At 63.4% G+C, this 54,369-nt stretch carries 59 protein-coding genes (2 of these 59 running past the window's edge); 32 read left to right on the forward strand and 27 right to left on the reverse strand.

Annotated features, from left to right (window positions below; all coding sequences use genetic code 11):
- The 7 genes from EI983_RS06065 to EI983_RS06095 form a co-directional block, all read right to left on the reverse strand.
- Positions 1–465: the 5' end (the start) of an NAD(P)/FAD-dependent oxidoreductase gene (locus tag EI983_RS06065; protein ID WP_157706488.1), read on the reverse strand. Its footprint begins 840 nt before the window's first position; 465 of the gene's 1,305 nt are visible here — the first part of the coding sequence; its start codon is at positions 463–465; its stop codon lies beyond the left edge, outside the window.
- Positions 443–1,636 (reverse strand): hypothetical protein, encoded by a 1,194-nt coding sequence (locus tag EI983_RS06070; protein WP_157706489.1) that lies wholly within the window; start codon positions 1,634–1,636, stop codon positions 443–445. Before EI983_RS06070 ends, EI983_RS06065 begins: the two co-directional genes overlap by 23 nt.
- Complete coding sequence (locus EI983_RS06075; protein ID WP_157706490.1) at positions 1,629–2,990, reverse strand: glutamine synthetase family protein; 1,362 nt, start codon at positions 2,988–2,990, stop codon at positions 1,629–1,631. The genes EI983_RS06070 and EI983_RS06075 overlap by 8 nt, the downstream gene beginning before the upstream one ends.
- Position 2,991: 1 nt before the next feature.
- The gene (locus EI983_RS06080; protein WP_157706491.1) at positions 2,992–3,684 is read right to left on the reverse strand and encodes a type 1 glutamine amidotransferase; all 693 of its coding nucleotides are present in this window, start codon (positions 3,682–3,684) and stop codon (positions 2,992–2,994) included.
- Positions 3,685–3,702: 18 nt separating this feature from the next.
- Positions 3,703–5,019, reverse strand: a complete 1,317-nt coding sequence (locus EI983_RS06085; RefSeq protein ID WP_157706492.1) for a glutamine synthetase family protein — start codon at positions 5,017–5,019, stop codon at positions 3,703–3,705.
- 123 nt (positions 5,020–5,142) lie between these two features.
- Entirely contained in the window at positions 5,143–5,394 is a 252-nt protein-coding gene (locus tag EI983_RS06090; RefSeq protein ID WP_157706493.1) for a DUF2842 domain-containing protein, read from the reverse strand.
- Entirely contained in the window at positions 5,394–6,689 is a 1,296-nt protein-coding gene (locus EI983_RS06095) for an adenylosuccinate synthase (protein WP_157706494.1), read from the reverse strand. Before EI983_RS06095 ends, EI983_RS06090 begins: the two co-directional genes overlap by 1 nt.
- Before the next feature lie 133 nt (positions 6,690–6,822).
- Between EI983_RS06095 and EI983_RS06100 the strand changes: the two genes are divergently transcribed.
- The 3 genes from EI983_RS06100 to pyrG all read left to right on the forward strand — a co-directional run bounded on the left by EI983_RS06100 (position 6,823) and on the right by pyrG (position 9,354).
- Positions 6,823–7,044 (forward strand): hypothetical protein, encoded by a 222-nt coding sequence (locus tag EI983_RS06100; RefSeq protein ID WP_157706495.1) that lies wholly within the window; start codon positions 6,823–6,825, stop codon positions 7,042–7,044.
- Between the two features lie 96 nt (positions 7,045–7,140).
- Positions 7,141–7,500: a preprotein translocase subunit SecG gene (secG, locus tag EI983_RS06105; RefSeq protein WP_157706496.1), complete on the forward strand. Its 360-nt coding sequence runs from the start codon at positions 7,141–7,143 to the stop codon at positions 7,498–7,500.
- Between the two features lie 210 nt (positions 7,501–7,710).
- Entirely contained in the window at positions 7,711–9,354 is a 1,644-nt protein-coding gene (gene pyrG / locus EI983_RS06110; protein ID WP_157706497.1) for a CTP synthase, read from the forward strand.
- A 131-nt stretch (positions 9,355–9,485) separates the two neighbouring features.
- Here pyrG and EI983_RS06115 read toward each other — a convergent pair whose 3' ends face one another.
- Positions 9,486–10,058 carry a hypothetical protein gene (locus EI983_RS06115; protein WP_157706498.1) on the reverse strand — a complete coding sequence of 191 codons (573 nt, stop codon included), beginning with the start codon at positions 10,056–10,058 and terminating at the stop codon, positions 9,486–9,488.
- A gap of 312 nt (positions 10,059–10,370) precedes the next feature.
- On the opposite strand from EI983_RS06115, the gene EI983_RS06120 reads away from it, so the two are divergent.
- The 7 genes from EI983_RS06120 (at position 10,371) to EI983_RS06150 (ending at position 15,437) form a co-directional block, all read left to right on the forward strand.
- Entirely contained in the window at positions 10,371–10,826 is a 456-nt protein-coding gene (locus tag EI983_RS06120; protein WP_425500903.1) for a tellurite resistance TerB family protein, read from the forward strand.
- Entirely contained in the window at positions 10,823–11,263 is a 441-nt protein-coding gene (locus EI983_RS06125; RefSeq protein ID WP_157706500.1) for a tellurite resistance TerB family protein, read from the forward strand. The genes EI983_RS06120 and EI983_RS06125 overlap by 4 nt, the downstream gene beginning before the upstream one ends.
- Positions 11,260–12,018, forward strand: a complete 759-nt coding sequence (locus EI983_RS06130) for a phosphate/phosphite/phosphonate ABC transporter substrate-binding protein (protein ID WP_157706501.1) — start codon at positions 11,260–11,262, stop codon at positions 12,016–12,018. Before EI983_RS06125 ends, EI983_RS06130 begins: the two co-directional genes overlap by 4 nt.
- A gap of 153 nt (positions 12,019–12,171) precedes the next feature.
- Positions 12,172–12,948 (forward strand): ABC transporter ATP-binding protein, encoded by a 777-nt coding sequence (locus EI983_RS06135; RefSeq protein WP_157706502.1) that lies wholly within the window; start codon positions 12,172–12,174, stop codon positions 12,946–12,948.
- Positions 12,949–12,985: 37 nt separating this feature from the next.
- Entirely contained in the window at positions 12,986–13,705 is a 720-nt protein-coding gene (locus EI983_RS06140; protein ID WP_157706503.1) for a transporter substrate-binding domain-containing protein, read from the forward strand.
- A gap of 47 nt (positions 13,706–13,752) precedes the next feature.
- Complete coding sequence (locus EI983_RS06145) at positions 13,753–14,637, forward strand: ABC transporter permease (protein ID WP_157706504.1); 885 nt, start codon at positions 13,753–13,755, stop codon at positions 14,635–14,637.
- The gene (locus EI983_RS06150; RefSeq protein WP_157706505.1) at positions 14,634–15,437 is read left to right on the forward strand and encodes an ABC transporter permease; all 804 of its coding nucleotides are present in this window, start codon (positions 14,634–14,636) and stop codon (positions 15,435–15,437) included. Before EI983_RS06145 ends, EI983_RS06150 begins: the two co-directional genes overlap by 4 nt.
- A 40-nt stretch (positions 15,438–15,477) precedes the next feature.
- On the opposite strand, the gene EI983_RS06155 is transcribed toward EI983_RS06150, so the two are convergent.
- From EI983_RS06155 to EI983_RS06170, 4 genes are all read right to left on the reverse strand, one after another.
- Positions 15,478–16,503 (reverse strand): hypothetical protein, encoded by a 1,026-nt coding sequence (locus EI983_RS06155; protein ID WP_157706506.1) that lies wholly within the window; start codon positions 16,501–16,503, stop codon positions 15,478–15,480.
- Between the two features lie 97 nt (positions 16,504–16,600).
- Positions 16,601–17,254 carry a hypothetical protein gene (locus tag EI983_RS06160; RefSeq protein ID WP_157706507.1) on the reverse strand — a complete coding sequence of 218 codons (654 nt, stop codon included), beginning with the start codon at positions 17,252–17,254 and terminating at the stop codon, positions 16,601–16,603.
- Positions 17,239–17,724, reverse strand: coding sequence for a hypothetical protein (locus tag EI983_RS06165; protein WP_157706508.1), 486 nt, complete (start codon positions 17,722–17,724; stop codon positions 17,239–17,241). The genes EI983_RS06160 and EI983_RS06165 overlap by 16 nt, the downstream gene beginning before the upstream one ends.
- 132 nt (positions 17,725–17,856) lie before the next feature.
- On the reverse strand, positions 17,857–18,777 hold the full coding sequence (locus EI983_RS06170) for a manganese-dependent inorganic pyrophosphatase (protein WP_157706509.1): 921 nt from the start codon (positions 18,775–18,777) through the stop codon (positions 17,857–17,859).
- A 90-nt stretch (positions 18,778–18,867) separates the two neighbouring features.
- On the opposite strand from EI983_RS06170, the gene EI983_RS06175 reads away from it, so the two are divergent.
- Positions 18,868–19,524 (forward strand): DUF2161 domain-containing phosphodiesterase, encoded by a 657-nt coding sequence (locus EI983_RS06175; protein WP_157706510.1) that lies wholly within the window; start codon positions 18,868–18,870, stop codon positions 19,522–19,524.
- A 20-nt stretch (positions 19,525–19,544) separates the two neighbouring features.
- Here EI983_RS06175 and EI983_RS06180 read toward each other — a convergent pair whose 3' ends face one another.
- On the reverse strand, positions 19,545–20,534 hold the full coding sequence (locus EI983_RS06180) for a TraB/GumN family protein (RefSeq protein WP_157706511.1): 990 nt from the start codon (positions 20,532–20,534) through the stop codon (positions 19,545–19,547).
- Positions 20,535–20,735: 201 nt separating this feature from the next.
- On the opposite strand from EI983_RS06180, the gene groES reads away from it, so the two are divergent.
- From groES to EI983_RS06205, 5 genes are all read left to right on the forward strand, one after another.
- Positions 20,736–21,047, forward strand: a complete 312-nt coding sequence (groES, locus tag EI983_RS06185) for a co-chaperone GroES (protein ID WP_157706512.1) — start codon at positions 20,736–20,738, stop codon at positions 21,045–21,047.
- Between the two features lie 56 nt (positions 21,048–21,103).
- Positions 21,104–22,750, forward strand: coding sequence for a chaperonin GroEL (gene groL, locus EI983_RS06190; RefSeq protein ID WP_157706513.1), 1,647 nt, complete (start codon positions 21,104–21,106; stop codon positions 22,748–22,750).
- Between the two features lie 242 nt (positions 22,751–22,992).
- Entirely contained in the window at positions 22,993–23,805 is an 813-nt protein-coding gene (locus EI983_RS06195) for a TIGR00282 family metallophosphoesterase (RefSeq protein ID WP_157706514.1), read from the forward strand.
- Positions 23,802–24,746: a DMT family transporter gene (locus EI983_RS06200; RefSeq protein WP_157706515.1), complete on the forward strand. Its 945-nt coding sequence runs from the start codon at positions 23,802–23,804 to the stop codon at positions 24,744–24,746. The genes EI983_RS06195 and EI983_RS06200 overlap by 4 nt, the downstream gene beginning before the upstream one ends.
- Before the next feature lie 65 nt (positions 24,747–24,811).
- The gene (locus EI983_RS06205) at positions 24,812–26,527 is read left to right on the forward strand and encodes an SLC13 family permease (protein ID WP_246162387.1); all 1,716 of its coding nucleotides are present in this window, start codon (positions 24,812–24,814) and stop codon (positions 26,525–26,527) included.
- A gap of 88 nt (positions 26,528–26,615) precedes the next feature.
- On the opposite strand, the gene EI983_RS06210 is transcribed toward EI983_RS06205, so the two are convergent.
- On the reverse strand, positions 26,616–28,388 hold the full coding sequence (locus tag EI983_RS06210) for an SLC13 family permease (RefSeq protein WP_157706517.1): 1,773 nt from the start codon (positions 28,386–28,388) through the stop codon (positions 26,616–26,618).
- 122 nt (positions 28,389–28,510) lie between these two features.
- Between EI983_RS06210 and EI983_RS06215 the strand changes: the two genes are divergently transcribed.
- From EI983_RS06215 to EI983_RS06230, 4 genes are all read left to right on the forward strand, one after another.
- Positions 28,511–29,260 carry a YebC/PmpR family DNA-binding transcriptional regulator gene (locus tag EI983_RS06215; RefSeq protein ID WP_157706518.1) on the forward strand — a complete coding sequence of 250 codons (750 nt, stop codon included), beginning with the start codon at positions 28,511–28,513 and terminating at the stop codon, positions 29,258–29,260.
- Positions 29,261–29,503: 243 nt separating this feature from the next.
- Positions 29,504–30,097 (forward strand): LysE/ArgO family amino acid transporter, encoded by a 594-nt coding sequence (locus tag EI983_RS06220; protein WP_157706519.1) that lies wholly within the window; start codon positions 29,504–29,506, stop codon positions 30,095–30,097.
- An 89-nt stretch (positions 30,098–30,186) separates the two neighbouring features.
- The gene (locus tag EI983_RS06225) at positions 30,187–31,119 is read left to right on the forward strand and encodes a pirin family protein (RefSeq protein ID WP_157706520.1); all 933 of its coding nucleotides are present in this window, start codon (positions 30,187–30,189) and stop codon (positions 31,117–31,119) included.
- Between the two features lie 89 nt (positions 31,120–31,208).
- The gene (locus EI983_RS06230) at positions 31,209–32,090 is read left to right on the forward strand and encodes a DMT family transporter (protein WP_157706521.1); all 882 of its coding nucleotides are present in this window, start codon (positions 31,209–31,211) and stop codon (positions 32,088–32,090) included.
- On the opposite strand, the gene EI983_RS06235 is transcribed toward EI983_RS06230, so the two are convergent.
- Entirely contained in the window at positions 32,057–32,506 is a 450-nt protein-coding gene (locus tag EI983_RS06235; protein WP_157706522.1) for an NUDIX domain-containing protein, read from the reverse strand. The genes EI983_RS06230 and EI983_RS06235 overlap by 34 nt on opposite strands.
- A gap of 116 nt (positions 32,507–32,622) precedes the next feature.
- On the opposite strand from EI983_RS06235, the gene EI983_RS06240 reads away from it, so the two are divergent.
- The 6 genes from EI983_RS06240 (at position 32,623) to EI983_RS06260 (ending at position 38,052) form a co-directional block, all read left to right on the forward strand.
- Complete coding sequence (locus EI983_RS06240) at positions 32,623–33,399, forward strand: esterase/lipase family protein (RefSeq protein WP_425500898.1); 777 nt, start codon at positions 32,623–32,625, stop codon at positions 33,397–33,399.
- Positions 33,396–34,544, forward strand: coding sequence for an alpha-D-ribose 1-methylphosphonate 5-triphosphate diphosphatase (locus EI983_RS06245; RefSeq protein ID WP_157706523.1), 1,149 nt, complete (start codon positions 33,396–33,398; stop codon positions 34,542–34,544). The genes EI983_RS06240 and EI983_RS06245 overlap by 4 nt, the downstream gene beginning before the upstream one ends.
- Positions 34,545–34,659: 115 nt before the next feature.
- Complete coding sequence (gene bchE / locus EI983_RS06250) at positions 34,660–36,312, forward strand: magnesium-protoporphyrin IX monomethyl ester anaerobic oxidative cyclase (protein WP_157706524.1); 1,653 nt, start codon at positions 34,660–34,662, stop codon at positions 36,310–36,312.
- Positions 36,278–36,898: a bacteriochlorophyll 4-vinyl reductase gene (gene bchJ / locus EI983_RS06255; protein ID WP_246162315.1), complete on the forward strand. Its 621-nt coding sequence runs from the start codon at positions 36,278–36,280 to the stop codon at positions 36,896–36,898. The genes bchE and bchJ overlap by 35 nt, the downstream gene beginning before the upstream one ends.
- 679 nt (positions 36,899–37,577) lie before the next feature.
- Positions 37,578–37,703 carry a hypothetical protein gene (locus EI983_RS19420; protein ID WP_281356456.1) on the forward strand — a complete coding sequence of 42 codons (126 nt, stop codon included), beginning with the start codon at positions 37,578–37,580 and terminating at the stop codon, positions 37,701–37,703.
- Positions 37,675–38,052 (forward strand): YHS domain-containing (seleno)protein, encoded by a 378-nt coding sequence (locus EI983_RS06260; RefSeq protein ID WP_246162317.1) that lies wholly within the window; start codon positions 37,675–37,677, stop codon positions 38,050–38,052. Before EI983_RS19420 ends, EI983_RS06260 begins: the two co-directional genes overlap by 29 nt.
- 63 nt (positions 38,053–38,115) lie before the next feature.
- Here EI983_RS06260 and EI983_RS06265 read toward each other — a convergent pair whose 3' ends face one another.
- The 3 genes from EI983_RS06265 to EI983_RS06275 all read right to left on the reverse strand — a co-directional run bounded on the left by EI983_RS06265 (position 38,116) and on the right by EI983_RS06275 (position 40,058).
- Positions 38,116–39,183, reverse strand: a complete 1,068-nt coding sequence (locus EI983_RS06265; RefSeq protein ID WP_157706526.1) for a 5-(carboxyamino)imidazole ribonucleotide synthase — start codon at positions 39,181–39,183, stop codon at positions 38,116–38,118.
- Positions 39,176–39,664: a 5-(carboxyamino)imidazole ribonucleotide mutase gene (gene purE / locus EI983_RS06270; protein WP_157706527.1), complete on the reverse strand. Its 489-nt coding sequence runs from the start codon at positions 39,662–39,664 to the stop codon at positions 39,176–39,178. Before purE ends, EI983_RS06265 begins: the two co-directional genes overlap by 8 nt.
- A gap of 169 nt (positions 39,665–39,833) precedes the next feature.
- The gene (locus EI983_RS06275) at positions 39,834–40,058 is read right to left on the reverse strand and encodes a YdcH family protein (RefSeq protein ID WP_157706528.1); all 225 of its coding nucleotides are present in this window, start codon (positions 40,056–40,058) and stop codon (positions 39,834–39,836) included.
- 168 nt (positions 40,059–40,226) lie between these two features.
- Here EI983_RS06275 and EI983_RS06280 point away from each other — a divergent pair, with 168 nt between their 5' ends.
- The 4 genes from EI983_RS06280 (at position 40,227) to EI983_RS06295 (ending at position 42,924) form a co-directional block, all read left to right on the forward strand.
- Positions 40,227–40,640 (forward strand): Hsp20 family protein, encoded by a 414-nt coding sequence (locus EI983_RS06280; RefSeq protein ID WP_157706529.1) that lies wholly within the window; start codon positions 40,227–40,229, stop codon positions 40,638–40,640.
- Positions 40,641–40,645: 5 nt separating this feature from the next.
- Entirely contained in the window at positions 40,646–40,873 is a 228-nt protein-coding gene (locus EI983_RS06285; RefSeq protein WP_157706530.1) for a DUF1150 family protein, read from the forward strand.
- Positions 40,874–41,168: 295 nt separating this feature from the next.
- A complete protein-coding gene (locus EI983_RS06290; RefSeq protein WP_157706531.1) occupies positions 41,169–42,227 on the forward strand; it encodes a fasciclin domain-containing protein in 1,059 nt (352 codons plus the stop codon).
- Between the two features lie 241 nt (positions 42,228–42,468).
- Positions 42,469–42,924 (forward strand): hypothetical protein, encoded by a 456-nt coding sequence (locus EI983_RS06295; RefSeq protein WP_157706532.1) that lies wholly within the window; start codon positions 42,469–42,471, stop codon positions 42,922–42,924.
- Between the two features lie 98 nt (positions 42,925–43,022).
- On the opposite strand, the gene EI983_RS06300 is transcribed toward EI983_RS06295, so the two are convergent.
- Positions 43,023–44,651 (reverse strand): AMP-binding protein, encoded by a 1,629-nt coding sequence (locus tag EI983_RS06300; RefSeq protein ID WP_157706533.1) that lies wholly within the window; start codon positions 44,649–44,651, stop codon positions 43,023–43,025.
- 147 nt (positions 44,652–44,798) lie between these two features.
- Between EI983_RS06300 and EI983_RS06305 the strand changes: the two genes are divergently transcribed.
- Complete coding sequence (locus tag EI983_RS06305) at positions 44,799–45,449, forward strand: sulfotransferase family 2 domain-containing protein (protein ID WP_157706534.1); 651 nt, start codon at positions 44,799–44,801, stop codon at positions 45,447–45,449.
- 175 nt (positions 45,450–45,624) lie between these two features.
- Positions 45,625–46,323, forward strand: a complete 699-nt coding sequence (locus tag EI983_RS06310) for a Hint domain-containing protein (RefSeq protein ID WP_157706535.1) — start codon at positions 45,625–45,627, stop codon at positions 46,321–46,323.
- 164 nt (positions 46,324–46,487) lie between these two features.
- Here EI983_RS06310 and EI983_RS06315 read toward each other — a convergent pair whose 3' ends face one another.
- The 8 genes from EI983_RS06315 to EI983_RS06350 all read right to left on the reverse strand — a co-directional run.
- Positions 46,488–48,683, reverse strand: a complete 2,196-nt coding sequence (locus EI983_RS06315; protein WP_157706536.1) for a 3-hydroxyacyl-CoA dehydrogenase NAD-binding domain-containing protein — start codon at positions 48,681–48,683, stop codon at positions 46,488–46,490.
- On the reverse strand, positions 48,680–49,153 hold the full coding sequence (locus EI983_RS06320) for a cupin domain-containing protein (RefSeq protein ID WP_157706537.1): 474 nt from the start codon (positions 49,151–49,153) through the stop codon (positions 48,680–48,682). The genes EI983_RS06315 and EI983_RS06320 overlap by 4 nt, the downstream gene beginning before the upstream one ends.
- Entirely contained in the window at positions 49,150–49,437 is a 288-nt protein-coding gene (locus tag EI983_RS06325) for a hypothetical protein (protein WP_157706538.1), read from the reverse strand. The genes EI983_RS06320 and EI983_RS06325 overlap by 4 nt, the downstream gene beginning before the upstream one ends.
- A gap of 3 nt (positions 49,438–49,440) precedes the next feature.
- Positions 49,441–50,652 carry an acetyl-CoA C-acetyltransferase gene (locus tag EI983_RS06330; RefSeq protein ID WP_157706539.1) on the reverse strand — a complete coding sequence of 404 codons (1,212 nt, stop codon included), beginning with the start codon at positions 50,650–50,652 and terminating at the stop codon, positions 49,441–49,443.
- A gap of 16 nt (positions 50,653–50,668) precedes the next feature.
- Complete coding sequence (locus EI983_RS06335) at positions 50,669–51,307, reverse strand: glutathione S-transferase family protein (protein ID WP_157706540.1); 639 nt, start codon at positions 51,305–51,307, stop codon at positions 50,669–50,671.
- A gap of 112 nt (positions 51,308–51,419) precedes the next feature.
- Complete coding sequence (locus EI983_RS06340) at positions 51,420–52,556, reverse strand: acyl-CoA dehydrogenase family protein (RefSeq protein ID WP_157706541.1); 1,137 nt, start codon at positions 52,554–52,556, stop codon at positions 51,420–51,422.
- A 5-nt stretch (positions 52,557–52,561) separates the two neighbouring features.
- Entirely contained in the window at positions 52,562–52,774 is a 213-nt protein-coding gene (locus tag EI983_RS06345) for a hypothetical protein (protein ID WP_157706542.1), read from the reverse strand.
- Between the two features lie 41 nt (positions 52,775–52,815).
- Positions 52,816–54,369, reverse strand: the 3' portion of a protein-coding gene (locus EI983_RS06350) for an acyl-CoA dehydrogenase C-terminal domain-containing protein (protein ID WP_157706543.1). The gene runs 225 nt beyond the window's last position; the window shows 1,554 of its 1,779 coding nt (coding positions 226–1,779); the start codon falls outside the window, past its right edge — the gene reads right to left on this strand; the stop codon is at positions 52,816–52,818.

The raw sequence follows: 54,369 nt of genomic DNA on the forward strand, positions 1-54,369 counted from the left end.
GTCCTGCAGGTGACGCGCATAGGCGTGCTCCTCGGCCATCTCACGCGCGGAAAAACAGGTATGCGCAACCCCCGGTTTCAGGTGGCAGTCAATCTTGTGCTTTGCGATCAATGATTTCACGAGGTCTTTTGTCGCTTCAGCCTGCTCCCACAGCAGCCGGGCATCATCCTGCCCCACCAGTTTTTCAAGGCTGTCCTGACCGACCCGCTGACCCGATCCGAGCTGACCGCCATTGCGCCCCGAGGCCCCGAACCCCACGCGATGCGCCTCCACAAGCGCCACCTCGTAACCGGCTTCCGCCAGGTGCAGTGCCGCGGACAGCCCGGTGAAGCCGCCGCCGATGATGCAGACATCCGCGCGCGTCTCGCCCCGGAGCGGGGCAAACTCTTTCAGCGGCTCGATCGTCGCCGCGTACCAGCTGTCCGGGTATTGCCCGGGGCGGTCATTGCTGTGCAGAAGGTTCATCGTCGGCGATCCTGAAATAGGAGAGGGTGAAGGTCGGCGGTTTCGAGCGGGTCACGCGGATCGCGTCCACCGTTTTGACCGGCAGTTCGATCTTGAAACAACCGGGGCAGGGGCGGCTCAGAACCTCTTCGGCAAGGGCATCGAGCCTCGGCGCAAGCGTTTCCGGCTCGCGGGCGAAATCGGGCATCCGGGAGAACGGGTCAGGACCCATCAGGGCATCGGCAAGACGCGGGGTCAGATCGACAAGCAGGTAGGGCTTGACCACCATGATCCGGTCGATCCCGCGCGGGTGCTCCTGTTCGTCGTAGAGATACCCCTCAAACGCGTCCGAGACGACGGGCCAGCCGGTTTGGGGCGGATAAATGTAGCTGAAATCGATCGGCCCGAGCCTGTAGGCATCGGTTTCCGGGTAGGCGTGGGTGAAGGCGGCAACGAAACGCGCGCGATACTCGGCCTCGTCGAAAGGGGTAAGCGGGGTGTTGCCGCTCTCGTCCGTGTCCAGCAACACCGCCGGCAGATCGAGCCGCACCCGGGCGGGATACATGATCGTGCCCGGCGGCGGCAGGTCCGCAGGCTCGATCAGCACGATGCTCTCGTCGCGCAGCGCCTTGAAATGAGCGGCACGCACCTTGTCGGGATGCGCAAAGCGTTCGGTGATCAGCTCCACCGGTTTCGACGCCTCCAGCAAACCGGCCAGATCACGTTGGTGCCGCGCATCTCCTCCGATCTCGCCGCTGGTGCAGAACACCGGGGCGCAGGTGAAGCTTTTGACCTCTTCCTTGCCTCGGATCAGGGTGGCAAAACGGCCGTCGGGCGGGTTTCCGGGCGGGCTCATGAAGAGGATCGACAAAAGCAGCAGCTTCATCGTCTCGCCCGGTTTGTCCGTGTAATACGCCGTGGGCTGGGCGGCGCGCAGCGCGGTCTGATCGGTCACCACACGCCAATCGCCTCCCGTGGCCAGAGGGTGCAGCATCAGCGCATAGTCCGGGCCATTCTCCAGATCGGCGTCCTGCAGGATCATGTGCCGCACCACGCCGGAGGGATCCTTTTCGGAAGGCGCGGAGGGGTCGCCCCGGACCGCATCCGACGTTCCTCCACCAAGGCTCAGGGTCACCACAGCGCCCAGGGCCAGAGCGACGGCCCCGGCAGCTATCAGTCCGCGCTTAGACATTCAGCAGCAGATGCTCGCGTTCCCAGGGGCTGATCACGGCAAGGAATTCTTCGTATTCATCACGCTTGATGGCAGTGTAGACGCGGGCGAATTCGGGGTGCAGAACGCTTTGCAGCTCCGTGGCCTCTTCGAACAGGTCGAGCGCATCGCCCAGGATTTGCGGGATGCCGGTGTCACCCTCATAGGCGTTGCCCTTGAATTGCGGGCGCGGGCGCAGTTCGTTCTTCAGGCCGAGATAGCCGCAGGCCAACGATGCCGCGATGCCGAGATAGGGGTTGCAGTCCATCCCGGCGAGCCGGTTTTCCACCCGCCGCGATTCCGGCCCCGAGATGGGCACGCGGATGCCGGTGGTGCGGTTGTCACGGGCCCATTCCAGGTTCACCGGGGCCGAATGCGCGCGCACGTAGCGGCGATAGGAGTTCACGTAAGGCGCGAGGATGGCAATGGCCGCGGGCAGATGTGCCTGCAACCCGCCGATAAAGTGATAGAAGGCGTCCGTCTCACCGCCCTGCGGGCCGCTGAAGATGTTCTTGCCGGTTTCGATATCCATGATCGAATGGTGGATATGCATCGCACTTCCGGGCTCGTCTTCGATGGGTTTGGCCATGAAGGTGGCAAAGCAGTCATGCCGCAACGCCGCCTCACGGATGAGCCGCTTGAAGAAGAACACCTCGTCAGCGAGCTTGATCGGGTCGCCATGTTGCAGGTTGATCTCAAGCTGTCCGGCGCCGCCCTCCTGGGTGATCCCGTCAACCTCAAAGCCCTGCGCTTCGGCAAAATCGTAAATATCGTCGATCACCGGGCCGAACTCATCGACGGCGGTCATCGAATAGGCCTGCCGCGCCGCCGCCGGGCGGCCTGAGCGGCCCATCATCGGTTCGATCTTCTTGGCCGGGTCGAGGTTGCGCGCAACGAGGTAGAACTCCATCTCCGGCGCAACGACAGGTTCCATACCCTCCTTGCGGTACAACTCCACCACGCGCTTGAGCACGTTGCGCGGGCTGTAGGGGATCGGTTTCTTGTCGCGGTCCTGCGCGTCATGGATCACCTGTATCGTCCAGTCCCCTGTCCAGGGCGCCGCCGAGGCGGTTTCCATATCCGGCACCAGAACCATGTCGCGCTCGATCCAGTCGCCTTCGTCATCGGCGTCGTCGGCATAGCCCCCGGTCACGGTCTGGAAAAAGATCGAGTCGGGCAGATGGAAATAATCCTGCTTGTTGAACTTGCCCGCAGGCACCGCCTTGCCGCGGGCGATGCCGGGCAGGTCGGCGATGATGCATTCCACCTCGTCGAGCCGTTTGCCCTCGAGATATGCCTTGGCGGCTTCGGGAAGTTTGCTGATCCAGTTGGCCATATCAGGCACCTCGTTTCAGGACCTCCGCCATGCGGTCTGCAATGGCGGGGCTTTGGGTTGGGGCATGAAGCCGGGTGGCGGCGGCCTGCAATATCTCATCCGGCACCACCCCTTTGCCGCGGTATTTTAGCAGGAAATCAATCATGTCCGACGTGAATTCCGGGTGCGGCTGAATGGTGTATACATGTTCGCCATAGACCAGCGCGGCATTGGAGCAGAAATCGGAAGAGCCGACCACCTCGGCCCCCTCCGGCAGTTCCACAACCTGATCCTGGTGCCAGGCGTTGAGGCTGCGGGTTTCCCCCTCGATCTCATAGGAGGTGTGGCCAATGGACCAGCCACCGTCATATTTGACGACCTTGCCGCCAAGCGCCTGCGCGATGATCTGATGGCCGAAACAAACGCCGATCAACGGCACGCCCGCCGCATAGACATCCCGGATGAACGCCTCGAGCGGGGGTATCCAGGCGTGATCCTCATAGACGCCATGCTTGGAGCCGGTGATCAGCCAGCCGTCGCATTCGTCCGGACTTGCCGGGATGACACCGCCCTCGCAATCGTAGCTTTTGAAGTTGAACCCATGCCCGTCGAGCAGCCGCGCGAACATCGCGTCATAATCGCCCAGTGCCTCCAGCACCTCGGGCACCGCATGGCCGGTCATCAGGATACCGATGGTTTTGCCGGGTTGCGTCATTTTCCGTCCTCAGCTTTTTCACACCGCGTTGACATAGGTTTTCCAATGCTGCTCCTGCGGTATATCTGCCATCAGGCGCAGCTCCTGCCGCTTGGTCAAGACCAGATTGGTGATCAACCCCTCGGGGAAGATCGCGCGCATCAGCGGGTCCGCCTCGAAGCGGTCGATCGCGTTTTCCCAATCGGGGGCGAGTTGGGGCAGGTCGAGGTCATAAGCATTGCCCTGCATCGGCTCGGGCGGGCTCATGCCTTCCTCGATCCCGGTGATCGCGGCGCCCAGAATGCCCGCGAAGGTCAGGTAGGGGTTGATATCCCCGCCCGCCACGCGATGTTCGATCCGCCGCGCGGCATAGGGCCCGCCGGGGATGCGGACCGCTGCGGTGCGGTTCTCATAGGCCCAGCAGACAGAGGTAGGCGCGTGATTGCCCGGCACCATCCGGCGATAGCTGTTGGCATGGGGCGCAAACAGCAGGGTGGAGGCCGGCATCGCCGCGAGGCAGCCTGCGACCGCCTGATGCAGGGTCTCGGTGCCTTCTTCGCCACCATTGTCAAAGACGTTCTTGCCCGCCGCATCCAGCACCGAGAAATGCATATGCATCCCGTTGCCTGCATCTTCTTCGAACGGTTTGGCCATGAAGGTCGCGGCAAAGCCGAACTTGCGCGCCAGCCCCTTGATCAGCGCCTTGAACAGCCAGGTATCGTCAGCGGCCTTGAGCGCGTCCTGATGGTTGAGCGTGATCTCGAACTGGCCGACGCCGCTCTCCGAAGTGGTGGTCTGCGCGGGAATGTTCATCGCTTCGCAGGCGTCGTAAAGCGCCGAAAAGAACGGGTCGAACGCGTCGAGATGCAGCAGCGAAAGCACTGCGGCGGATTGCAGCCGACGACCGGTCTGCGGGTTCATCACCGCATCCAGCGCCTCTCCGCTGTCGTCGATCAGGGTGAACTCCAGCTCGGTTGCGGCCTGCACCGTCCAGCCGCGCGCCGCATAGCGCGCCAGCACCGATTTCAGCGCCAGCCGCGGATCGCCGTCAAACGGCGTGCCGTCGTCATGGAACATTTCCATCGGCACCAGCGCCTGCCGCGCGTCCAGCCACGGGATCGGCATCGCCCCGCGCTCGGTCGGGCGCAGCACACCATCGGCATCGCCGGTCTCGAACACCAGGGGCGAGCCTTCGATATCAAGCCCGAACACATCCACATTCAGCGCCGAAAGCGGCATGCGCACGGCACCGGTGTCGAGTTTCGCGGCATAGCTGCCGGGGATACGCTTGCCGCGCATCTGGCCGTTGAGGTCACAGGCGGCCACGCGCAGCGTGTGGTAAGAGGAGAGGTCCATTCTGGCCATCCGTCAAAGAATTTGCGCCAGAGTAATCTCAAGCGCGAGGGCGCGCCAGCAATAATTTGATCAAAATATTTATTAGTATGAAAATAAGCGGTTAAGCCCAAAAATGCCCGTGTGTTAGGCGTCTCGGTCTTCAGGCGGCGCATCCGGGTCGGCCTGACCAATCCCCAGAAAGACCGGCTTCAGCGGAACGATCCACAGGATGCCCAGACCAACGAAGACCAGCAATTCGGTCAGGATGCCAAGCCCGTCATACCGCGCGCGCAGCCAGTCGGTCAGGTTCACCGCCACGATCACATAGACCGGCAGGGCCACTAGCAGAATGATCAGCGCCCAGCGGCGGCGGGCTTTGTAGCTCAGCTTTGACATCAGTCGGCAAACGGATCGGTGACAAGGATGGTGTCGTCCCTTTCGGGTGAGGTGGACAGTAGCGCGACCGGGCACTGGATCAACTCTTCGACCCGGCGCACGTATTTGATCGCATTTGCAGGCAGGTCGGCCCAGCTTCGTGCGCCTTCGGTGGTCTCGGACCAGCCCGGCATTTCCTCGTAGACCGGCGTGCAGCGGGCCTGTTGGTCGGCGGCGGTGGGCAGGTAATCCATCTGCTGGCCGTCCAACTCATACCCTACGCAGATCTTGAGCGTCTCGAACCCGTCGAGCACATCGAGCTTGGTCAGCGAAATGCCGGTCACGCCCGAGGTGGCGCAGGTCTGGCGCACCAGCGCGGCATCAAACCACCCGCAGCGCCGCTTGCGGCCCGTCGTGGTGCCAAACTCATGCCCGCGCTCGCCCAGCCGCTGACCGTCTTCATCTTCCAGCTCGGTGGGGAAGGGGCCTTCACCGACGCGGGTGGTATAGGCTTTCACGATGCCCAGAACATAATCGATCGAGCCCGGCCCGATCCCCACGCCCGTAGCGGCCTGGCCCGCGATGACGTTGGAGGAAGTCACGAACGGGTAGGTGCCGAAGTCGATATCCAGCAACGCGCCCTGCGCCCCTTCGAAGAGGATACGCTTGCCCGCCTTGCGCTTTTCGTTGAGCACTTTCCAGACCGGGGCAGCATAGCGCAAAATCTCCGGGGCGATGTCCTGCAACTGCGCGATCAGCGCGTCGCGGTCGATGGGCTCGATCCCCAGCCCCTTGCGCAGCGGGTCGTGGTGTTGAAGCGCGCGGTCCACCCGCGCCTCCAGCGTGGCCGCATCGGCCAGGTCGGCCACACGTACCGACCGGCGGCCCACCTTGTCCTCATAGGCCGGCCCGATGCCGCGCCCGGTGGTGCCGATCTTGGTGCCCTTGCTGGCGGCCTCTTCGCGCGCGCGATCCAGCTCGCCATGAATGGGAAGGATGAGCGGCGTGTTTTCGGCGATCATCAGCGTCTCGGGCGTGATCTCCACCCCTTGTTCGCGAATGGTGGCGATCTCGCTCAGCAGGTGCCAGGGGTCAAGAACAACCCCGTTGCCGATAACCGAGAGCTTGCCTCCGCGCACGACGCCAGAGGGCAGCGCATGCAGCTTGTACACCTTGCCGTCGATCACCAGCGTGTGCCCGGCATTGTGCCCGCCCTGGAACCGCGCGATCACATCGGCCCGCTCACTGAGCCAGTCCACGATCTTGCCCTTGCCCTCGTCGCCCCACTGGGCGCCCACGACCACCACATTCGCCATTCCAGACCTCTTTGCTCGATTGCGAAACCCGCGCCGGTATACCGGGCCGCCGGGGCAGGGGGAACCGCTAATTCGCCGCAGTCTCGCAAAATGCGAGGCTTGCGCCGACGGGACGGGCGCGGCAAGCTGCGCCATGGCCCGGCACATCCGACCAGACAGTCAGAGTTTCCAGCGCTTCTACTACACCAAAGTGGGGCTGGGCGAAGGCTGTGGCTGTGCCGAACGGGTGATCGACGTGTACGAGGCCGACCGAAAGGCAGGAGAGGCGGTGCATGGCACGGTCGGGCCCCGCCTGGGCCTGGCGCAGCGCGCCCGGCGTCTGCTGAATGCGCTCGGGCTTTTTCGCCGCGCGTGACGCGGAAAGCGAAGCGCGGTCATGTTCGCGGGTTGCGGGGCGCGCGCGAATTGCATAGATAGCGCGGGAGTTCACAAAACGGGCCTTGGCGCACGCATGGAAAACGTTGTCCTGATCATCCACCTTCTTCTGGCTCTCGCCCTTATTGGCGTGGTGCTTTTGCAGCGCTCGGAGGGCGGTGGCCTTGGCATGGGCGGCGGCGGCGGGGCCATTTCGGGCCGGGCCGCGGCCACAGCACTGGGCAAGATGACCTGGCTGCTGGCGGCTGCGTTTATCTGCACCTCGATCACGCTGACGATCATTGCGGCCAAGAACTCGGCAGGCAGTTCGGTGCTTGACCGGATCACCGACGCGCCCGTGCAGCAAGAGGCCGATCCGGCACTGCCGGATACCGGCGACAGCCTGCTGCCGCCTTCAGCGGATGAAAACGCGCCGCTCGTGCCAACCGCAGAGTAAACCAAGCCGTCAGCACCGGGTGACGCAACGGCAATTTGCCACAAACTCTTGAGGTGCGTGGGTTTGCGTTAACATCATCTTGCGGTTGGGTTGCGAAACAGACGCGAATCCGTTAAAGCTCAAATCCCGTGGTGCTGCGGTAGAATCGATCCCGATTCGCGCTGTCCAGGGCCTCAGTCAGAGCCAGAAATCACGGGGGGCGGCCAACGCATGGCGCGGTATATCTTCATTACAGGCGGTGTTGTCTCCTCGCTCGGAAAAGGGCTTGCGTCGGCGGCTCTGGGGGCGCTCTTGCAGGCGCGCGGCTTCTCTGTCCGGCTGCGCAAGCTTGACCCCTATCTCAATGTCGATCCCGGCACGATGAGCCCGTTCGAGCACGGCGAGGTGTTCGTGACGGATGACGGCGCCGAGACCGACCTCGACCTTGGCCATTACGAACGCTTCACCGGCGTTCCCGCGCGCATGACGGATTCGGTCAGCTCTGGGCGTATCTATTCCAATGTGCTGGAGAAGGAGCGCCGGGGCGACTACCTTGGCAAGACGATCCAGGTGGTCCCGCATGTGACCAATGAAATCAAGGAATTCATCGGCATCGGTGACGACGAAGTCGATTTCATGCTGTGCGAGATCGGTGGCACGGTGGGCGATATCGAAGGCTTGCCGTTTTTCGAGGCGATCCGTCAGTTCACACATGACAAGCCTCGCGGGCAATGCATCTTCATGCACCTCACCCTGCTGCCCTATCTTGCGGCCTCGGGCGAGTTGAAGACCAAGCCGACCCAGCACTCGGTCAAGGAATTGCAGAGCATCGGCATCGCGCCCGATATCCTGGTCTGCCGCTCCGAACAGCCGATCCCCGAAAAGGAACGCGAGAAGATCGCGCTGTTTTGCAACGTGCGCAAAGAGGCCGTGGTGGCCGCCTATGACCTCAAGTCGATCTATGAGGCGCCGCTGGCCTATCACCGCGAGGGGCTGGATCAGGCGGTTCTCGATGCGTTTGACATCTCGCCCGCGCCCAAGCCGGACCTGACCGTCTGGCAGGATGTGAATGACCGCATTCACAACACCGATGGCGAGGTGAACGTGGCTATTGTCGGCAAATACACCCAGCTTGAGGATGCCTATAAATCCATCAAGGAGGCGCTGACCCACGGCGGCATGGCCAACCGGGTGAAAGTGAATGTCGAATGGGTCGATGCCGAAATATTCGACACCGAAGACCCCGCGCCGCATCTTGAGGGCTTCCACGCCATCCTCGTGCCCGGCGGCTTTGGCGAGCGCGGCACCGAAGGCAAGATCAAGGCGGCGCAATTCGCCCGTGAGCGCAAGATCCCTTATCTCGGGATTTGTTTGGGTATGCAGATGGCCGTGATCGAAGCCGCGCGCAACCTGGCGGGACTGACCGATGCGGGCTCGGAAGAGTTTGACCACGAGGCAGGCAAGAAACGCTTTACGCCGGTCGTCTATCACCTCAAGGAATGGGTGCAGGGCAACGAGAAGGTCAAGCGGCAGGTGACGGATGACAAGGGCGGGACCATGCGCCTCGGGGCCTATGACGCGGTGCTCAAGGAGGGCTCGAAAGTGGCCGAGGTCTATGGGACCACGGCCATCGATGAGCGCCACCGCCACCGCTATGAGGTCGACACGAAGTATCGCGAGAAGCTGGAAGCCTGCGGGCTGACCTTTTCGGGGATGAGCCCTGACGGGCGCCTGCCGGAAATCGTCGAATGGACGGATCACCCGTGGTTCATCGGCGTACAGTTCCACCCGGAACTGAAATCCAAACCTTTTGAACCGCACCCGCTCTTCGCTGATTTCGTGCGGGCGGCGGTGGAAACAAGCCGACTGGTCTGACAACATCTCCGGCCCGCGCATCCCCTGCTCGCGCGTGATGCGATATCACCCGGTTAAACGTCTCGAAAAACACCCGAGACATCCCCCGGGGCGATGCAGAAGCCGCGCGTCAGGGCGACATGCCCGCAGGCTCAGCCCTCTTCGGGTAGATACTTCAGATGCTCGCGGTTCACACCGAGCTCCATCACCGGGCTGAACACATCGAGAAGCACGTTCCGCTTCTCGGTCTGGATCTGTACCGAGCAGGGCAGCTCTTGCGTCTCGTAAAGCCCGTTGATGATCCGTTCATCGAGAATCCACCGCCCCCGGCGCCCTTCTTCACGATCAACTTGCTGATAGTCGAGCCAGCGTTTCAGGCGCCGGTCATCGTCCAGGTCATGCCCCGGTTCCACCAGATAGAACCCGCTGTTGACCCGCAGGCAGATATTGTCGAGCACACGCGCAGCAGCGCGATGCGACTGGGGAACGTCCCGCTTGGGCATATAGTTGAAACGCTCGGGTTCGCCGTTCAGGAAGGCGCTGAGGGCCGACGCCAGGTCGATGCATTTTTGCGCCATCACCCAGCCGAGCACTTCTTCGGGATAGAGCGTCCAGCGATAGGTGCGTGCGGCATGGCGAAGCTGATCGGCATCGGCCCCGCGGGCCAGAGCCTGTTGGTCTTCGGCGGTGCCAGTTGACCAGTCAAATTCGCCGCTGTCGCTCATTCTGTGTGCTCCACCAAGTGGTATCATTTCGTCATGGTTCTTCTCTAGGGGGGCTTCTGGATGAGATTGGGGTGCAAATGTGGCTGGCCTTGGGCAATGCCGTTTTATTGTTTCCGATGGGAGAATTCACTGGTGACTGCGCGGGTGGGCCAAGCGGCTCGGAGATCGTGGCGGGCGGCGGGGAAGGTGGATATGCCGATGGTGGCCGAGGCCCCGCGGCGGTTATTCGGCGGGCAAGGAGATCTGGCGGGCATCGAGGGCGCACAAGCCCCTTTACGGCGCGCCCCGTGGCATGGTTAACCTTTGAGCATGATACTCAATCGTATTCTGCACGCCTTCGACGCGCCCAAACCGCAGCCGCTGCCCGAGCCCGATGCCAAGCTGGCGCTGGGGGCTCTGATGGTGCGTGTGGCCAAGTCCGACATGAATTACCAGGTCTCGGAGATCAGCCGGATCGACAAGCTGCTGGCGCGGCTCAATCGCCTTAAGCCGATCGAGGCCGCGAAGATGCGCGCCACCTGCGAAAAGCTCGACAAGGCCGCGCCCGACACGGTGGAGTTTGGCCGGTTGATCCGCGAGACGGTCAGCATGGAGGCGCGGCTCGATGCGCTCGAGGCCCTCTGGGAGGTGGTGCTGGCCGATGGGGTGCGCCGGGACGTGGAATTGCGCGTGGTCGAAGAGGTGCGCGAGGCGCTGGGGCTGAGCGAGGCCGACAGCGATCAGGCCCGCAGCATTGCCGAAGAGACACTGGGCGGGGCAGGGACATGATCGGGGATTTGTTCAAACGTCTGTTGCAGCCCGAGCCGGAGCCGCTGGATGAGATGGATGCGCGGCTTGCCCTGACCGCGTTGCTGGTGCGGCTGGCGCGGTCGGACGGGTATTATGCGGCGTCCGAAATCATGCGCATCGAAAAGATCGTCATGGCCCGGTTCGGCCTCAGCCATGACGCCGCGGCCGCCCTGCGCACCGATGCCGAGAAGGTGGAGGCCGAAGCACCCGATACCGTGCGCTTCACTCGCGCCATAAAGGATGCGGTCCCCTATGAGGACCGCGTCGGCGTGGTCGAGGCGCTATGGCAGGTGGCGCTTGCGGATGACGAACGCGACCATCACGAGGATGCGCTGGTGCGTCTTGTCAGTTCACTTCTCGGGGTCAGCGACATGGACAGCGCGCGGGCACGGCAAAGGGTATCCGGCGCGACATGATCGCCAGCCTGCCGATGTATGACCCGCCCCCCCTGCAGGGCGCGAATGACAGGTTCTGGCAGGCCATCCGCGCCGAACTTGGCGAGGGGCCCGAGCACCTGACCCGGGGCGGCGATCTCTGGGAGCAGTGGCGCGCGCCCGATCTCGTTCTGAGCCAGACCTGCGGCTACCCCTACCGCGCGCGGCTGCATGGCCATGTGACCCTTGTGGGCACACCCGATTATGGGCTGCCGGGCTGTCCGCCGGGCTATTACACTTCGGTCATGGTGGTGCGGGCGGAGGACACCCGCGACGGGTTTGCCGCCTTTGACGGCGCGCGTTTCGCCTTTAACGAGCCGTTGTCACAAAGCGGCTGGGCGGGCCCGCAGGTTTATGCGCAGGCCGAAGGCGTCTCATTCGGGCCGCCGGTGCAAACCGGCGGGCATGCGCTTTCGGCGCGTGCCGTGGCGGCGGGCAAGGCGGATATCGCCGGGATCGACGCCCTGACCTGGGAAGTGCTGCAAGAGCATGATCCGGTTGCGCAAGAGCTGCGTGTCGTGGCCCGCACGCAACCCACGCCCGTGCTGCCTTACATCACCGCGTCCAGTCGGGACGCAGCCAGGCATTTCAACGCGGTAAGCGCGGCGATCGCAGCGCTTGCCCCGGATGACCGCGCGCTTTTGCATCTGCGCGGCCTTGTGGCCATTCCGGCCGAGACATACCTCGCCGTGCCCAGCCCGCCGCCCCCCCAAGGGGCCAGCCATCTGCCGCAGTGACGTTGCGGCACCGCGCCCAAAAAGCCGTCAAATCGGACGTTCTTACCGCCAAATTGCACCTGAACCGCACAGATCGCGCGTTTTGCAAGTTGCATTAGTGCTTTTTTTCGGCCCTATTAACGTCTTGAACGCTGCCTCAACCCGGAGCTTGCCTTGGCCGACGAAACGCCCGTCATCGAGATTCGCAACCTGCACAAAGCCTATGGTGCCCTGGAAGTCATCAAAGGTGTTGATCTTGTGGCCCGCAAGGGCGAGGTGATCTCGCTGATCGGATCGTCCGGGTCGGGAAAATCCACGATCCTGCGTTGCGCCAACCTTCTGGAAGACAGCCAGCAAGGCGATATCCTCTTCAAGGGAGAGCCGGTCAGATGGAAAGGCGAGGGGCTGCACCGCCATCCCGCCGATCCGGCGCAGGTGCTGCGCATCCGGACCAATCTCAGCATGGTGTTCCAGCAGTTCAATCTGTGGTCACATATGACGATCCTGGAAAACGTGATGGAAGCACCGGTAACGGTGCTGGGCCGCGACAAGGCCGAGGCGGAGAAGGCGGCGCGCGGCTATCTCGACAAGGTCGGCATCGGCGACAAATGCGATGTCTATCCGGCGCAGCTTTCGGGCGGTCAGCAGCAGCGCGCGGCGATTGCGCGGGGCCTGTGCATGGAGCCCGAGGCGCTTTTGTTTGACGAACCCACCTCGGCGCTGGATCCCGAGCTGGAACAGGAAGTTGTCAGGGTGATCAAGGACCTGGCCGCCGAAGGGCGGACCATGATGATTGTGACCCATGACATGAAGATGGCCCATGATGTCAGCGACCATGTCGTGTTCCTGCATCAAGGGCTGATTGAGGAAGAGGGCGCGCCGGAAACACTCTTTGGTGCGCCGAAATCAGAACGGCTGAAGCAGTTCCTCAGCTCGACAATGGCCGTTTGACGCGAAACTCACGAGAACAAACTAGGGAGAGATCAATATGAAGAAACTTGTTCTTGGCATGTCGGCTCTGGCGCTGAGCGCCAGCATGACGATGGCAATGGATGTGGTGCGCATGGGCACCGAAGGCGCCTACCCTCCGTGGAACTTCATCAACGACGCCGGTGAGGTCGACGGGTTCGAGCGCGAGCTGGGCGATGAGCTCTGCAAGCGTGCTGAGCTGACCTGCGAATGGGTCACCAACGAGTGGGACAGCATCATCCCGAACCTCGTCTCGGGCAACTACGACACCATCATCGCGGGTATGTCGATCACCGACGAGCGCGACGAAGTGATTGATTTCACTCAGAACTATACCCTTCCTGACCCCTCCGCCTATCTGGCGATGTCGATGGATGTGGATGTGTCGAGCGGCGTGATCGCGGCCCAGACCGGTACCATTCAGGCGGCGTTCATCGCTGAATCCGGTGCCACGCTTGTGGAGTTTGCCACGCCCGAAGAAACCATCGCCGCCGTGCGCAACGGTGAGGCGGATGCGGTTCTGGCCGACAAATCCTACCTGTCGCCCATCGCGGCCGAGGATGGTCAGCTGGTGATGCTGGAGCAAAGCGAGATGATCGGCGGCGGCGTCGGCATGGGCGTGCGCGAAAGCGACGGCGAACTGAAAGCCAAGTTCGACGCGGCGATCCAGTCGATGAAGGATGACGGCTCGCTCAACGCGCTGATCACCAAATGGGAAATCGGCGAGACTTTCGAGTAACGCCAGAACATAAGGGCGGGGCTGTCTGACGGCCCCGCTTTTCACACATGTTTTCTTATTGCGCCGATCCGACTGTCCTTGAAGGCCTGAGCTGGTTGTCCTGCTACCTGACGACCGGCAAGCATATGGCGTTTTACTGGTCGTTCGGGACGGTGCTTTTGCTGCTTTCGATCACCGCGCCCACCGCGCTGGCCTTCGGCTTTGCGGGCGCCTCCGCCGCGCGCTCGCGGATCTGGCCAGTCAGCTGGATCGGCAAGGGCTATATTGCTGTCGTGCGCGGCGTTCCTGACATTGCATTTTTCCTGTTCTTCGTCATCGCGCTTGATCAGATGTTCGAATATGTGCGCCACAAGATCAAATGCCCGGATTGGGAAGAGCCGATCCGGCAGGGCAACGATTTTGTCGTGTGCCAGGCGGCCAAGCTGCCGCTGGGCGAGGCGCCGCAATGGGTGCATGAAACCTATGGGTTTTTCCTCGCGGTTCTGACCTTCGCGATCGTGTTCGGGGCCTTTGCGGCCAACGTGCTTTATGGCGCGATGCGCGCCGTGCCGCGTCCGCAGCTAGAAACGGCCGAAGCCTATGGCATGACCCGTCGTCAGACCTTCTGGCGGATCATGGTGCCACAGATGTGGGTTTATGCGCTGCCCGGTCTGGGCAATCTGTGGATGGTGCTGATCAAGGCCACGCCGCTTCTGTTCCTGCTGGGGGTCGAGGACATCGTCTATTGGGCGCGAGAGCTGGGCGGTACGGCCAATCCCCGCTTCACCGACTATCCTCATGGCGACTGGCGGATGTGGTATTTCTTCGTGTTGCTGGTCTTCTATCTGGGCTTCACCAAGGTGTCGGAGTTTTTCCTTGAACGGCTGATGGTCAGGCTGACCCATGGCCAGGCCACCACCGGCGGCGAAGCGCAGCGGAGGGCAGGGGCGTGAGCTGTTGGCAGACCATCCAGGACTACGCCCTGCGCAGCGTGGGCATCGGCGAGCGGCGCCTGCCGACAGAGTATACGCTCTGTGAGCAGTTCACGCTGATCGGCTCGGGCATGATCTGGAACATCTATTTCGGCGTGCTGGCGCTGATCTTCGGCTTTTTCCTGGCCACAGCGGTGGCCCTGGGCAAACAGTCGAACAACCGGATCATCCGCAAAACCGCTGAATGGTTCGTGCTGATCTTCCGAGGCTCACCGCTCTTCATTCAGTTCTTCTTTGCCTATTTCGCCTTCCTGTCGCTCAAGCAGGTCAGCCCGATCTTCGACCCGTTCACGGCGGCCTGGCTGGGCGCGCTGATCGTGCTGTTTCTCAACACAGCCGCCTATTCGGGCGAGATTTTCTATGGCGCGCTGCGCTCCATCCCCAAGGGCGATGTCGAGGCGGCGGATGCCTATGGTTTTTCCGGCTGGCCGCGCTTTCGCAAGATCATCTGGCCGACCATGCTGAGGCTGGCCTGGCCGGCCTACACCAATGAGGCGATCTTTCTGTTTCACGCAACGACGCTGGTCTTCTTCTCGGGCTTTCCAAGCTGGGGGCAGCGTGGCGATGCGCTCTATTATGCGAATTTCTTTGCCGACAAGACGTTCAACCCCTTCGTGCCATACCCGATCCTTGCAGGCTATTTCATCCTGCTGACCATGTGCATCATCGGGGTGTTCGGGCTGGCCAACCGCTATCTCAACCGGCATCTGCCGCAAGAGGCGCGCAGGATGAAGCGGCCCAAGATGAACATGATCCGGTGACAAAGCGGCGTGGTGCGTGGCAAGCACGCACCCTACCGGACTATCCTCCGCAGATGCCTTGCAGCCGAAGCCAGTCCGCATCGCTCAGCACCGGCGGCGGGGCCTCGGCGGCGAAGGGGTCCGCCTCGATCAGGCCCAGCGTCGTTTCACCCGAGACATCCTCCGCATAGGCATAGGGCCGCGCGCGGATCTTCCAGACGTTGAACCCGGCCAGCAGCACGTCGTCAGACAGCGGGGCGGGGGGCTGGGTCAGCACGATCTTGGCGTAGGATTTGAGGGTTGCGTCCTTCAGCGCGCCGGTCGCCAGCAGGCGCACGCTGGCGCTCAGCCCGCCATGGGTCAGCAGGTCGCGCAGCGGGTCGTTGAGTTCTGCCCGCAGCCGCTCGGCCACCAGATACCCCGCAACCACGTCCGGGTCTTCATAATCTTCCACCAGAGAGCGGTTCAGAAGGACCGTGCCGCCGGGCAGGTGCGCCGACGGGGCCACCCCATCGCGCATCACCAGCACCTGTCCCGGTCCGTGCGGCGCGGGGATACGCCGGGCCAGCCGGGTCAGCACCTGTGCCCCGTCCCCCGCGCGGCAGGGGGGGCCGGTCACGGTCTGCAGATGGGTCAGAAGCGCGGCTCCGATCTCGGCTTTCTTGACCTGTGGAACAACCCGGACCGCATGGTCGCGCGCCGCATTCGGCAACCAGAAAACGCCGAGCCCGATCAGCACCGCGAGGGCCGCGAGAACCATCACCAGCCGCAACCTGCCGGGATGCGGCCGCCCCCGCGCGATGGCGCTGCGCAGCTTCTCGATCGCCTTGATCATCTCGGCCTCATCCTCGCCGAGTTCCAGCGTCTCGCCGGGATCGCCATCGGGAAAGAAGATGGCCGGGCGCTGGCCCGGATTGGCCCGCTCCACCGCGGCCAGCGACCAATGCGCCAGGGCCCGGTCGCGCGTGTCGGTGATGGTCAGCGTGGCATCGCCAATCGAGATGATCACATCCGTGCGTTGCGCATCCGGCGCAGGGCGCCAGAGCCCTGCCGCTTCCAGCCGCTGATATTTGCTGAGTGCCGTCATGTCCGTGTGGGCCTGCTCCGCCTCGTTGCCGCAAAGGTAGCACAGACAGGGTGAAGCGGGCAATCGCGCAGTCACCGGAACAGAGGGCGTCCGGTCATCACAGAGAGGCGATCAGAACAAAAGCCAGAGGCACCGGCAGCACGGCGATCAGGGCCACCGCCAGGAAAGACCAGAAGGACAGCATCCGCGACAACCCGGACAGAAAGGCGATCCCGCCGCCGCCGCCGATCAGGGAGTTGCCCGGCGTGTTCAACAGCACAGCCAGCGTGAGATATCGGTTTCGCAGGGCCTTGCTCAGCCAGGGGGGCGGCATCCGGTCGACCATGTATTGCCAGCGGTGGCTCGGGTCCAGCCGGGACAACTCCTCGACAACATCGCTCGCCCGGTGCAGGCCCAGCCAGGACAGCACCCGCACGAGCGCTTGCACAGGGACAAACCGCGCCACGCTGTAGGACAGGACCAGTGCACCGACCATGCCGACATAGACGACCGGCGCCGCTTGGGCGCCGAAGATCAGCAACAGAGCAAAGCCGATCTCTGCCCCCGGAACAAAGGGAATCGCGGCGGCAACCACAAAAAGGATCAGCGCGGTGGTCACGAGCCTGTGGATCGTCGGCTCGTTCATCGGCCGCATTTCGGGAACGGCAAAGCCATGCACCCAATGACCGATGAACCAGCCAGCCGTCAGAAGCGCCGCATAGACAGCCAGCGCCCGGCGCATGTTCCATAAGCGCTTCAGAAGCGGTCGCATAGCGGGTTGGACCCGGGATCGATTGCGCTCATGCGCTCCTGAATGGCGCTGAGGGAGGTGGTGCCATGCCCGGATTGGGCCGTGCCGACAAAGGCGATCTTGCGCTGTGAGGTCCAGTACCAGCGGCGGCGCTCCCACTGTATCTCGACATCGACCGATCCGTCGGGGGCAACCAGGCCGGAATACTCAAACCGCCCCCGGCTGTCGCTTTCCAGCGTCCCGGTAAAGACAATGCCCCTCTGGGTTTCCCGCGCATCGTACCGGCCGGGCATGAACCCGCAGCGCGTGCAGATGTCGGACCAGAAGTAACCGTCGCTGAAGAAAAGACTGTCAGCCAGGTCCGGGTTTTCGACCGGTCCGATGGTTCCCGAAAAGACCTGCCCGTCCAGCAACCCTTCTGCGAGAAGCTGCCCGGCGTTCAGCAGCAAAGATATCAACGCTGTGCCGATAAGTGCGCGCGTTCGCTTCATCGCGACCACCCCTTTCCCCAACGTCAATTGTAAGGGCAAAACCCGGGAGCGCAAACCGCTATTGCGGTGCGGGCAAGGCCGCACGAGCCGGGCCACCGATCAGGCGGCGCCCGGCCCGGCGAATTGGCGGGTTCAGACCGCGAGGTTGGGGATGATCTGCTTCTTGCGGCTCATGATGCCGGGCAGGACGACCGTATCGCCCGAGACCGACGCGCCAAAGCTTTTCTCGGCGACGCTCTTGACCAGGTCATTGGGGACAAGCAGCGTGGCTTCTTCCTTCAGGATGTCCACCACGAACAGCAGCACCTGATCGACGCCATCCTCTGCGGCGACGCCTTTCATGCTCTCCATCAGGCTGTCCTTGCGGTCGAGCACGATGGCAGGGGCGGTGGTTTCCAGAACAGACACGCGGAAGGTGGTGTCGCCGACGCCATATTCCTTGCTGTCCATGCGGATCAGCTCGGCATCGGAGAAGGACGAGACATCGGATTTCGCGGCGAACATCTCGGCGGCATAGGTCGGGATGTCGAGGCCCAGATCCTTGGCCAGCCGCTCGGCGGTGGCACGGTCATGCGGTGTGGTGGTGGGGCTGCGGAACTCCAGCGTGTCACTGAGAATGCAGGTTAGCGCCGCACCCTTGGCCCAGTCGGGCATGCGGTCGGCATCGTCGCCCATCAGGTCGATCATGATGGTGGCGGTGCAGGCCAGGGGGCGCACGGTGATCTCGATCGGGCCTTTGGTTTCAAGCCCGCCCACCAGCTTGTGGTGGTCGATGATCGCCTGCACATCGGCTGCATTGATCGAGGCGGGCAGTTCAGCGGGGTTGTTGGTGTCGACGATGACACAGGGCTGATCGGCCTCGACATCCTCGATGATACGCGGCTTGGGCAGGTTCCAGCGCTCCAGCATGAAGGCGGCCTCGGTGTTCGGCTCCCCCAGCAGAACGGCCTCGGCGCCGCCGCCGTTGACCTCGTTCATGTACCAGGCCCACAGGATCGGCGAGCCGGTGCTGTCAGTATCGGGAGATTTATGTCCAAAGACGAGAGTGGTCATGTCGGGCCTCGTATAAAGCGTGATTTTGCGCGCCTTATAGGCCGGGTCACGGGGCTTGTCACCCGGCTTGGCTGCGGCCAAATTGCATTCATGACAAAACCCGCCGAGACCGATCTTTATCCGCCCGTCAAAGCCTGGCTTGAGGCTCTGGGCTATGAGGTCAAGGCCGAGGTGGGGGCGGCGGATGTGATGGCCTGCCGTAACGGCGCGGAGCCGGTGGTGGTCGAGTTGAAGACAGGGTTTTCGCTGACGCTTCTGCAACAGGCCGTGGCGCGCCAGGCGGTGACGGATCAGGTCTATGTCGCCGTGCCGCGCTGGCAGGGCAAGGCAGGCTGGCGGGCGTTCAAGGGCAATATCGGGCTGTGCAAGCGGCTCGGGATCGGGGTGCTGAGCGTTGCGTTGCCCGAGGGCAGGGTGCAGGCGCATTGCGACCCGTCCGAGTTCCGCCCGCGCAAATCGAAACTTCGCGCAGCGCGGCTGATGCAGGAATTCAAGGCGCGCGACGGAGACCCCAATGCCGGCGGCACGCGCGGGCAGGTGATGACCGCCTACAAGCAGGATGCGCTGCGCTGTGTGGCGTATCTGGCCGCGCATGGCCCGACAAAGGCATCCCAGGTGGCGCGCGAGACCGGCGTCTCCCGTGCCCGGCAAATCATGGCGGATAATCACTCGGGCTGGTTCTTTCGCGCCGCGCGGGGGATCTATGCGGTCAGCGACAGCGGCCTGGATGTTTCGGCCGACCTTTAGGGCAGGGATTTATCTGACCGCTACGGGTCAAACGGCAGGGGCGTGATTGTAAAGCCCTCTTTCTCCAGCAGGTGCAACACACCATCTGGGCCCGGCAAATGCGCAGCGCCCACGGCGGCGAAAACGTTCCTGCCTTCAGCCTCGTCCAAAAGAAGCTCAACCCACGCTGTGTTCCGCCGGACCAGCATAAGCTCTTCCATCAGGGTGAAATCCTCTTCTGCCGTCTCTCCGCCGGTCTCAAGCGTGATCATGCGGGACAGCTCCCAGATCATCGCGATCTTCTGATTCAGATATTGCTGGCGAAGGGTATAAGCCATGTCATCGGCATCCCCCGTCCAGACGAAGAACAGCCGGATCATGTCGAGCTGATCCTCCTGCGGGAAGCTGTCCATCATCGTCAGAAGCGTGCGATAATCCTCCAGCGACCTGCTTGGATTGTTGATATCGGCTGCGTGGTCACCAATCCGCTTGTCGATGCCATCCTCCTCCATGACGCCTGCGCGTGCTTCGCAGGGGCCGACGCCCAGCAGGATTGCCGCCCACATCGGCTTGAACTTGGCGGCCATGAAGCCGGGGATCGCCCGGTCAGCCATCGCGGATTTATATCTTTGCCAATCCGCCTCTCCCAGAAGATCCGGAAGGGTGGGGCCTTCGGTGATGAACATGATGGATGGGTCGCTGGCAATCTCGGTTTCGAGCCTGGCCTGATCGTCATTCGACACTTCCAGATAGACCGCATCGGCCCCTTCGATCAGCGGCTTGAGCGTGTCGAGATGCGCCTCTGTATGTGGGTGGGCAAAATGATAGGTGCCGAACCATGTGATCGTGGTGTCGCCCCGCGCAGCACTCCAAAGCAGCCCCTCGCCAAACTGCGTCTGTGATGCCCGCTCTTCCAGATCCGTGCGTTGTTCGGCCGGCAAAGCGGCGATCAGGTCCGTGCCTTCGCACCGGGCAAAGGCCACGATAGGCATCAGCGCAAAGACCAGAAATGAAAGGAAAAGCCGCATCATCGCCTCATCTTTGTTCTTGGTTTTCGCGCAGATTAGTGCCGTGCCCGTCACCTTGCAAATGATATGAAAATTTTTTTCCACGCGTGTTGACAGCCTGGGGAACTGTCCTTAGCTATACGCCGTTAGCACTCGACAAGGGTGAGTGCTAATGATCCCGCAAGGGGTCATTTGGGAGAAACTTTGAGCCAAGGAGCCAAAGACATGGCATTTAAACCGCTGCATGACCGCGTGCTGGTCCGTCGCGTTGAAAGCGAAGAGAAAACCGCTGGTGGGCTGATTATCCCCGACAGCGCCAAGGAAAAGCCCAGCGAAGGTGAAGTTGTTGCTTGTGGCGACGGTGCCCGCAAGGACAATGGCGAGCTGATCGAAATGGCCGTGAAGGCCGGTGATCGCGTTCTGTTCGGCAAATGGTCGGGCACCGAGATCAACATCGACGGCGAAGAGCTGCTGATCATGAAAGAAAGCGACATTCTGGGCGTCATGGTATCCGACGCGGCCGCCAAAGCCGCCTGAACCCCCCGGATCGTCTGAGACCTAACCGAAATTTCTGAACATCAGGAGCAACTGATATGTCTGCAAAAGACGTCAAATTCGACACCGATGCCCGCGGCAAGATGCTGCGCGGCGTGAACATTCTGGCCGATGCCGTCAAGGTGACGCTGGGCCCCAAAGGCCGCAACGTGGTCCTCGACAAATCCTTCGGCGCTCCGCGCATCACCAAAGACGGTGTGTCCGTGGCCAAGGAAATCGAACTGGAAGACAAGTTCGAGAACATGGGCGCGCAAATGGTCAAAGAAGTGGCCAGCCGCACCAATGACGAAGCCGGCGACGGCACCACCACCGCCACCGTTCTGGCGCAAGCCATCGTCAAAGAAGGCATGAAGGCCGTTGCCGCCGGCATGAACCCGATGGACCTCAAGCGCGGTATCGACCTTGCCACCGGCAAAGTGGTCGCCGCCATCAAGGATGCCGCCCGCGAAGTGAACGACAGCGCCGAAGTGGCACAGGTCGGCACCATCTCGGCCAACGGCGAAGCCTCGATCGGTCAGCAGATCGCTGACGCGATGCAGAAAGTCGGCAACGAAGGTGTGATCACCGTCGAGGAAAACAAAGGCCTGGAAACCGAGACCGACGTGGTCGAGGGCATGCAGTTCGACCGTGGCTACCTCAGCCCGTATTTCGTGACCAACGCCGACAAGATGACCGCAGAGCTCGAAGACTGCCTCATCCTGCTGCACGAGAAGAAACTCTCGTCGCTGCAGCCGATGGTGCCGCTGCTCGAGCAGGTGATCCAGTCGCAAAAGCCGCTGCTGATCATCGCAGAAGACGTGGAAGGCGAAGCGCTGGCGACCCTGGTGGTCAACAAGCTGCGCGGTGGCCTGAAGATTGCCGCCGTCAAGGCACCGGGCTTCGGCGACCGCCGCAAGGCCATGCTGCAGGACATCGCCATTCTGACCGGCGGTCAGGTGATCTCCGAAGACCTCGGCATGAAGCTCGAGTCGGTGACCATGGACATGCTGGGCTCGGCCAAGAAGGTCGAAATCACCAAGGACGAAACCACTGTTGTGGACGGCGCCGGTGAAAAGGCCGAGATCGAGGCCCGTGTGACCCAGATCCGCAGCCAGATCGAAGAAACCTCGTCGGATTACGACCGTGAGAAGCTGCAAGAGCGCGTGGCCAAGCTGGCCGGCGGTGTTGCCGTGATCCGCGTTGGCGGCATGACCGAAGTCGAAGTGAAAGAGCGCAAGGACCGTGTGGACGACGCGCTGAACGCCACCCGCGCCGCTGTGCAGGAAGGCATCGTCGTTGGCGGCGGTGTGGCTCTGGTGCAGGCAGGCAAAGTGCTCGAAGGTCTGGCCGGTGACAACGCCGATCAGAACAACGGTATCGCCATCGTGCGCCGCGCGCTGGAAGCGCCGCTGCGTCAGATCGCTGAAAACGCCGGTGTCGACGGGGCCGTGGTCGCGGGCAAAATCCGCGAATCGAACGATCCCAAGTTCGGCTTTAACGCACAGACCGAAGAATATGGCGACATGTTTGCCTATGGTGTGATTGACCCCGCCAAAGTGGTCCGCACCGCGCTGGAAGATGCTGCCTCGGTGGCTGGTCTGCTGATCACGACCGAAGCCATGGTTGCCGACAAGCCCGCCAAGGAAGGTGCTGGCGGCATGGGCGGCGGCATGCCCGACATGGGCGGCATGGGCGGCATGATGTAAGCAAGCGTTTCGCAATTGCGAAACGTGCCGAGCGAAAGTCGTTTCACCTGAACGGGTCAGACGACGCCGCTCTCGCCACAGAACTGAGAAGGGCCGCCTCCGTGCGGCCCTTTTTCATACCCGCCAGCCGCATATGCCCTGGGCGATAGTCGGAGCCTCGAGCGGGAGTATTTCGATCAAGACGAAGCGGCAGCGCATCTCTGTGCTTGCCCTTCTCACCAACCCCACCTAACACCGATTCCATGAAGATCTTGTTCCTGGGCGATGTGATGGGCCGGGCCGGGCGGCGCGCGATCACCGAAAACCTGCCGCGACTGCGCGAGGCGTGGCGGCTCGATTTTGTCGTGGTCAATGGCGAGAATGCCACCGGTGGCATGGGGCTGAGCGGCAGTCACGCCAAGCTTTTGCTGGACGCGGGGGCGGATTGCGTGACGCTGGGCGATCATGCCTTTGACCAGAAGGACATGCTGCAGTTTATCCAGGGCGAGCCGCGCATCATTCGCCCGCTCAACTTTTCCAAAGTGGCCCCGGGGCAGGGCGCGCGGGTGTTTTCCGATGCGCGCGGGCGCAAGGTGCTTGTGACCCAGGTCCTGGGCCAGGTGTTCATGAAGCGCGCCTATGATGACCCGTTCTCGGCCATGGACGCCGCTTTGCGCGCGCACCCGCTGGGCGGGGCGGTTCAGGCGGCGATTGTCGATGTGCATTGCGAGGCCACGTCCGAGAAGATGGCGATGGGCCATTTCTGCGATGGCCGGGCGAGCCTTGTCGTGGGCACCCATACACATATTCCCACGGCGGACGCGCAGCTTTTGCCGGGGGGCACCGCGTTTCTGGGGGATGCGGGCATGTGCGGCGATTACCTGAGCGTGATCGGCATGGACCGGGCCGAGCCGATGCGCCGCTTTGTCACCGGCATGAACAAGGAGCGTTTCAGCCCCGCGATGGGCGAGGCGACGCTGTCGGGTGTCTATATCGAGACCGATGATGCGACCGGCAAGGCCACCCGTATCGAGATGGTCCGGCAGGGCGGGCGCCTGGCACAGGCCGGGCCATGACCGCCCCGCTCGGCCTCTGGGCCGTGCTGGTGGCCATGGGGGTCGGCTGGGGTCTGACCATACCACTGGCCAAGATCGCGGTCAGCACCGGGCATATGCCGATGGGGCTGATCTTCTGGCAGCTGGTTGTCGTGACGCTCTTTCTCGGGACGATCACCATGCTCCGCGGCAAGGCGCTCGTCTTTCGCAGGCGGCATCTGAAGCTGCTGATCATGGTGGCGCTGTGCGGTGCGGTATTACCCGATATTTTCTATTACCTTTCAGCAATTTACCTGCCCGGTGGCATCATGTCGATCGCGGCAACGACCACGGTCATGTTCTCCTTGCCGATCGCAATCCTTCTGGGGAATGAACGGTTCGAAATGCGCCGCTTCTTCGGCCTGATTTTCGGCTTCATCGGGGTGCTCCTGCTGGTGGCGCCCGACGCCAGCCTGCCTGAGGGAACGGCGGCCTTCTGGGTGCTCATCGCCCTGTGCGGCCCCGCGCTCTACGCGACCGAGGGCAACCTGGTGATGAAATGGGGCACGCAGGACCTCGACCCGCTTCAGGTGGTTGTCGGGGCCTCGGCGGTGGGGCTGGTCATCGCCGCGCCCGCCGCATGGGTCAGCGGGCAATGGGTCAATCCCTTTGCCGCATTCGGCCGGGCCGAGACTGCGCTCGCGACCGGGGCCGCGCTGCATGCGCTGGTCTATGCCACCTATGTCTGGCTGGTGGGGCGGGCCGGATCGGTCTTTGCGGCACAATCGGCCTATGTGGTCACCGGATTTGGCGTGCTGTCCTCCATGGTCATGCTGTCGGAAAGCTATTCGCTCTGGGTTTGGGCCGCGATGGGCGTGATGATGCTGGGCATGGCGCTGGTCCAGCCGCGCCCCCGGATCGCGCTTGCTCCCGACGAGGGCATCGGCGACACTACGCAAACCCTTGAGCGAGGCGCACGGTAGTGGTTCAATTTTTGCAAGTGTCCCAGGACGGGCAGGCGGTTCTGACCCTGCTCGTGGTCTTGGCGATGTTCGTGCTCTTCATCCGTGAGGTCTATCCCACAGAGGTGGTGGCGATGAGCGGCGCGGCGGTGCTGCTGGCGCTGGGGGTGCTGCCCTATGAGGCCGCGCTCAATGTGCTGTCGAACCCCGCGCCCTGGACCATTGCGGCGATGTTCATCGTGATGGGGGCGCTGGTGCGCACCGGCGCGCTTGATGCCTTCACCGCGATGGCCGACCGCAAGGCCAAGACCAATCCGCGCCTTGCCATCGCCATGCTGCTGGGCTTTGTCATCATCGCCTCGGCCTTTGTCAGCAACACGCCGGTGGTTGTCGTGATGATCCCGGTTTTCGTGCAGCTTGCCCGGTCGCTCGACCTGACCGCCTCCAAGCTGCTGATCCCGCTCAGCTATGCGGCCATTCTGGGCGGCACTCTGACGCTGATCGGCACCTCCACGAACCTGCTGGTTGACGGGGTGGCGCGCGCCCAGGGGCTGGAGCCGTTCACGATTTTCGAGGTCACACCGCTGGGCATCATCCTGGTGATCTGGGGCATGATCTATCTGCGCTTCTTCGGGCCGTTCCTGCTGCCTGACCGGGACAGCATGGCCGATTTGCTGTCTGACAAGTCCCGGATGAAGTTCTTTACCGAGGCCGTGATCCCGCCGGAGTCGAACCTCATTGGGCGCGAAGTGACCGGCGTGCAGCTTTTCAAACGCGAAGGCGTGCGTCTGATTGACGTGATCCGCGGCGATCTCTCGCTCAGGCGCAACCTGAAGGGGGTGACGCTTCAGGTCGGTGACAGGGTGGTGCTGCGTACGCAGATGACCGAGCTTCTGAGCCTGCAAAGCAACAAGGAACTCAAGCGCGTCGATCAGGTCTCGGCGGTGGAGACGACCACGGTCGAGGTGCTGATCACGCCGGGCTGCAAGATGGTGGGCCGGTCGCTTGGTGCGCTGCGGCTGCGGCGGCGCTATGGCGTCTATCCGCTGGCGGTGCACCGGCGCAACCAGAACATTGGCCGCCAGCTGGACGATCTGGTGGTGCGCGTGGGCGACACGCTTCTTCTGGAAGGCGCGCCCGAAGATATTCAGAGGCTCGCGCGCGAAATGGATATGGTCGATGTCTCGCACCCTTCCGCGCGGGCCTTCCGCCGGGGCCACGCGCCGCTGGCCTTTGCGGCCCTGGCGATGATCGTGGTGCTGGCCGGGCTGGGCGTGGCCCCCATCTTCATGCTCAGCGCCATCGCCGTGGCCTTTGTTCTGATTGTCCGCTGCATTGATGCGGATGAGGCGTTTTCCTTTATCGACGGGCGTTTGCTGGCGCTGATCTTCTCGATGCTGGCCATCGGGGCGGCGCTGGAAAGCTCGGGCGCGGTCAGCCTGATCGTAGAGGCCATCGCCCCCGGTCTGTCGATCCTGCCGACCTTCCTCGTGGTCTGGGCGATCTACCTTCTGACCTCGGTGCTGACAGAAATGGTGTCGAACAACGCCGTCGCGGTGGTGGTCACGCCCATCGCCATCGGCCTTGCCGGGGCCATGGGGGTCGATCCGCGCCCGCTGGTGGTGGCGGTGATGGTGGCGGCGTCGGCCAGCTTTGCCACGCCCATCGGCTATCAGACCAACACGCTGGTCTATGGCCCCGGCGGGTACCGCTTCACCGATTTCATGAAAGTGGGCATTCCGCTCAACCTCAGTATCGGGTTGCTGGCCTCGGCGATCATCCCCTTCATCTGGCCGTTGTGAGCGTCATCACGGTTGGAATTTGACTATCTGGAGATAGATGAAAAGAGCGAGACCTGCTCTTCATCGTTCCCAAAATACTCATTCGCCGTCAGAGCGGCCAGAACACCAGAATGGCCGGGATCGAGACCGCCACCACGAGCACCTCCAGGGGCAGCCCCATGCGCCAGTAATCGCCGAACTTGTAACCGCCGGGGCCCAGGATCAACGTATTGTTTTTATGGCCAATCGGCGTGAGAAAGGCCGAGGAGGCGGCAATGGCCACGGCCATCAGGAACGGATCGGGCGACACATCGAGGCTCTGCGCCATCTGAATGCCCACAGGGGCGGCGACGATGGTGGTGGCGGTGTTGTTGAGCACATCCGACAGGCTCATCGTCACGATCATCAGCACCGTCAGGATCGCCCAGGCGGGCAGGCCTTCGGTCAGACCCACCAGCGCGCCCGCGATCAGCTCTGTGCCGCCCACGTCTTCCAGAGCCGCGCCCAGCGGGATCATCGAACCCAAGAGGACCACAACGGGCCATTCGATATGATCGTAAAGCTCTTTCAGCGGTACGATCTGCGCCAGCACATAAGCCACGACGACAAGTCCGAGCGCGATGGGCAGGTAGAGCAGGCCAAAGCTTGCCGCCGCCACGGCGGCGCCGAAGAGGCCAATGGCAAGCCAGGTCTTGCTGTCCTGCGTCACCGCAAGGCCACGATTGGCCAGCGGCAGACAGCCGAGCCAGTCGGTGACGTCCGGCCCCTTGCCTTCGGGAACGAGCAGCAACAAGATATCGCCGGTGCGGATCGGCGTCTTGCGCACCTGCTTGGTGATCTTTTGCCCTTGCCGGGAAATGCCCATTAAAACAGAGCGTTGCCGCCAGTGCAGCCCAATCGACTGCGCGGTTTTCCCGCTGATCCGGCTTTCGGCGGTGGCCACCACTTCGATAAGATCGAGCCCTGCGCCCTCGGCTTTCAGAAGCTCTTCGCGCTTGTCATCCGCGAAGTTGAGCTTGAGAGCGGCGCGAAACTCGTCCAGCGCGTCGGGTGTCGCCTCAAGCACCAGCGCGTCGCCCGCCCGGATCTCGGTGTTGATGGAAGAGCCGTATCGCCGCTTGCCGTCCCGGATCAGGCCGATGATGGCCACATCGGCCTTGTCGGAGGCCTCCTCCATCTCAATCAGGCGTTTGCCGATATGGGGGCTGTCCTCGGGCACGGTCAGCTCGGCAATATATTGTCCCAGATCAGAGGGTTGCAGGGTGCTGTCCTCGCGCTGGGGGATCAGCCGCCAGCCGATCAGCGCCACGAAGATCAGCCCGGCAATGGCGGTGACCCCGCCGACGGGCGCGAAGTCGAACATCTTGAACGGCGCGCCCAGGGCATCCTCGCGAATGGCGGCGATGATGATGTTCGGCGGCGTGCCGATCAGCGTGACCATGCCGCCGAGGATCGTGCAAAAACTGAGCGGCATCAAAGAGATACCGGGCGCGCGCCCGGCCTTGCGGGCGGTTTGCACGTCGACCGGCATCAGGAGCGCCAGCGCGGCGACATTGTTCATGAAGGCCGAAAGAACACCCCCCACACCGCCCATGATGGCGATATGCGCGCCCAGGGCGCGGGAGCTGTCGACGAGGGTGCGGGTGATGAGGTAGACGGCGCCGGAGCGGACGAGGCCGGCGGAGACAACGAGCACGAGCGCCACGACGAGCGTGGCCGGGTGGCCGAAGCCGGAAAACGCGTCCTTGGTGGGCACCACGCCCAGCACCACGCCGATCATCAGCGCGGAAAAGGCAACAAGATCATAGCGATAGCGCCCCCATAGCAGGAGGCCGAACACCGCCCCGAAGAGGCTGAAAAGGATGATCTGATCTGTGGTCATGGCACTGCCTTTCTGGCCCTCAGCCAAGCCTATTCGCGCCATGAACGCAACCGGGTTGCGAGGCCCCCCGGGCCTGTCCTATAGAGGCGTGCATTAAGGTTTTACCCGGGGAGACACCGCCAATGGCCGGCCATTCAAAATGGGCAAATATTCAGCACCGCAAGGGGCGGCAGGACGCCGTGCGCGCCAAGCTTTTCTCCAAGCTTTCCAAGGAGATCACCATCGCCGCCAAGATGGGCGACCCGGATCCGGAGAAAAACCCGCGCCTGCGGCTGGCGGTGAAAAGCGCCAAGTCCCAGTCGATGCCCAATGACAATATCGACCGGGCGATTAAGAAAGCGATCGGCGGCGACGCCGAGGATTACGAGGAAATCCGCTATGAGGGCTACGGGCCGAGTGGCGTGGCGGTGATCGTGGAGGCGATGACCGACAACCGCAACCGCACCGCGAGCACCGTGCGGTCGACCTTTACCAAACATGGCGGCAACCTGGGCGAGACCGGCAGCGTCGGCTTCATGTTCGAGCGCAAGGGCGAGGTGACCTATACCGCCGAGGCGGGCGATGCCGACACCGTGATGATGGCCGCCATCGAGGCCGGGGCAGAAGATGTGGAATCGAGCGAGGATGGCCACACGATCTGGTGTGCGGACACGGATCTGAACGATGTGTCGAACGCGCTGGAAGCCGAGCTGGGCGAGAGCGAGGACACCCGCCTGACCTGGCGGCCGACGACCACGACGGAGCTGGATCTTGAGGGCATGCAGAAGCTGATGCGGCTCATCGAGGCGCTGGAGGATGACGACGACGTGCAGCGCGTCACCACCAATTTCGAAGCCTCCGACGAGGTGATGGCGCAGCTCGCGGCAGAGTAAGCTTACCATTTGGTGACACGACCGGATTTTGTACGTTTTGTACAAAATGCCCCCCTGTTTTGTACAATCGGCGGGGGTCACGGGAATGTGAATTTCCTGAACGGTTGGTTAACACGACCGGGGGTCGCACTGGGGCGCGGGATCGCCCCTGTCCCGGCCGGGTGTGCCGCGTCACGGGCGATGCGGCCGGAACCGGGGCACGGCAATGGTGCGTGAGATCACGCACCCTACGGGAGGGGTCTGATGCAGGCGGCGATGGCGGGGTTTGCGCTGGGATTTTCGCTGATCCTGGCGATCGGCGCGCAGAACGCGTTCGTGCTGCGGCAGGGGCTGCGCCGGGCGCATGTGTTTGCCGTGTGCCTGACCTGTGCGCTGAGCGATGCGGTGCTGATTGCCGCAGGTGTCGCGGGCTTTGGCGCGCTCAGCGAGGCGGTGCCGGGGCTGGAGAGCGTGATGCGTTATGGCGGGGCGGCGTTTTTGCTGGCCTATGGCGCGCGCAGTTTTCACGCCGCCTGGAAGGGCGGGGCGCAGATGGGCGAGGGGCAAAGGGCCGGATCGCTTAGGGCGGCGCTGCTGACCTGCCTTGCGCTGACCTGGCTCAATCCGCATGTCTATCTGGATACGGTGGTTCTGTTGGGATCGGTCTCGGCGCAGTATGACGACCGGCTGAGCTTTGCCCTGGGGGGCATCACGGCCAGTTTTGTCTTTTTCTTCTCGCTTGGCTACGGCGCGCGCATCCTGGACCCGCTGTTTCGCAGGCCCGAGGCCTGGCGGGTGCTGGATGTGCTGGTGGGGGGCGTCATGTGGGCGATCGCGGTCAAACTGATCTGGATGTGAGGCGCGGCACAGCCGGTGTGCAACGGCACGGGATTGGCCGGGGGCCGGGGCTGACCTAGCTTTGAAGGAACAGAGCTGGAGGATGCGCGATGAGCTGGAACCCGACATTGGAACCCGACTGCCCCGAGGCCGGGCGGCTTGAGGACATCGAGACCCTGATCGTGCCGCGGGCGCGGGATCTGGGCGAGTTCGAGGTGCGCCGGGCGCTGCCCGCGCCGAAGCGGCAGATGGTGGGCCCGTTCATCTTTTTCGATCAGATGGGGCCGGTGGAGTTTCTGACCGGGCAGGGGATCGACGTGCGTCCGCATCCGCATATCGGACTGGGGACGGTGACCTATCTTTACGAGGGCGAGTTTCAGCACCGCGACAGCCTGGGCACCGATCAGATGATCTATCCCGGTGAGGTGAACTGGATGGTGGCCGGCCACGGCGTGACCCATTCGGAACGCACCAGCGAGGCAACCCGCAAGGGCAAGAGCCCGCTTTTTGGCATTCAGACCTGGGTGGCCCTGCCGGAAGAGCACGAGGAGCGGGAGGCGAGTTTCGAGCATCATGGCGCGGAGGCGCTGCCGGAGCTGGAGGGCGAGGGCAAGCACCTGCGCCTGATCATGGGGCGCGGCTGGGGCGCGCGGGCGCCGGTGAGCACGTTCACGGACATGTTCTATGCCGATGTGGTGATGCAGGCGGGGGCGAAACTGCCCTTGCCGGAGGATCACGAGGATCGCGGGGTTTATGTCACGCAAGGGTCGGTCGAGATTGCGGGCGAGACGTTCGACGCGGGCCGCATGATGGTGTTTCGCCCGGGCGATGCGATCACGCTGACCGCGGGCGCGCAGGGCGCGCGTATCATGGCGCTGGGCGGGGAGACACTGAATGGTCCGCGGCATATCTGGTGGAATTTCGTGGCCTCAAGCAAGGAGAAGATCGAGGCCGCCAAGGAGGCCTGGGCCAAGGGCGACTGGGCGCATGGGCGGTTTCAGCTGCCGCCGGGGGATGACGCGGAGTTCATCCCGCTGCCCTGAGAGGTGCGCGTGCGCAGGGGGCGGCCGGGCTGGACATCCGGGCAGAGCCGGGGCTTGATGGCGAGAGAGATGCGGGCAGGGGAGGCGGCATGCGGCTCTTGGGGGTGACATGCCTGGTGATGCTGGCCTTTGCCGGTAACGGGCTTCTGACGCGGGCGGGAGTGACCGTTGGCGGGCTGATGCCGATGGAATTTGCCGTGGTGCGGCTGTTTTCCGGGGCTCTCACGCTGGCGCTGTTGTGCCTGGTGCTGCGCGGCGCTCTGCGGCTGGGGGGCGGGCGCGGGCGGCTGGTGGGCGTTGTGGCGCTGCTGATCTATCTCATCGGGTATTCGCTGGCCTATACCGATATAGATGCCGGGATCGGCGCGCTGATCGTGTTCGGGATGGTGCAGATCACCATGTTCGCGGGCGGGCTTGTGGTCCGTGAAGCGATGCCGGTGAACCGCTGGGTCGGGGCCGGGCTGGCCTTTGCCGGGCTGATCTGGCTCTTGTGGCCTGCCGGGGCGGTGGCGGTCAGCCTGTGGCACGGGGCGCTGATGGCGGTGGCCGGGATCGGCTGGGGCCTGTATTCGCTGGCCGGGCGTCAGGAACGGGATGCGTTGCAGGGGACGGCGGGAAATTTCATCCTGGCGGCGCTGGGCGTGCTGGCGGTGGTGCTGATGCTGGGCGGCGGCGGGTTTCTGCGCGATGTGGCCGGGGCCGAACCGCTGGGCCTGTGGCTGGCGCTGGGCTCGGGGGTGGTGACCTCGGCGATGGGATATGCGCTGTGGTACACGGTGCTGCCGCGTCTGCCGGGCACGGTGGCGGCCACGGCACAGCTGACCGTGCCGGTGATCACCATGGCGGGCGGCATGATCTGGCTGGGCGAGGCGCTGACCCTGCGCTTCGGTCTGGCCTCGGTGCTGGTGCTGGGCGGGGTGGCGCTGTCGGTGCGCCCTCAGCGGGGCAGGAGCCGTTCGAGCGGGTCATAGGCGGCGGTCTGATCGACGCCGAAAAAGGCCACCTGAGGCAGACTGTCGGGCTTGAGCCGGATCGTGGCAAGCTCCGGAAAGCTGAACCAGCGGCGGCGGTTGACCACGCCTTCGGGGTCCTGCCAGTCGTCGCTGAGCTGGCCATCAAAGAGGGTGCAGCGGAAGAAGATATCGACCTGGTGAAAGCCATGGTCGGGATTGTGAAACTCGTTGACGAGGCAGGGCGCGCCGACGGCGATGGTCAGCCCGGTTTCCTCATGCACCTCGCGGGCGAGGTTGTCGGGCAGCGACTGGCCGGGTTCGGCCCCGCCCCCGGGCGCGCACCACAGATCCGAGGCCTCGCCCGGGAAGGCGTTGACCAGAAGCAGGCGGTCACGGTGCAGCAGCACGGCGCGGGTCGAGAGGCGGATCGGCATGGGCGGAGCCTAGCGCGCGCCCGCAGGCAGGACAACGGCGCATAGAGCGGATGTGACGCAACGGTGCGGCGCGCTGGCCCCTTTCACAGCCGCGCAAACGGGCTTATCTGGGGGGCATGAAATGGATGGCCTCCTTCTGTGTTGCGCTGCTTGCGCTGGCCCCGCTTCCGGCGCGGGCCGATTGCGTGGTGCTGTTGCACGGGTTGCTGCGCTCGGCCGAGAGCTTTCGCGTCATGGAAGAGGTGCTGAAGGCCGAAGGCTATACGGTGTTTCGCCCTGAATATGCCTCGACCCAGGCGGAGATCGAGAAACTGGCGGCCGAGACGCTGCCCTATGCCGTGCGGGTCTGCGGCGAGACGAAGATCCATTTTGTCACCCATTCCATGGGCGGGATCCTGCTGCGCCACTGGCTGAAGGACAACCGGCCCGAGGATATGGGGCGGGTGGTGATGCTGGCCCCGCCGAACCACGGGTCGGAGATTGTCGATGAGCTGGGCGGGCTGGAGCTGTTCGAGTGGATCAACGGACCTGCGGGGCTACAGCTTGAGACTGGGCAGGCGGGGCTTCCGGCGCAATTGCCGCCGGTCGATTTCGATCTGGGCGTGATCGCCGGGACGCGCACGCTGAACCCCTATTTCTCATCGCTGATCGAGGGGGTGGATGACGGCAAGGTGTCGGTGGCCTCCACCAAGGTCGAGGGCATGAACGATCATATCGCCCTGCCGGTGACGCATACGTTCATGACAGTGAGCCCCCTGGTGATCGCGCAGACGCAGGTGTTTTTGCGGGACGGGGCGTTTGACCACGATATGACCTTTGAAGAGCTGATCTGGGGGGCGGGCGACGCTGACGAGTCGGGCGCGTCCGGACAGGTTGAAGAGCGGCCGGAATGAGCCTGGCGCTGCGGCTGACCGGGGCGGAGGTGCTGCGGCCCGGGGGGCGGAAGGCGGGCCCGCTGAGCTTTGCCGAGGGGCGGATCGTCGAGGACCGGCCGGGGCTGCGGGAGGTGGACCTCAGGAGCTATATGATCCTGCCGGGGATCGTGGATATTCATGGTGACGGGTTCGAGCGGCATCTGGCGCCGCGCCGCGGGGCGATGAAGGACCTGAGCCTGGGCCTGCGCGCGGCGGAGGCCGAGATCGCGGCGGGCGGAATCACCACCGCCGTTCTGGCGCAATTCTACAGCTGGGAAGGCGGCATGCGCGGCCCGGAGTTTGCCGAGCGCGTCTTTGCCGCGATTGGCGCGCTCAGGGATCAGGTGGCCAGCACGTTGCTGACGCAGCTGCGGTTCGAGATCCCGATGCTGGAGGATTACGGGGCGGTGGCCGACATGGTGGCCCGGCATGGCATCGGCTATGTGGTGTTCAACGATCATTTGCCGCATGACGAGCTGGAAAAGGGCAAGCGGCCCAAGCGGCTGACCGGGCAGGCTCTGCGCATCGGGCGCAATCCGGAGAAGCATCTGGAGTTCATGCAAGGCCTGCACGCGCGGATGGGCGAGGTGCCTGCCGCGCTGGACGGGCTGATTGAGGCGCTTGTGGCGCGGGGCGTGCGGCTGGGCAGCCATGACGACAAAACCGCCTCAGAGCGGGAGACGTGGCGCGCGCGCGGCGTTGGCATTGCCGAGTTTCCCGAGACGGCAGAAGCGGTGGAGGCCGCGCATCTGGGCGGCGACGCGGTGATCATGGGCGCGCCCAATGTCGTGCGCGGAGGGTCGCATAACGGGAACGCGTCGGCCGCCGAGGCGGTGATGATGGGCTATGTCGATGCGCTGGCCTCGGATTATCACTATCCGTCCCTGCGCCGGGCCGCGTTTTTGCTCGCAGACGGGGGCGTGTGTGACCTGGCCACGGCCTGGGGGCTGATCTCTGCCGGGCCTGCGCGCGTGCTGGGGCTGACGGATCGGGGGACAATCCTGCCCGGGCAGCGGGCTGACCTCGTGGTGATGGAGCCGAAAAGCCGCGCCATCTGTGCCACGCTTTCAGGCGGGCGCGTGAGCTATATGAGCGGCGATGTGGCCGCGCGGTTTGTGGGCTAGCAGGCCCCGATGACGCGGTTTCGCGGGATGTGACGATCGTCCCCGCGACTTGATCCATGTCAACATGGTGCTTCCAAGATAGTGTAAACTAAAGTTTACAAAACGGGAGGAAACCATGCGCATCTTATTCGTTCACCCCAATTATCGCTCGGGCGGGGCCGAGATTGCCGGGACATGGCCGCCGGCCTGGGTGGCGTATCTCACCGGGCATCTGCGGCAACAGGGCTTTGACGATGTGCATTTCATCGACGCCATGACCGACAATATCACCGATGCGGAGCTGGCACAGCAGATGGAGGCGCTGGCCCCCGATGTGGTGGGCGTCACCGCGATCACGCCGTCGATCTATCGCGCCGAGGATGTGCTGAAGATCGCGCGCGATGTGGTGCCGGGGGCCGTGCGGGTGCTGGGGGGCGTGCACGCGACCTTCATGTACAAGCAGGTGCTGAGCGAGGCGCCCTGGGTCGATGTGATCGTGCGCGGCGAGGGCGAAGAGATCTGTAGCGAGCTGATGCTGGCCATCGAGGACGGGCGTTTTCCGGCGGAGCGGCACAGCATCAACGGGCTGGCCTTCCGCGATGGGGACCGGATCGTGGCAACGCAGGCGGCGTCGACCGTCAAGGACCTGAGCAAGATCAAGCCGGACTGGTCGGTGCTGGAATGGTCGAAATATATCTACATCCCGCTGGGCACGCGGGTGGCGATCCCGAACCTGGCGCGGGGCTGTCCGTTTACCTGTTCCTTCTGCAGCCAGTGGAAATTCTGGCGCGACTACCGCGTGCGCGACCCCAAGGATGTGGTGGATGAGATCGAAGATCTGGTGGAAAATCATGGGGTTGGCTTTTTCATCCTGGCCGATGAGGAACCCACGATCAACAAGAAGAAATTCGTGGCCTTCTGTCAGGAGCTGATCGACCGGGGCCTGCCGAAACGGGTGAAATGGGGGATCAACACGCGGGTGACGGATATCTACCGGGACCGCGATTTGCTGAAGTTCTACCGCAAGGCGGGGCTGGTGCATGTGAGCCTTGGCACCGAGGCCGCGGCGCAGATGAAGCTGGATGTGTTCAACAAGGAAACCAAGGTCGAGGAGAACAAGACCGCCATTCGCCTGCTGCGAGAGGCGGATATTCTGGTGGAGGCGCAATTCATCGTCGGGCTCGACAATGAAACGCCCGAGACCCTGGAAGAGACCTACCGGATGGCCTGGGACTGGCAGCCGGACCTGGCCAACTGGTCGATGTATACACCCTGGCCCTTCACGCCGCTGTTTCAGGAATTGAAGGACCAGGTGGAGATCTATGACTTCTCCAAATACAATTTCGTCACGCCCATCATGAAGCCCGCGGCGATGGAACGCGGTGAATTGCTGGACGGGGTGATGAACAATTACCGGCGGTTCTATTCGAAAAAGGCATTGTTCCATTACCCCTGGCGCGGGACGGGGTTCCGGCGGCGCTATTTGCTGGGCTGCCTCTATGCCTTCCTGAAGGCCGGGTTCCAGCGGACATTCTATGACCTTGGCAAAGCCGGGTACTGGGGGCCGCAGACCAAGAATTCGGTCGATTTCCATTTCGACGAAAACCGGGAGATCGCCGAGGCGCAGATGGCCGATTGGGAGGCCTCCGCCGACAAGGCGGCGCGCGCGAAGGAGCGGCGCGAGGCGGTCAAGGCCCAGACCATCGAGCGCAAGCGCGCCTTCCAGATGCCGAACGGGGCCGAGGTGAAGGCCTGTGGCGGCGGGTCTCAGCAAATGGAGGACGGCTGAGGATGCGCGGGGCCGCGAAGCACGGCTGATCGGGCCGAACGCGGTGTTGCAGGTTGTGCCGGTGCTGGACCGGTTTGGCGGGGCGCACTGGCGCGAGGGGATCCTGACGCGCGCAGGGCTTGGGGCGCTGCCCGATGGCAAAAGCATGATCCCCGAGCTGATGGCGACGCGGCTGCACCAGCAGGTGCGCCTGGACGCGCCGGGCATGGCGCCACGGCTGGCGGCCGAGGCAGGGGTGGGCACGGCGGAGTATATCCTGAAGCATCGCATCCCGCGCCCGGCGCAACTGGTGCTGAAGGCGCTGCCCCGGGGGCTGGCGGCACGGGCGCTGTCGAAGGCGATTGCGGCACATGCCTGGACCTTTGTCGGCTCGGGGGAGCTGCGCGTCGTGGATGCGTGGACCTATGAGATTTCAGGCAATCCGCTGATCCGGGGAGAGGTGAGCGAGGGGTGCTTGTGTCATTGGCATGCAGCGGTTTTTCAGGAGCTTTATCAAGTGCTTGTCGCGAGAAACTCAAGCTGCGTGGAAACGTGCTGTGGCGCGCAAGGGGACGGCGTGCCTTGCCGGTTTGAGCTGAAGGTCTGACGCAACGCGACTTGGCAGGCTGCAGGTGCAACATGACGCCATTGGATGGGGCGGAGGGAGCCAGTTCCTTGACCCTGATAATGGACGGCTGCTTGGAGCGCTGAGCGGACAGTCGGGCAAGCCCACCGCGAGGCCGATTGCCAGCCCCCGGGGTGGCGATCCAGACAGGGTTTCCGGGGCACTTTATCCCAGCCAAATCCGCGCTTGAGACGAACGAGGCACCCAGCCCCGCCATATCGCCAGCCCTGGGAGGGGGGCTGGCGATGGGCCGGGCCGCTGCGCGGCTGTTAACCGGCCTGTGGCGCTTTGCTCCAGTGTCCGCAACATCCCGCAAAGCTGCCTTGACCCGGCATCTGGCGGGTGAACTCGCAATCCGATGGACGAGGCCCGGTTCTCGGCCCGGTGTCCCGAGGCTCTGCTGTAAAACTGATGCGCTGCGCCCTCGCTTAAGATGGGGGCTTTGGCGGGGCAAAGGGTTGAGCGTCACCCGGATGGTTTGGCCCCATCACGGGCGGATCACAGGCAAGTCACCAATTGCGTGCCTTTTCCTCACAGCTTTCTGACCCCGCGAGATCAAGAGTTTTACTGAGCTCTTTTTCTGCGCCGTCTAGTGTCGGCCCACTCCCGGCTGCCCCTGCTATCCCTCAGCGCGGCCTCAATCATGAAAGGAAAACACGAAATGATCACTTCCCCCAAATTTGCGGCGATTGCCCTTGCCGCCATGGCATCGTTTTCAGCCACTCAGGCGCTGGCTGTCGATGAGCATTACATCAGCGATGAGGCAGTTGTCGGCGGGCGGCTATGACGTGGTTGCCTATCACACCGCGGGCGCACCCATGAAAGGCTCGGCCGAGCATGCGGTGAGCTATCAGGGGGCCACATGGTATTTCTCCTCGGCCGAAAACGCGGCGATGTTCGAGGCGGAGCCTGCCAAGTTTGCCCCGGCCTATGGCGGCTGGTGCTCTGCGGGCGCCTCCAAGGGCAAGAAGGTGCCGATCAAGCCTGAATTCTGGGCGATCGTGGATGGCCAGCTTTATCTCAACAGCAGCGAAGGCGCGCATAAAAACCTCTTCCTCGCAAAGACGGAAGAGACGATTTCCAAGGGCGAATCCAACTGGAAAGTGATCTTTGCCACACCGGCGGATGAGCTCTGATCCCGGAGCGGAGATCCACAGACCAGCCGCCATTTTGCGTGGCGGCTGGCGCATCTGCCTGGCTTAGCGGACCACCCGGTTCACATGGCCCATCTTGCGGCCCGGTTTGGTGTCGGCCTTGCCATAGAGATGGAGCGCGGTGTGCGGCTCGGCGGCCAACGCGGGCACGCGGTCCATGTCATCACCGATGAGGTTTTCCATCACCACATCCGCATGGCGCGCGCCATCGCCCAGCGGCCAGCCCGCGACGGCGCGGATATGCTGCTCGAACTGATCGACGGTGCAGCCATTTTGCGTCCAGTGGCCGGAATTGTGCACGCGCGGGGCGATCTCGTTCACGACAAGGCCCTGTGGCGTCACGAAAAGCTCGACCCCCATCACCCCGACATAATCGAGCCGGTTGAGGATCTGCGCGGTCAGAAGCACGGCGTCAGAGCGTTGCGCGGCCGAGAGGCGCGCAGGCACGGTGGTGGTGCGCAGGATGCCATCGCGGTGCACGTTCTCGCCGGGATCGAAACAGGCGACCGAGCCGTCGAGCCCGCGCGCGCCGATGACCGAGACCTCGTGGCTGAAATCGACGAAGCCTTCGAGGATCGCGGGCGCGCCCTGCATATCGGCAAGCGCCTGCGGGGTGTCTTCGGCTGTCATGATCCGGGCCTGTCCCTTGCCGTCATAGCCGAAGCGGCGGGTCTTGAGGATGGCGGGCAGGCCGGTCGCGGCGATGGCGGCCTCAAGGCTTTGCGCGTCAGCGACCGCCGCAAACGGCGCGACAGAGAGGCCCATATCGGCCAGATAGGTCTTTTCGGTCAGCCGGTCCTGGGACACGCGCAGCGCCTCGCGGCCCGGGCGAACGGGTTTGAGTGTCTCCAGCAGGTCGAGCGCCGAGGTGGGGATATTCTCGAACTCATAGGTGATCACATCCACGGAGGCGGCGAATTTGCGCAGGGCGTCCTCGTCCTCATAGGCGGCCTGAAAATGGTAGTTGGCCACGTGCGAGGCGGGGCAATCGCCGCCCGGCTCGAAAATGCAGGTCTTGAAGCCGAGCCGTGCGGCGGCAACCGAGAGCATGCGGCCAAGCTGACCGCCGCCGAGAATGCCGATGGTGGCGCCGGTGGGCAGGGCGTCAGTCATCTTGCGGCTCTTGCGGGATGGAGGCCGAGAGCGCGTCGCGCCAGGCGTCGAGCCGCTGGGCGAGTGCTGCGTCGCCATTGGCGAGGATCGCGGCGGCCATGAGCCCCGCATTGGCGGCCCCTGCCGCGCCGATCGCCATGGTGGCGACAGGGAAGCCCTTGGGCATCTGGACGATGGAATAGAGGCTGTCGACCCCCGAGAGCGCCTTGGTCTGGACCGGCACGCCGATCACCGGCACGCGGGTCTTGGAGGCCATCATGCCGGGCAGGTGTGCGGCCCCGCCGGCCCCTGCGATGATCACCTGCAAACCCCGCTCGACGGCGGTTTTGCCATAGTCCCAGAGCCGGTCCGGCGTGCGGTGGGCCGAGACGATGCGCGCCTCATAGGCGATGCCCAGCTCGTCGAGGATGGTGGCGGCCTCGCGCATGGTTGACCAGTCGGACTGGCTTCCCATGATGATCCCTACTTTCACGTCGCTCATCTGGCTTCCCCGCGGGTTTGGAAAGCGGCACTATAGCGATGCGCGCTTGCGTGGCAAGCGCCGATCGGCCGGGGCCGGATTGCTGTATTCGGGGGGCTGCACCCGGGCCGTGTTGGCGGCCGGCCGGGGGCGTGGCCCGCGATGGTCAGGCGTGCCATCCGGGGCGCTGTCAGGCGATGATGTCGGGGTAAAGCCGGTCTTCGATCATCGCGATGATATCCTTCAGGCGCAGCTTCTGCTGCTTGAGCCGCTTGATCGTCAGGTGATCGGCGGTGCCCTTTTCCACAAGGGCCGTGATCGCCTCGTCCAGATCGCGGTGCTGGTGGCGATATTCCTCCAGTTCGACGCGCAGCACCTCATCGGATTTCATCGACAGGTCTTTGAAGACGTTCATAGGAGGCGATTCCTCGGTCAGGGGTGGACCGGCAGGATACAGGCTGCGTTTGCATTCGCAAAGCCCTTGCAGACCTTTGCGCCAGACCCCATATTTGGATCAAGCCGGGCTGCCGTGAAGCGGGGCCGGGGCGTGAAATGGACTGTCGCTTAAGTCAAGGACGTGTCGATGACAAAACTTACCCTGGGGTCGCACCCCTATATCGTTGGGTTCGAACAGCTGGAGCGTTTGCTGGAACGCTCGGCCAAGGCGGGCAACGAAGGCTACCCGCCGTTCAATATCGAACAAACCTCGCAAAGTTCCTATCGCATTACCCTGGCCGTGGCCGGGTTTGGCGAGCGGGACCTGTCGATCACCGTGGAGGACCGGCAACTGGTCATCCGGGGCCGGCAGCATGACGATGGAGAGGACCGGGTGTTCCTGCATCGCGGTATCGCGGCGCGGCAGTTCCAGCGCTCTTTCGTGCTGGCAGATGGCGTGGAAGTGGGCGAGGCGACGATGGAAAACGGCCTTTTGCACGTGGATCTCACGCGGGCGGAGCCGGAAACCGTGGTGCAGACCATTCAGATCAGGAAAGGGTGAGCGATATGGACACGAAATACACGCTGCAGGATGCCGATGAGCGCGGGATCGTCTATGTGCGCCCCGTGAAGGTCGATGATCTGCCCGATGAGGTGCGCGCCCATGCGGGCGGGCTGGAGACGCTCTATGCGGTGCATTCGGCGCAGGGCGAGCAGCTTGCTCTGGTCAAGGACCGTACGCTGGCCTTCGTGCTGGCGCGGCAGAACAACATGGTGCCCGTCACGGTGCACTGAGCCGCGACAGGCCATTGCGCGGATAACAGCCGCGCAAAGCGCCGCCATGGCAAAAAATCGCCGCGGATGCGACCCGGGCGCTAAGCCTATGGAAAAATTGTGAAAGACAAGCGAGAAGCGTTGCATCATGCAGCGCTTTTTGTCGTTTCGGAAGATGAATTGCGCAGCAAGATTGATCCGGTGCCGCGCCGAGCGCGTAGATCAGGACATCGGCTCGTGAGGCCAAGACAGACCAAAAGGGGTGCGCGTGGGCGGCAGGCTCAGGACATGCCCCTGCATAAAAAAGGAAAACAACATGACAGGTTTACTTCCCATCACAGGCGTTGTCCTGGGCAGCGGTGCACCGGGTGAGTATGACACCAATGGTGACGATTTCGATATGCTGCGCGACGCGGTGATCGCCGCCGGGCTCGACGGCACGCTGAACGATCCGTTCGCGTCGCTCACGGTTTTTGCCCCCAACGATGACGCCTTTGTCGGGCTGGCGCAGACCCTGGGCTATTCGGGCTCGGACGAGGCGGGCTCTTTCGCCTATATCGTGGACAGTCTGAGCCTGCTGGGCGGCGGGGATGCGATCCCGCTTCTGACCGAAATTCTGACCTATCATGTTGTCGATGGCGCGTTTGATCTGAATGCCGTGGTGGGGCTGGGCGACGGGGCCGAGATCGGCACGCTTCAGGGGGGCAACCTGACGCTCGATCTGGGCACCCCGTCGCTTGGCGATCTGGACCCGGGCCTGCCGGATCCGACGCTGATCGGCTTTGACGTGATGGCGACAAACGGGATCATCCATGTGCTGGACGGGGTGCTGTTGCCGCTGGCGGTCAGCGATATCCTGTCGCAGCCGGGCACCGATTTCGTGATCGCCGGAGACGATGACGATCGTCTCAAGGGCGGCAAAGGCGACGATTTCCTCAGTGGCAAGGACGGCGAGGACCGGATCAATGGCGGCAAGGGCGACGATGTGATCCTTGGCGGCAATGACGATGACCGGCTGTCGGGCCGTCAGGATGACGATATCCTGCGCGGAGAGGATGGCGACGACGTGCTGCGCGGCAATCAGGGCAAGGATCTGCTGGATGGCGGTCTGGGCGACGACACGCTTGTGGGCAATGGCGGGGCGGATGTGTTCGTCTTCTCCGAAGGCTATTGCGAAGACCTGATCCGCACCTTCCAGGATGGCGTCGACAAGATCGACGTGTCGGGCTTCGGCTTTACCTCATTCGAGGAGTTCGAGGACGCGGTCAGCTCGCGCGGGCAGCGCACCGAGATCGACTTCGGCGATGGCGACGTGCTGACCATTTCCGGCGTGACGGCGGCCAATCTGGACGCGAGCGACTTTATCTTCGCGTGATCCGGGACCGTGGCGCGGTGCCCGATAACGGGTGCCGCGCTGCGCCGGCGCGGCCTGCCAGCGCCGCGGGCGGCAAAAATTTTTCTGTTTTTATCCTATACTGTTCAGGGGGTTAGCGCGGCTTTGCGCCTGTGCCTCACCACCACCTCAAAATTGCCCTAATCCGACACGAGCCTGTATCCCGCGCGCCGCATGAATTGGGTGCAGGGTATTTTTCACTCCGGTCGTGGAGGTATGAGATATGCAATACAAACGTCTTGAGCCGATCAAGGGCTCGTCAGCCCGGGTGCATACATCCTTCACCAAGAAGGCGATCAGGCAGATCATGGTCGAAGAGGCCGCCGCCATCGAAGCGCAGTCGGCCAAGGCCGAAGCGGCGATCGAAGCGCGGACCGCCGAGGCCGAAGCCGCCGAAAAGAAGGCGACCGAGGATCTGGCCGAAAGGGTGAGAGCGGCCCGCATCCATGCCGAAGAGGCCGACGCCCGGCGTGCCGCCGACGCCGCAAATGCCCCCGAAACCACAATGACGCCGCCGCCGCCGCCCGAACCGGAAGCGGAAGAGGCCGCGCAAGACATCGCGCCACCGCAGCGCCTGCGCGCGGCCTTTCAGACGGTCGAGGCCGATTGCGACCTGATCATCGAGGATGTACCCGCCGAGAAGCCCCGGTCGTTTCTGGGGCGACTGTTCGGCGGCTGAGCCGACCCGCTCCAGCCTGAGACACCGATCATGGGCCGCGTGCCATCCGGCAGCGGCCCAATGTCGTCAGGGTGTCGGCCGCGCGCGGCGCCCGGGCGTCAGAGCTCGCGGGCGATCTTGCGCAGCTCGAACTTCTGGATCTTGCCGGTGGAGGTCTTGGGCAGTTCCTGGAACACCACGGTCTTGGGGCATTTGAACCCGGCGAGTTTTTCGCGGGCAAAGCCGATGATTTCGGCGTCGGTTGCCTCTTTCCCGTCCTTCAGTTCGACAAAGGCGCAGGGGGTTTCGCCCCATTTGTCATCGGGGCGGGCCACCACGGCGCACAGCAGGACGGCGGGGTGTTTCATCAGCACGCCTTCGATCTCGACCGAGGAGATGTTTTCACCGCCCGAGATAATGATGTCCTTGGCGCGGTCGGCGATCTTGAGATAGCCGTCCTCGTGCTGAAACGCGATATCGCCGGAGTGGAAATAGCCGCCCCTGAACGCCTCGGCGGTGGCCTCGGGGTTTTTCAGATAGCCTTTCATCACCGTGTTGGCGCGGATCATGATCTCGCCCTGGGTGCTGGCATCCATCGGGATCTGTTCCATCGTGTCGGGATCCATCGCGGTGATATGCTCGGCCATGCTCATCTCGACGCCGGTGCGGGCCTTGATGGCATAGCGGTCCTCGTCGGGCAGCTCGTCCCATTCGGGTTTCCAGATGCATTCGGTGACGTGGCCGTAGGTTTCGGTCAGGCCATAGACCTGGCAGACATTGAAGCCCAGCGGCTCGATCGCGGCGAGCGTGGCGGCCGGGGGCGGGGCGCCCGCGGTGAACGCCTGCACGATATGGTCGAAGGGGCGGCGTTCGTGGTCCTTGGCGTTGACGACCATGTTCAGCACGATGGGTGCTGCGCCCATATGGGTGACGCCCTCATCGGCGATGGCGTTGTAGATGGCCGCCGGGGTGATGTCACGGCAGCACACGACCGTGCCGCCCAGCATCGGCATCATCCAGGTGTGGTTCCAGTTGTTGCAGTGAAACAGCGGCACGATGGTCAGGTAACGCGCGTCGCGCGGCACGTTCCAGTCGATGGCCGTGCCCATCGTCATCAGATACGCGCCGCGGTGGTGATAGACCACGCCCTTGGGCCGCCCGGTGGTGCCGGAGGTGTAGTTGAGCGCGAGGCTCTCCCATTCGTCCTCGGGCATGATCCATTCGAAATCCGGGTCACCCGTGGCCAGCAGGTCCTCGTATTCCATATAGTCGCTGTCGGCATAGACCCCGGCATGCACATCCGCCACTTCGATGATGATGGGGGCGGGCCCCTCCATCATCTCGAGGGCCTCGGCCACCACGGGCAGGAATTGCGGGTCCACCAGCGCGACCTTGGCCTCGCCGTGATCGAAGATATAGGCGATGGTGTCGGGCTCGAGCCGGGTGTTGATCGCGTTCAGGACAGCGCCGCAGGCGGGCACGCCGAAATGCGCCTCGGCATGGGCCGGGATGTTGGGCAGGATGGTCGAGACCACATCGCCCGGCGCCACGCCCAGTTTGGTCAGAGCCGAGGCAAGGCGGGTGACACGCTCGTGATACTCGGCATAGGTCCGGCGGGTGGGGCCATAGACCAGGGCCTCCTGATGCGTGAAAAGCCGGACCGCACGGCGCAAATGGCTGAGCGGTGTCAGCGGCACGAAATTTGCGGCGGTCTTGTCGAGCCCGGTTTCGTCTTTCATCCAGCCCATTGGGGTCTCCCTGATTCCCTCGGATTTCAATCCGGGAGACAATATTGAGAATGTGCGCGTAATCAAATGCTAAATGTCGGACATTAAGGGCGTGCCGACAAAGACAAAGCCGTTGAGCCGCAGGCGGCGGAGGCATAGCCTGAGCGCATGATCATCAGCCCCGGACGCAACTATATCTTTGTGCATATCCCCAAGACGGGCGGGACGTCGCTGTCGCTGGCGCTGGAGGGGCGGGCGAGGAAGGATGACATCCTGATCGGGGACACGCCCAAGGCACGCAGACGCAAGGGCCGGCTGAAGGGCGCGCAGGCGGCGGGGCGGCTGTGGAAACATGCGACGCTGGCGGATATCGAGGGGCTGGTGAGCGCGGAGTTCATTGCCGGGGCCTTTACCGTCACCCTGGTGCGCAACCCGTGGGACCGGATGGTGAGCCTGTATCACTGGCTGCAGGATCAGAGCTTTGCCCATCCGATGGTGGCACGCGCGCAGGAGCTGGGGTTCAGGCCTTTTCTCGATCATCCCGATACGCGCCGGGCCATCGCGGCGAGCCCCTATGCCAGCTATATGCGCGATGCGGGCGGGCATGAGCGGGCCAGTCTTTATATCCGGCTGGAGCGGTTCGAGGCGGATGCGGCCCCGCTCTGGCGTCATCTGGGGTTTGAGCTGGCGCTGCCGCATGAAAACGCATCGCGGCGCGCGCGCGCCTATCAGGACTATTACGACAGTGATTCGCGTGACTGGGTGGCCGAGCTCTGTGCAGAGGACATCGCGCGGTTCAAATACCGTTTTTCGGGATAATTATCCCAAGTTTTCATGACAATCGCGATTGTGGCAGTGGATTGGCGCCTGCATGGCGACAATGCCCTATTTGCGCCCCGATCTAGCCAAAGGCCCGTCTCAGCCATGCGGTCATATTAATCATGTTGCCAAATGACGACTGGCCTGGGGGCCGTCGAGAGACGAGGAAAAGAACATGCTGGGATGGATGTCTGCCGAAAACAGGGGCGCACAGCGCATAATGGAGCCGACCGGCGCCTATGATGGCGGAGCGGTCGGGGCCCGCTCGGGGCTGATGACCGGGACCCGCGTTGCCACCGCTCTGGGCTGGCGCGCGGTCGAAGCGGTGTCGGAGGGCGATCTTGTCCTGACTTTTGACGCCGGGCTGCAACGGGTGACCAAGATCACGCGTCAGGCGATATGGAACGGGGCCGGGTCGTGCCCGCAGCGGTTCTGGCCGCTGCATGTGCCCGCCGGGGCGCTGGGCAATCGCGGCGATCTGCACCTCATGCCCGAGCAATATGTGATGGTTGAGAGCGATGCGGGCGAGGAGCTGTTTGGCGATCCGTTCTCGCTGATCATGGCGCATGTGCTGGAAGGGATGAATGGCATCGAGGCCATCCGGCCCGACCATGGGCTCAAGGATGGGCCCGAAGCGATCGTGCTGCATTTCGAGACCGACCAGGTGATTTTCGCTGAAAGCGGTGTGCTGTTTTACTGCCCTTCGGCCTGCGGGCTGCTGGACCAGGCGGTGAGCGCCCATGTGGGTGCGCCGTACAAGGCGCTCCGGCAGGAGGATGCGGATGTGCTGGTCATGTGCATCGAGAGCGAGAAGGCGGCGAGCCGCCTGTGGGCGGATACCACCTTGCCTGCTGCCAGTTACGCGGTGGCCTGAGGCCGGGTTTTCCTGAGATCAGCGGCACGGCCTTGAGCGGCATTGGGAGAGGTTTCTCAAGGTTTATCGACTGCTGAACAAGACACGCGCGCTTCGACCGAAGCGCGCGTGTCGCGTTTTGGGATCCCTTGGGGTGCGTGTGAACACGCACCCTACGGCATGGATCAGGCGGCCTTCGCCTCGCCGCCGAAGCGGGCGTAGAAGCTGTCGCCTTCGTCGGCCATCTCGCGCAGCAGTGCGGGCGTGGCGAAGCGGGGCCCGTGGGCCGCGGCCAGTTGGTCACAGCGTTCGGCGGCATAGGGCGTGCCGATGATGTCGAGCCACGAGAAGGGCCCGCCGGACCAGGGCGCAAAGCCCCAGGCCAGGATCGCGCCGACATCGCCTTCGCGGATGTCTTCCAGCACGTTTTCCTCCAGCGCGCGCACGGCCTCCAGCACCTGAGCGAACATCAGGCGGTGTTGCACCTCGGTGAGGTCAGGCTGCGCCTCGGCGCGGGGGTATTGCGCCTCGAGCCCGTCCCAGTAGCCCAGGCGCTTGCCGTTTTCGTCATAGTCGAAGAACCCGGCCTTGGATTTGCGGCCCAGGCGGCCCAGACCTTCCATCCAGAAGATCACCTCGTCTACGGCGGCATCGGGGTATGCGTCGCCCATCGCGGCCTTGGTGGCGCGGGCGATCTTGGCACCGAGGTCGATGGAGGTCTCATCCACCAGTTGCAGCGGCCCGACAGGGAAGCCCAATTGCCGCGCGGCATTGTCGATCAGGGCAGGGGCCACGCCCTCGGCCACCATACGCAGACCCTCGTTGATGTAGGGGATGATGCAGCGGTTGCAGTAGAAGAAGCGCGCATCATTGACCACGATCGGTGTCTTGCGGATCTGCCGGACGTAATCCAGCGCCTTGGCGACGGCCACGGGGCCGGTTTTCTCGCCCTTGATGATCTCGACCAGCATCATCTTCTCGACCGGCGAGAAGAAGTGAATGCCGATGAATTGTTCGGGCTTGTCAGACGCCTTGGCCAGTTCCGAGATCGGCAGGGTGGAGGTGTTGGTGGCGAAGATGCAGTCAGGGCCGACATGTTTCAGCACGTTCTGCGTGACCTCGGCCTTCACACCGGGGTCTTCGAACACGGCCTCGATGATCAGGTCACAGCCTTCAAGCGCGGCATAATCCGTCGTGGCGGTGATGCGGGCCAGCGTGGCCTCTTTCTTTTCTTCGGTGGCTTTCTTGCGCTTGATGCCCTTGTCCATGTAGTCGGCGGTGTAGGATTTGCCCTTGTCGGCCGCTTCCTGTTTCTGGTCGATCAGGACGACCTCCATGCCCGCCATGGCCGAGACGAGGGCAATGCCCGCGCCCATCATGCCGGCACCCATGACACCGACCTTTTTGACCGTCTGGTCGGGGACTTGCGGTCTATTCGCGCCTTTTTCCAGCGCTTCCTTGTTGATGAAGAGGCTGCGGATCATGGCGGAGCTGCTGGGGTTCATCAGCACGTTGGTGAACCAGCGGGCCTCGATCTTGAGGGCTGTGTCGAAGGGGACAAGCGCGCCTTCATAGACGGCCGAGAGCAGCGCCTTGGCCGCAGGGAACGCGCCTTGCGTCTTGCCGTTGACCATGGCCGAGGCGCCCACGAAGGTCATGAAGCCTGCGGGGTGATAAGGCGCGCCGCCGGGGATCTTGTAACCCTTCTCGTCCCAGGGTTTGACGAATTTCGGCTCGCTCAGGATCCATTCCTTGGCTTTGGAAAGCAGTTCATCCGCGGGCACAACCTCGTCGATCAGACCGCCAGCCATGGCTTTCTTGGGGTCACTCAGCTTGCCTTCGAGCAGGAAGGGCGAGGCGCCCATGGCGCCCAGCTTGCGGGTCAGCCGCGCGGTGCCGCCCATGCCGGGGAAGATGCCGACCATGATCTCGGGCAGGCCGATCTTGGCCTTGGGGTTGTCGGCGGCGATGATGCGGTGGCAGGCGAGAGGGATTTCGAGGCCAATGCCAAGCGCGGTGCCGGGCAGGGCGGCGACGATGGGCTTGCCGCCCTTGTTCTTGTCGTCCATCCCGCCGCGTTCGATCTTGCGCAGGATGGCGTGGGTGGCCATGAGCCCGTCCATCAGGCCCTTGGCGGGATTGTCGCCTGCGGCCTCTTTCATCTTGGCGATGATGTTGAGGTCCATGCCTCCGGCAAACGACCCCTCCTTGCCCGACGTGATAATCACGCCCTTGATGGCATCATCCGCCAGCGCCTGATCGATCAGCGCGTCAAGGTCGAGGAACCCTTGCTGGTTCATCACGTTCATGGATTTGCCGACCGTGTCCCAGGTGATGGTGGCCACGCCGTCAGCGTCGGTTTTCATTGTAAAGTCAGTCATTTGTCTTCTCCCGAATAGGGGGTTCCGTCCTTGTGGGTAAAGGCGAAGCCCTCTGGATTCATGTCTATTTTCATGTCGATGTCGCTGTACCAGCCGGTCTCGGTTGGGGTGCGGGTGCCGATGACGAGAAACCGCGCCTCAGCGTCCGATTGGTTGACGAAATGGTGCCCGTTCGGGCGGCCCGCCGGGAAGGCGGCGCAGTCGCCCACGGTCATTTCCGTTTCGCCATCGTCGTCGATGAGGGTGCAGGTGCCTTTCGTGATCATCACGAACTCGTCCTGTTGCTCGTGCCAGTGGCGCAGCGAGGATTTGGCCCCCGGTTCAAGGATCACCAGATTTGCGCCGAACTGCGTCAGGCCCCCGGCATCGCCCAAACGCAGGGATGCGCGCCCGGCCATCTCCGCATCATGCGGGGCAGGGTAGATGGACCCGGTTTTGACCGGCACGTGTGAGAAGTCGATCTTGCTCATGTCAGGCCTTTCTCGGCGATGTGGCGTTTGATCTCGGCCAGCATCTCGTCGGGCGTGGTGTGCGGGATGCGCACGTGGTCGTAGTAATCGAAGCGCTGACGGTCCATGGCGCTGCCCGGATCGCCGTCGCGTTTGAACACCAGCCGCGTGTCGCGGTGAAAGAGCCGGATCAGCGCCCCATCATGCGCCTCCACCTTTTCGAGCCGGTGCAGGTTCTGGGCCTCTGCCAGAGCATGCACCGCCCGAAACGGGTGGTCGTCACCGATGGGGTGCGTGAAGCCCATGGTTCAGACGCGCTCGATGATCGTGGCGGCCCCCATGCCGGACGCGATGCAGAGCGTGGCAAGGCCCACCTCCTTGTCGGTGCGCTCCAGCTCGTCCAGAAGCGTGCCGATGATGATGGCACCCGTGGCCCCCAGCGGGTGACCCATGGCGATGGAGCCGCCATTGACGTTGACCAGCGCGGGGTCCACATCGAAGGCCTGCTGGAAGCGCAGCACGACCGAGGCGAAGGCCTCGTTCACCTCGAAAAGGTCGATATCGCTGATCTGCATGCCCGCATCCGCGAGGATCTTCTGCGTGGCGGGCACAGGGCCGGTCAGCATGATCGTGGGATCGGTGCCGATCTTGCAGGTCTGGCGGATGCGCGCGCGGGGTTTCAGCCCATAGGCTTTGCCAAACTCTTCGTTACCGATGAGCACACCGGCCGAGCCATCGACGATGCCCGAGGAGTTGCCCGCATGGTGGATGTGGTTGATCTTCTCCAGATGCGGGTATTTCAGCTTGGCCACGGCATCAAAGCCCGGCATCACCTCGCCCATCTGCTGAAACGCCGGGTTCAGCCCGCCGAGCGACTGCATGTCGGTGCCCGGGCGCATGTATTCGTCATAATCCAGAATGGTCAGGTCGTTCTGGTCCTTGACGGGGATGATCGAGCCGTCAAAACGCTTGTCATCCCAGGCCGCCTTGGCGCGTTTCTGGCTTTCCATGGCAAGCTGGTCGGCCTCGTCACGGGTGAAGCCATATTCGGTGGCGATGATATCGGCGCTGATGCCTTGCGGGACGAAATAGGTGTTCATGGCGACCGACGGATCGACGGCAATCGCCGCGCCGTCACTGCCCATGGCCACGCGGCCCATCATCTCGACCCCGCCGGCGATATAGGCCTGGCCCGCGCCGCCCTTGACCTGGTTGGCGGCCAGGTTGACGGCTTCCATGCCCGAGGCACAAAAGCGGTTGATCGCGAGGCCCGGGATGCTCTCATCCAGGTCCGAGGCCAGAACGGCGGTCCGCGCCAGGCAGCCGCCTTGCTCCATCACCTGGGTGACATTGCCCCAGATCACGTCCTCCACGGCGTGACCGTCCAGATTGTTGCGGTTTTTCAGGGCGTTGAGCACCTGGGACGAGAGGCGCACGGCGGTCACCTCATGCAGAGAGCCGTCTTTGCGGCCCTTGCCTCGCGGGGTGCGTACGGCGTCATAGATATAGGCTTCGGTCATAGTGGTCTCCTCGAAGTCAGGCGCGGTCAGCAGGGCTGCCGGGCATCAGGTCATAGGGGTGTTTCCAGCCGGGTGTGGTCTCGATATTCGAAAGCCACCGGTCGATATGGGGCCAGTCGGTGCGGTCGAAACCGAAGGGCTCGGGATAAAACAGGTATCCGCAGCAGCTCAGATCGGCATTGGTCAGGCTGTCGCCCACGATCCAGTCGCGCCCCTCAAGATGGCGGTTGAGCGTGTCATAGGCGGATTTGAGGCGGCCCTGCTGGAAGGCGATCACCTCGGCCGGGCGCTTCTCTTCGGGCAGGAAGTTCATCAAAAAACGCGTCATCCCGGCCTGGCTGGAGAGCTTGTGGTTGTCCCACAGCACCCAGCGGAAAATCTCGTAATTCTCATCGCGGTCGCGGCCGCCGAACTTGCCCGATTTCTCGGTCACATAGGCCTGGATCGCGCCCGATTGGGAGGTGCGGAACGCGCCGTCGATCATCGTGGGCACTTCGCCCATCTCGTTGATATCGTTGCGAAACGCCTCCGTGCGCGTCTCGCCGCCGAAGAAATCGACATAGACCGGCTCCCAATCGAGGCCAGACAGCTCCAGCGCCAGCGCCGCCTTGTAGGCATTGCCGCTCTCGCCCATGCAGTAAAGTTTGATGGTCATCTGTTCCTCCCGGTTTTGCCGTCGGATTTTGAGTATTTGAAGAACAATGAAAGCGGAGTGTGCGCTCTTTCATTGTTCCCGAAATACTCTCGCCGAAGGCATTCAACTCTTTTCACAGCGCCCGTCCGATCAGCTCTTTCATGATTTCGTTGGTGCCGCCATAGATGCGCTGCACCCGCGCGTCGGCCCACATCTCGGCGATGTCATATTCGGCCATGTAGCCATAGCCGCCATGCAGCTGCACACATTCGTCCAGCACCTCGAACTGTGTGTCCGAGAGATAGTATTTGGCCATTGCGGCCTTTTCCACGCTCAGCTCCCCGCGCAGATGCTCGGCGATACATTCGTCGAGGAAGGCGCGGCAGACTTTCGTTCTGGTCAGGCACTCGGCCAGTTTGAACTTGGTGTTCTGAAAGCTCAGGATGGGCGAGCCGAAGGCCTGGCGTTCCTTGGCATAGTCCATCGTGCGCTGCACCCCGCCTTCCATCGCGCCCTGGGCGCCACAGGCGATGACCAGCCGTTCCTGCGGGAGTTGCTCCATCATCTGATAGAAGCCGCGCCCTTCCTCGCCACCGAGGATGTTCTCGGGCGGGATCTCGACATTGTCGAAGAAAAGCTCGGAGGTATCGGCGGCGTGGTTGCCCACCTTTTCCAGGTTGCGCCCGCGGCTGAACCCCTCGGCCCCGTCGGTTTCCACCACGGCGAGAGAGATACCGCGCGCGCCTTCCTTCGGATCGGTCTTGCAGGCCACGACGATCAGGTTGGCGTGCTGGCCGTTGGTGATGAAGGTCTTCTGCCCCGACAGGCGATAGGCGTTGCCGTCGCGCAAAGCCTTGGTCTTCATGCCCTGCAGGTCCGAGCCCGCGCCCGGTTCGGTCATCGCCAGAGCGCCCACCATCTCGCCCGAGACCATCCTGGGCAGCCAGCGCTGTTTTTGCTCCTCCGAGCCGTAGGCGAGGATGTAATGCGCCACGATGCCGGAATGGATCGGGTTGCCCCAGCTGGCCAGATTGGCGCGGCTCTGTTCGATGCAGATCACGGCCTCATGGCCGAAATCGCCGCCCGCCCCGCCATATTCCTCGGGGATCGAGGGGCAGAGCAGGCCCAGCTCGCCGGCCTGGTTCCAGGTCTCGCGGTCCATGATGCCGGCCTTGCGCCAGCGGTCGAAATGCGGGCCCCATTCCTCGGTGATGAACCTGGCGGTCATCTCGGCGAGCATTTCGTGCTCGTCTGTCATCCAGCTTGCCATCTGCGTTACCTCTTGCGCGCGTCCAGTTCGGAGTTGAAGGCGCGCATTTTCTGCATGAACGCGCCTTCATCCATGATGCTGTCGAAGTTCTCGAAGACGAAGGACAATGCCTCGCCCTCGTCCAGCCCGGCCTCATCGGCGAATTTGCGCAACCGGCGATAACCGTCCTCGGTCATCGCGGTGGTGAAGCGGCGGGTCAGACGAAAGCGTTTTGGCATGAATTCCTCCCGTAGGGTGCGTGTTTACACGCACCTTCCCATCAAAAGTGCGCAGCCTCCAGCGACATCACCGGATCGGCCCCGCTTTCGATGCGCTTGAGGTGCATCGCGGTGGCGGGCAGGCGGCGCGCCATGTAGTAGCGGCCGGTCGCCAGCTTGGTCTGGTAGAAATCCGGATCGGTCGTGCCCGCGTCCAGCGCCTCTTGCGCGGCCTTGGCCATTTCGGCCCACATCAGGCCGAGGCAGACATGCCCGAAGAGATGCATGAAGTCATACGACCCCGCCAGCGCGGCGTTGGGGTTTTTCATGCCATTCTGCATGAAGAACATGCCCGCCGCCTGCAGATCCTTGGACGCGGCTTTCAGCGGTTCCAGGAAGTCATCCTTCAGCGCCTCGTTGTCGGCATTGTCCTTGATGAAGTTTTTGACGATGTCGAAGAAGGCCATCACATGCTTGCCGCCATCCTGCGCGAGCTTGCGCCCCACGAGGTCAAGCGCCTGCACGCCGTTGGCGCCTTCGTAGATCATCGCGATCCGGGCGTCGCGGGCGAACTGGGACATGCCCCATTCCTCGATATAGCCATGCCCGCCATAGACCTGCTGGGCCTGGATGGTCATGTCGAAGCCTTCATCGGTGAGGAAGCCCTTGATCACCGGCGTCAGCAGCGACACGAGCCCTTCGGCCGCCTCGTCGCCGCCGCGGTGCGACTGGTCGATCATCTTGGCGCCCCAGAGCAGGAAGGCGCGCGCGCCTTCGACAAAGCTCTTCTGGTCCAGAAGGTTGCGGCGAATGTCCGGGTGCACGATCAGCGGATCGGCGGGGCCGTCGGGGTTCTCGTCGCCGGTGACGGCACGGCCCTGCAGGCGGTCGCGCGCATATTCCAGAGCGTTCTGATAGGCCACTTCGGCCTGCGCCAGACCTTGCATGCCCACGCCGATGCGGGCCTCGTTCATCATGGTGAACATGGCGCGCATGCCCTTGTGCTCTTCGCCCAAGAGCCAGCCCTTGGCGCCGTCATAGTTCATCACGCAGGTGGAGTTGCCGTGGATGCCCATCTTCTCTTCGATCTTGCCACAGCTCACGCCGTTGCGCTCGCCGAGGCTGCCATCGTCATTGACGAGGAACTTCGGCACGATGAAGAGCGACACGCCCTTGATGCCCTCGGGGCCGCCGGGGATCTTGGCCAGCACCAGGTGAATGATGTTCTCGGCCATGTCATGTTCGCCCGCCGAGATGAAGATCTTCTGCCCGGTGACGGCATAGGAGCCGTCGCCCTGTGGTTCGGCCTTGGTGCGCATCAGGCCCAGATCGGTGCCGCAATGCGGCTCGGTCAGGTTCATGGTGCCGGTCCACTGGCAGGAGAACATGTAAGGCAGGTAGGTGGCTTTCTGATCCTCGGTGCCATGCGCGAGGATCGCCGAGGCCGCGCCATGCGTGAGGCCCTGATACATGGTGAAGGCCTGGTTGGCGGCCGAGAACATCTCGCCCACTGCCGTGCCCAGCACATAGGGCATGTTCTGCCCGCCATATTGCTCGGGCAGGTCGAGCGCGGTCCAGCCGCCTTCCTTCATCTGCTCGAACGCGTCCTTGAAGCC

This window comes from Roseovarius faecimaris (assembly GCF_009762325.1).
In the GTDB taxonomy this organism is placed as follows: Bacteria; Pseudomonadota; Alphaproteobacteria; order Rhodobacterales; family Rhodobacteraceae; genus Roseovarius; species Roseovarius faecimaris.

Excerpts from the sequence above, each read along its gene's own strand:
- groL (WP_157706513.1), top strand. The coding sequence starts at position 21,104 with ATGTCTGCAAAAGACGTCAAATTCGACACCGATGCCCGCGGCAAGATG.
- EI983_RS06345 (WP_157706542.1), bottom strand. The coding sequence starts at position 52,774 with ATGCCAAAACGCTTTCGTCTGACCCGCCGCTTCACCACCGCGATGACC.
- EI983_RS06085 (WP_157706492.1), bottom strand. The coding sequence starts at position 5,019 with ATGGACCTCTCCTCTTACCACACGCTGCGCGTGGCCGCCTGTGACCTC.
- EI983_RS06340 (WP_157706541.1), bottom strand. The coding sequence starts at position 52,556 with ATGGCAAGCTGGATGACAGACGAGCACGAAATGCTCGCCGAGATGACC.
- EI983_RS06195 (WP_157706514.1), top strand. The coding sequence starts at position 22,993 with ATGAAGATCTTGTTCCTGGGCGATGTGATGGGCCGGGCCGGGCGGCGC.
- EI983_RS06215 (WP_157706518.1), top strand. The coding sequence starts at position 28,511 with ATGGCCGGCCATTCAAAATGGGCAAATATTCAGCACCGCAAGGGGCGG.
- EI983_RS06220 (WP_157706519.1), top strand. The coding sequence starts at position 29,504 with ATGCAGGCGGCGATGGCGGGGTTTGCGCTGGGATTTTCGCTGATCCTG.
- EI983_RS06115 (WP_157706498.1), bottom strand. The coding sequence starts at position 10,058 with ATGAGCGACAGCGGCGAATTTGACTGGTCAACTGGCACCGCCGAAGAC.
- groES (WP_157706512.1), top strand. The coding sequence starts at position 20,736 with ATGGCATTTAAACCGCTGCATGACCGCGTGCTGGTCCGTCGCGTTGAA.
- EI983_RS06095 (WP_157706494.1), bottom strand. The coding sequence starts at position 6,689 with ATGGCGAATGTGGTGGTCGTGGGCGCCCAGTGGGGCGACGAGGGCAAG.
- EI983_RS06170 (WP_157706509.1), bottom strand. The coding sequence starts at position 18,777 with ATGACCACTCTCGTCTTTGGACATAAATCTCCCGATACTGACAGCACC.
- EI983_RS06080 (WP_157706491.1), bottom strand. The coding sequence starts at position 3,684 with ATGACGCAACCCGGCAAAACCATCGGTATCCTGATGACCGGCCATGCG.
- EI983_RS06305 (WP_157706534.1), top strand. The coding sequence starts at position 44,799 with ATGATCATCAGCCCCGGACGCAACTATATCTTTGTGCATATCCCCAAG.
- EI983_RS06260 (WP_246162317.1), top strand. The coding sequence starts at position 37,675 with ATGAGGCAGTTGTCGGCGGGCGGCTATGACGTGGTTGCCTATCACACC.
- EI983_RS06320 (WP_157706537.1), bottom strand. The coding sequence starts at position 49,153 with ATGAGCAAGATCGACTTCTCACACGTGCCGGTCAAAACCGGGTCCATC.
- EI983_RS06165 (WP_157706508.1), bottom strand. The coding sequence starts at position 17,724 with ATGAAGCGAACGCGCGCACTTATCGGCACAGCGTTGATATCTTTGCTG.
- EI983_RS06235 (WP_157706522.1), bottom strand. The coding sequence starts at position 32,506 with ATGCCGATCCGCCTCTCGACCCGCGCCGTGCTGCTGCACCGTGACCGC.
- EI983_RS06265 (WP_157706526.1), bottom strand. The coding sequence starts at position 39,183 with ATGACTGACGCCCTGCCCACCGGCGCCACCATCGGCATTCTCGGCGGC.
- EI983_RS06070 (WP_157706489.1), bottom strand. The coding sequence starts at position 1,636 with ATGTCTAAGCGCGGACTGATAGCTGCCGGGGCCGTCGCTCTGGCCCTG.
- EI983_RS06210 (WP_157706517.1), bottom strand. The coding sequence starts at position 28,388 with ATGACCACAGATCAGATCATCCTTTTCAGCCTCTTCGGGGCGGTGTTC.
- secG (WP_157706496.1), top strand. The coding sequence starts at position 7,141 with ATGGAAAACGTTGTCCTGATCATCCACCTTCTTCTGGCTCTCGCCCTT.
- bchE (WP_157706524.1), top strand. The coding sequence starts at position 34,660 with ATGCGCATCTTATTCGTTCACCCCAATTATCGCTCGGGCGGGGCCGAG.
- EI983_RS06125 (WP_157706500.1), top strand. The coding sequence starts at position 10,823 with ATGATCGGGGATTTGTTCAAACGTCTGTTGCAGCCCGAGCCGGAGCCG.
- EI983_RS06290 (WP_157706531.1), top strand. The coding sequence starts at position 41,169 with ATGACAGGTTTACTTCCCATCACAGGCGTTGTCCTGGGCAGCGGTGCA.
- EI983_RS06155 (WP_157706506.1), bottom strand. The coding sequence starts at position 16,503 with ATGACGGCACTCAGCAAATATCAGCGGCTGGAAGCGGCAGGGCTCTGG.
- EI983_RS06130 (WP_157706501.1), top strand. The coding sequence starts at position 11,260 with ATGATCGCCAGCCTGCCGATGTATGACCCGCCCCCCCTGCAGGGCGCG.
- EI983_RS06315 (WP_157706536.1), bottom strand. The coding sequence starts at position 48,683 with ATGACTGACTTTACAATGAAAACCGACGCTGACGGCGTGGCCACCATC.
- EI983_RS06205 (WP_246162387.1), top strand. The coding sequence starts at position 24,812 with ATGTTCGTGCTCTTCATCCGTGAGGTCTATCCCACAGAGGTGGTGGCG.
- EI983_RS06335 (WP_157706540.1), bottom strand. The coding sequence starts at position 51,307 with ATGACCATCAAACTTTACTGCATGGGCGAGAGCGGCAATGCCTACAAG.
- EI983_RS06285 (WP_157706530.1), top strand. The coding sequence starts at position 40,646 with ATGGACACGAAATACACGCTGCAGGATGCCGATGAGCGCGGGATCGTC.
- EI983_RS19420 (WP_281356456.1), top strand. The coding sequence starts at position 37,578 with ATGATCACTTCCCCCAAATTTGCGGCGATTGCCCTTGCCGCCATGGCA.
- EI983_RS06075 (WP_157706490.1), bottom strand. The coding sequence starts at position 2,990 with ATGGCCAACTGGATCAGCAAACTTCCCGAAGCCGCCAAGGCATATCTC.
- EI983_RS06140 (WP_157706503.1), top strand. The coding sequence starts at position 12,986 with ATGAAGAAACTTGTTCTTGGCATGTCGGCTCTGGCGCTGAGCGCCAGC.
- EI983_RS06175 (WP_157706510.1), top strand. The coding sequence starts at position 18,868 with ATGACAAAACCCGCCGAGACCGATCTTTATCCGCCCGTCAAAGCCTGG.
- EI983_RS06245 (WP_157706523.1), top strand. The coding sequence starts at position 33,396 with ATGAGCCTGGCGCTGCGGCTGACCGGGGCGGAGGTGCTGCGGCCCGGG.
- EI983_RS06180 (WP_157706511.1), bottom strand. The coding sequence starts at position 20,534 with ATGATGCGGCTTTTCCTTTCATTTCTGGTCTTTGCGCTGATGCCTATC.
- EI983_RS06280 (WP_157706529.1), top strand. The coding sequence starts at position 40,227 with ATGACAAAACTTACCCTGGGGTCGCACCCCTATATCGTTGGGTTCGAA.
- EI983_RS06100 (WP_157706495.1), top strand. The coding sequence starts at position 6,823 with ATGGCCCGGCACATCCGACCAGACAGTCAGAGTTTCCAGCGCTTCTAC.
- EI983_RS06200 (WP_157706515.1), top strand. The coding sequence starts at position 23,802 with ATGACCGCCCCGCTCGGCCTCTGGGCCGTGCTGGTGGCCATGGGGGTC.
- EI983_RS06145 (WP_157706504.1), top strand. The coding sequence starts at position 13,753 with ATGTTTTCTTATTGCGCCGATCCGACTGTCCTTGAAGGCCTGAGCTGG.
- EI983_RS06230 (WP_157706521.1), top strand. The coding sequence starts at position 31,209 with ATGCGGCTCTTGGGGGTGACATGCCTGGTGATGCTGGCCTTTGCCGGT.
- pyrG (WP_157706497.1), top strand. The coding sequence starts at position 7,711 with ATGGCGCGGTATATCTTCATTACAGGCGGTGTTGTCTCCTCGCTCGGA.
- EI983_RS06160 (WP_157706507.1), bottom strand. The coding sequence starts at position 17,254 with ATGCGACCGCTTCTGAAGCGCTTATGGAACATGCGCCGGGCGCTGGCT.
- EI983_RS06240 (WP_425500898.1), top strand. The coding sequence starts at position 32,623 with ATGAAATGGATGGCCTCCTTCTGTGTTGCGCTGCTTGCGCTGGCCCCG.
- EI983_RS06325 (WP_157706538.1), bottom strand. The coding sequence starts at position 49,437 with ATGGGCTTCACGCACCCCATCGGTGACGACCACCCGTTTCGGGCGGTG.
- EI983_RS06275 (WP_157706528.1), bottom strand. The coding sequence starts at position 40,058 with ATGAACGTCTTCAAAGACCTGTCGATGAAATCCGATGAGGTGCTGCGC.
- EI983_RS06300 (WP_157706533.1), bottom strand. The coding sequence starts at position 44,651 with ATGGGCTGGATGAAAGACGAAACCGGGCTCGACAAGACCGCCGCAAAT.
- EI983_RS06310 (WP_157706535.1), top strand. The coding sequence starts at position 45,625 with ATGCTGGGATGGATGTCTGCCGAAAACAGGGGCGCACAGCGCATAATG.
- EI983_RS06295 (WP_157706532.1), top strand. The coding sequence starts at position 42,469 with ATGCAATACAAACGTCTTGAGCCGATCAAGGGCTCGTCAGCCCGGGTG.
- EI983_RS06090 (WP_157706493.1), bottom strand. The coding sequence starts at position 5,394 with ATGTCAAAGCTGAGCTACAAAGCCCGCCGCCGCTGGGCGCTGATCATT.
- purE (WP_157706527.1), bottom strand. The coding sequence starts at position 39,664 with ATGAGCGACGTGAAAGTAGGGATCATCATGGGAAGCCAGTCCGACTGG.
- EI983_RS06225 (WP_157706520.1), top strand. The coding sequence starts at position 30,187 with ATGAGCTGGAACCCGACATTGGAACCCGACTGCCCCGAGGCCGGGCGG.
- EI983_RS06330 (WP_157706539.1), bottom strand. The coding sequence starts at position 50,652 with ATGACCGAAGCCTATATCTATGACGCCGTACGCACCCCGCGAGGCAAG.